The organism is Janthinobacterium silvisoli (assembly GCF_014200725.1).
Lineage (GTDB): Bacteria > Pseudomonadota > Gammaproteobacteria > Burkholderiales > Burkholderiaceae_D > Janthinobacterium.
On the sequence record NZ_JACHCL010000006.1, the window covers coordinates 57,172 to 114,842 of the forward strand.

The following is a 57,671-nucleotide window of genomic DNA, read 5'->3' on the forward strand; positions in this document are numbered from 1 at the left end:
GGTGGGCCATACACCACATTGCTGCCACTATGGCTGGGCAATCCATTGTCGTCGAGGCGGTCGGCAAAAGAAGGGTTTTCGGGCCAGATACCGGAATCGACGATGCCGATGATGATGTCTTCGCCGGCATGCGCCGTGCCTCCCAGCTGATCCCACAGGCCACCTGGCTGGGTCAAGCCAAGGAAGGTAGGCGTGTAGCTGGTGTCGACCTGCAGAATATTGTCGGCGCTGATGTTGGCCACGCCGCCATTTTTCTTCAAGGCCCGCACTTCGTCATCCGTCAGCAGGGCTGAAAAACCGTTGAAGACCACGTTGTAGCGGTGCGTGACGGCGGCGGCCGGCACGCTACTGACGACAGCTGCCTGGCGGCTATCCAGATAAACCAGGTACGCCTGCACATCGGCAGCGCCCACGTTAAGGCGCGCTCCCGGCGCGGGCTTCGTGGCGGCCAGGCCAGCGAGCTGGCCTGCGTAGCTGGCGGCCGGTTTGTCGATCAATTGCACGATATACGAGCGGCGTTCCTGTGACTGCGCCGACTGTGCCAGGCTGAAGACCAGCAGGCAAATGGCCAGCGAAATGGGATGGCGTATCATCTCAGGCTCCTTGCAAACGATGCAGTGTGCGGCGGCGCGACAGCATGCCGATGGCGGCCAGGCCCGCCAGCATCAGCATCGATGTCGCGGGTTCGTCCACCGCGTTGATGCTGATGTTATTCAGTGCGAACTGGGCCTGGTTGAAAGCAGGGAAAGCCACGGAATTGCTGCACAGGCCAGCGTCGTTATAAGTGCACGCATTGAAGGTCAGCGCCGTGAAAACCTGGTTGCGCAAGGCGCCCGGCAAGGACGCGCCCAGGAAATAGTAATTGCCATCAATGTCCTGCCCGGGAAACGCCAGCGACGCCGTCACCACTTGCCCGCTGGCCAGCACGCCGCTCAGTTGCAGCAGCCCCCATTGCTGGTCTGGCAAACCGCTCACCGGCGCAAGGAAGGAATAATCGAAACCGGCCAGGGTAAATGCATGCAGGTCGCTGCGCACAATCTGCACGCCGCCATCATTGAGGATCGCCAGGTAATTGCCGGTGGCGCCTTGCGGACAGGCCGCGATATCGCATGACGAATTCGTGCGGCCATCGAGAATCGCACCCACCCCGCTGGACTGGCCATGCACAGCCGAAGTGGGGTCGGCCAGGAACAGCAAGTTATAAGCCGATACCTGCAGCACATCGCCGCTGCTGTAAATATCGGGGCCGATACTATCGAAATTGATCACCGCCGCCATGACGGGCGCGGCGCAACAGAGTGACAAGGCGGCAGCCAGCCGTCTTCCGACATGCGATAAACGATTCATTCTGCTTCCCCTGAAGATGATGTTGAATCGATGGCGCGGCTGAAGGCGGCGCCATCACGGGATACAGAAAATGAATAGCATATACACAATAATCTCTATTTATTTTTCCTCATCTTCCTGGTATTCAGTCCGGTTTTCTCGATGCGGCATGCGCATGCTCAACGCTGCAGCGGCAGATAACTTTGCTTTAATTGCCGCAAGACAAAACTCGATTTGCTGTGGCGGATACCGGGGATCTTGTACAGGCGCTCGCGCAGCAAACGTTCATAGTCGCGCGTATCGCTGACGGCAATGCGCAGGTAATAGTCATAGTCGCCCGACACCAGAAAGGCTTCCAGCACTTCGGGAATCATCGCCAGCGCGTGGCCGAACTCGAACAGGGCCTGGTCCGAATGGTCATCCAGCGTCACTTGCACGATGACCGTGTCGGCCAGCCCCACCTTGGCCGCGTTCACGTTCACCGTATAGCCCTCGATGACGCCATCGTCTTCCATGCGCTTGATGCGCGCCCAGCACGGCGACGACGTCAGGCCCACCTGCGCGCTCAAGTCGTGCAGGCTGATGCGGGCGTCCTGCTGCAGCGCCGTCAGGATGGCGAGGTCGAATTTATCTAGCTTCATTCTGCATTTCCTTCACTTTGCAGCAAATTTTGCTGAAGTAGCGATTTTATACGATAAATCCAGCAGCCTTTTCTGCTGCAACAGATAGACAATAAACGCATGAAACCTGACCACGCCACCCTGCTCGCTCCCGCCGTCGACCTCCCCTCCCGCAATGGCGCCAGCATGCTGATTGACACCCTGCTGTCGCTGGGCGTCGATACCGTGTTCGGCTATCCGGGTGGCGCCGTGCTGCCCCTGTACGATGCGCTGCATGCGCAGCCGCGCCTGCGCCACGTGCTGGTGCGACACGAACAGGCGGCCGTGCATGCCGCAGAAGGCTATGCGCGCAGCACGGGCCGGCCAGGCGTGGTGTTCGTCACGTCCGGCCCCGGCATGAGCAACACCACCACCGGCCTGCTCGACGCGCTGTGCGATTCGATCCCCCTCATCTGCATCAGCGGCCAGGTGGCAACAACATCCATCGGCACCAGCGCCTTCCAGGAATGCGACGCGCTGGGCATTTCGCGCCCCGTCACCAAATGGAACCGGCAAATCCGCGACGCCGAAGAAGTAGCAGCCGTGGTGCAAGCGGCGTTTGCGCAGGCGACACAAGGCCGGCCCGGCCCCGTGCTGATCGATTTCCCCAAGGATCTGCAACTGGCGCCCGTGCATGGCGCCCCGCCAGTTCCGGCAACACCGGAGCCGGCACGCCTGCCCGAACAAGCCGATATCGAGCGCGCCGCCAGCCTGATCGCCAGCGCGCGCCAGCCCGTGTTTTACGGCGGTGGTGGCTTGATCAATTCGGGCGGCCCCGCCTGCGCGCTGTTCCAGGCGCTGGCCGCCATGGCCGGCGCGCCATGCACCTTGACCCTGCTGGGCCTGGGCGCCTTCCCCGCTTCGCATCCTGCTTTCCTGGGCATGCTGGGCATGCACGGCACCCTGGAAGCGAATCTCGCCATGCACCATGCGGACCTGATCGTCTGCGTGGGCGCCCGTTTCGACGACCGGGTCACGGGCAAGCTCGATGCCTTCAGTCCCCACGCGCAAGTCATCCACGTCGATATCGATCCGGCATCGATCGGCAAGGTGGTGCAGGCCGATGTGGCCTTGCGCGGCGATTGCGCGCCCGTGCTGGCGGCGCTGATGGGCGCCTTGCAAAGCCAGGCCAGGCAGGATTTATCCGCCTGGTGGCGCCGCATCGATGGCTGGCGCGCGCAGAACAGCCTGGCGTTCTGGGACACACCGGACGTGATTGCGCCGCAAGCCTTGATGCAGCGCCTGCAGGCGGCACTCGATGGTCACGACGCCATCGTCGCCACCGACGTGGGCCAGCACCAGATGTGGGCGGCCCAGCATTTGCGCTTCGAGCGGCCCGGCCGCTGGCTCACGTCAGGCGGCGCTGGCACCATGGGTTACGGCCTGCCGGCCGCCATCGGCGCGCAGATCGCCCATCCCGATAAAACGGTGGTGTGCGTCAGCGGCGATGCATCGATCCTGATGAATATCCAGGAACTGGCGACCGCCGTGCAGCATCGCCTGCCCGTCAAAGTGGTGTTGTCGAACAATGGCTACATGGGCATGGTGCGCCAGTGGCAGGAACTGATACATGGTGGACGCTATAGCCACAGCTACACGGAAGCGCTGCCTGATTTCGTCGCCCTGGCGCGCGCCTTCGGCTGGCAAGCGCGTACGGTGGAACACCGCGCCGGCCTCGACGCGGCACTGGCCGAGTGCCTGGCGACGGATGGTCCGTATTTTCTCGACGTGCGCGTGCATGGCGAGGAAAACTGCTTTCCCATGATGGCGCCCGGCGCGTGCCACCATCAAATCACGCTCAGCAAGGGTGAGGTCTACGCGGAATAAAATATCCGCTTAACTCCAAATCCTGTAGATCCAGTAGCTTTCGTCCTCGCGCATGGCCCGCGTCAGCTCGGTCGGCGTCAAGCCGGTGATTTCACGCGTCTCGCGGCAGAAATGGGCCTGGTCGGCATAACCGCCGCTGGCGGCCACTTCGGTCCATGACACCGTGCCCTGCAAGATGGCTTCGCGCTCGTCGAGGAATACCTGTTCTGCGCGGCGCATACGGCGCAAGGTGCGCATGGGCTGGCCGGCCCAGGCCTTGATGCGGCGCTCGACATTGCGCGCACTGCTGGTCAATCCTGTCGATGCAGCCTGCACACCCAGGCGGCGCACCCAGTCGTGCATGGCGCCGGCCGGATGGTCTCCAGCCTTGCGGACCGCTTGCCAGCGCGGCGCCAGAAAAGCTTCCAGCAGACGGATGCGGGTCTCATCGTCGGGCGCGGCCAAAATGGCATCGGACAGCACCTGCCAGTCGGCGTCGAACACGCTCTCGAGCGGGAGAAACTGGTCCAGCAATGCATCCATCGACACGCCCGTCAACGCATATAAGGCGGCCGGATAAAACATCACCACGAACGAGTGCACAGGACCGGGGTTGTAGCTGACCAGCGGATACGAGCGGGGGCCGCCGAACAAGGCGGGCGGCATGCGTACGTCCGCCAGCGACAGGCCAGGTCCGGCCGCCTCCAGCTCGCCCGCGATAGTCCAGACGATGCAACACATGGGCACGGAAGGAAAACGGTTCAGGCGCTGCGCGGGTGGCAAGAGAGAACAGCCGGTGGTGTCGCGCACGACGATGGCGCGCACGCAGGACGCCAGCGCCAGGCGCGGTGCAATCAGGCGCGTGCTCGGTGTGGCGGCGATTTTCGAGGCAGTCGGCATGGCGTATATTGTACAGATAGTGGCGAAATTTGTAACACCAAAAAAATACCGGTAATGATGTCGTAAACGTTCAATACGCGGCAACCCACGGCGGGTACAGTGATGCCATCCTCAGCACCGCATCGTCACTGCATCGTTACCATTGGAGCAAGCCATGCCGCCACTCGATCATACCGCTACACCATCGAACGTACGTCCGCTGCGCCAGATCCGCCAATTGCCGGGGCCTCGGGCCCTGCCCTTTATCGGCAATAGCCTGCAAGTCAAACTGCCGCGCATCCACCTCGATATGGAAGGCTGGGCACGGCGCTATGGTCCCTTCGTGCGCGCCTGGTTTGGTCCGCAATTGATGCTGGTGGTCTCCGATAGCGAGGCAATAACCGCCATATTGCGCGACCGCCCCGATGGTTTTCGCCGGCCGCTCAGCAGCGTTATCGTGGCCGAAGAAATGGGTAGCCAGCCTGGCGTGTTCCTGGCTGAAGGCGCCGCCTGGCGCAACCAGCGGCGCATGGTCATGGCCGGCATGGCGCCCGGCGCGATCAAGGCGTATTTTCCCTCGCTGGTGACGGTGGCGCAGCGCCTGCAGCGTCGCTGGGCAAGTGCGGCCACGCGCGGCCAGGCCATCAACCTCGATGACGATTTAAAGCGCTACACGGTCGACATCATCGCCGGCCTGGCCTTCGGCACCAAGGTCAATACCCTGGAAGCGGGCGACGACGTGATCCAGCGCCACCTGGATGCCATTTTGCCTGCCGTGGCGCGGCGCAGCCTGTCGCTTGTGCCCTACTGGCGCTACGTCAAGCTGCCGCGCGACCACCGCCTGGACCGTGACATGGCGGCCCTGAAGCTGGCGATAGCCGATCTGATAGCACAGGCACGGACCCGCATGGCGCAAGACCCGTCGCGCCGCGAGCGTCCGCCCAATCTGCTCGAAGCGATGATAGTGGCCGCCGATGAAAAAGACAGCGGCGTCAACGATGGCAATGTGGCGGGCAATGTGCTGACCATCCTGCTGGCAGGTGAAGACACGACGGCCAATACGATTTCATGGATGCTGTATCTGTTGCAGCGCAATCCGCAAGCCTTGGCCAAGGCGCGCGCAGAAGTGCGCAGCCTGGCGCCCGATGTTTCCGCATTCACGATCGAGCAAATGGATAGCCTGGACTATCTGGGCGCCTGCGCCAGCGAAGCGATGCGCTTGAAACCGGTGGCGCCGTATATTCCACTCGAAGCGCTGCGCGACACCGTCATCGCCGACATCGCCATCCCGGCCGGCACCATGATCTGCTGCCTGATGCGCCACGATACGGTATCCGATACGCACTTTGCTGACGCGCAAGCATTCAAGCCCGAGCGATGGCTGGCCGAGGGCGAACAGGAAACCAACAATAAACGGGCGGCCATGCCTTTCGGTTCGGGCCTGCGCACCTGTCCCGGCCGCTATCTGGCCTTGCTGGAAATCAAGATCGCGATGGCCATGCTGCTGGGCAGTTTCGACATCGCCGGGGTCGATACGCCCGATGGTGGCGAGGCGCAGGAATTGATGGGCTTTGTGATGTCACCGATCGGCCTGTCGATGCGGCTGCAGAAGCCGCAGTGATACCATGGGGGAATTACACTTTATGTACTTTCTCCATGCAAATCCATCTTGAATCGCCACAACAAGCCGATGTCTTAGCCCTGATCGCCGAACTGGACGCCTACCAGCAAAGCCTGTATCCGGCCGAGTCTGTGTACTCGCTGGACCTGGCCTCATTGCCAACGGACACCCTGCTGTTTGCTGTCGCGCGCGATGGTCAAGGCGTGGCGCGCGCCTGCGGCGCCATCGTCGTCACGCCTGAATTTGGTGAAATCAAGCGCATGTATGTGCACCCGGACAGCCGCGGCCTGGGCCTGGCCAAGCGTCTGCTGGCCTTGCTGGAAGACAAGGCGCTGGCGCGTGGCTGCCGTTTGCTGACACTGGAAACGGGCATTCACCAGCCTGAAGCCATCGCCCTGTATGCCCGGCACGGCTACCAGCGGCGCGGACCCTACGGCGACTATCCGGACGATCCGTTCAGTGTCTTCATGGAAAAACCTCTGGCGCTGGCAGCATGAGTACGCCTGCTGACAGCCTGCTCGACATCCGCACCCGCCTGCGCAGCTTCGCCGATGAGCGTGACTGGGACCAGTTCCATACGCCAAAGAACCTGGCCATGGCACTGTCGGTGGAAGTGGCGGAACTGGTGGAACATTACCAGTGGCTGCCAACCGGTGCCGACGCGGAACTGGACGAGGCGAAACGCACGGGCATACGCCATGAACTGGCCGATGTGCTGATGTACCTGGTGCGCCTGGCCGACAAGAGCGGCGTCGACCTGCATGCGGCCGTGCTGGAAAAGATGGAACTCAATCGCTTGAAATACCCGGCCGAGCAGGTGCGCGGTGACGCCCGCAAATCGACCGAATACTGAGCTGCCGGCATCATTCGTGCGTGGCGGCTGGGCGAAACAGCGTAGCATGGCCCCATGCGCGCCCTCCTTTCACTGCTATTTGGCTCACTGCTCCACAGCACGATTGCGCTGGCGCAAACTGCGCCCACGCAACAAGTACAGCAAGTCAAGGTGGACGCCACGCGCGACCCGGTCGACAAGTCCTACCGCAAGATGATGTTGGGAGTGGACCGCTTTGAGCGCGACCATGCGCTGGCGCCGCAAGCCAGCCTGCGCTTTCGTCTGCTGCCGCGCCAGCCCGACATGGACATGCGCGGCGTACAGTTGCGCATCGCCGGCGACACCGTCAGCGTGCCGCTGCCCCTGGCTGCCGACAATAGTTTTGCGCCCGTGCGCAATCAACAGGCCTTGCGCGAAGACGCCGTATTGCTCGCCAACCGCAAGGCCAGCACCATGAGCTGGCGTGCGCAAGTGATCACGCCGGGCTTGCCGCCCGATACGCGGCGCCTGGGCGACTTGCGCCTGGAATGCCGCGCCGGCATGGATTCGGGCTTGATCTCGAATGACCCGCAAATCATCGCCTGGCTGTCGAGCATGCTGTACAGCACCGACAAGGTGTGTAACCAGCCCGATGGCAACTACCTGTTTTTCGCGGACCGGCCCCTGTTCGGCGTCACGTTGGTGCATGGCGAGCGCAGGCTCGCATTGCCCTTCAAAATGCTGTACGCGGGCGGCGAACAGACACCCGCGTCGCTGCCCTATTGCGATTGCCAGGTCTTGTTGGACCACAGCTATTACGCCCCCCTGTGGGACGCCAGCTGGCCCGACGACAGCTTGCTGGAATTGCACTATATGGACGAGGTGGCGCCATGAAGTGGCTGAGTCTATTGCTGTTAGTCACGCTCACCGCCTGCTCGGGCACGCGCGCCTTGCAGGCGAGCAAAAATGTGCCGTACGCAACGTTGGAACAGACGGTGCAGATAGGCGCCAGCAAGCAGCAGGTGCGCACGGCCCTGGGCGACAGCACGACCATTCGTTTCGATAGCGGTAATGAAGTGTGGATGTACACCTACCCGACGCAATCCGGTGCGCAGGGCGAGTTTGTGATTTTGTTTGGGGAAGATGGGGTGGTGAAGCAGGTGCGCAGCGGGGAAGTGTATCAGGCGGGGAAATAACTGTGGGGTCAGACGGGGACGCCGAGTTCCGACGGGGCGATACGTTCGAATGGAACGTATCGCGTTCACGAAGTGACTGGCCTTTCTAATTACCTCGCCTTAAGCAAAGCCCGCGTCCCCACACCAACCCCACGCCCAACACCCGCACTCTTGCGCTTCGGTGAAGATTTCAATTTAAAGATGCCGATCGACTTGGCCACGCTGTCAGTGCGCTGCGCCAGGTTGGTGGCCGCTGCCGCCGCTTCTTCCACCAGCGCAGCGTTTTGCTGGGTGATGCCATCCATGTGGATCACGGCTTGGTTGACCTGGCCGATGCCCTGGTTCTGCTCGCGCGTGGTCGAGGAAATCTCGTCCATGACTTCCGTCACGCGGGCCACGGAGGCGATCACTTCCGTCATGGTCGCGCCCGCATTGCTGGTCAGCTCGGTGCCCGCATTGACGGTGGCGATCGAATGGTCGATCAGGTGCTTGACTTCCTTGGCAGCCGTGGCCGAGCGCTGGGCCAGGCTGCGCACTTCACCGGCCACCACCGCGAAGCCGCGGCCATGCTCACCGGCGCGCGCCGCTTCGACGGCGGCGTTCAAGGCCAGGATATTGGTCTGGAAAGCGATGCCGTCGATCAAGCCGATGATGTCGAGAATCTTGCGCGAGGAACTGCTGATCTCATCCATGGTGGTGACCACTTCCGTCACGATGGTACCGCCCTTGGCCGCGATGCCCGATGCTTGTTGCGCCAGGTCATTGGCCATGGCCACGTGCTCGGCGCTGTTTTGCACGGTCGAGGTCAGCTCTTCCATGCTGGCTGCCGTCTGTTCCAGGCTGGACGCCTGCGACTCCGTACGGCTGGACAGGTCCATATTGCCAGTGGCAATTTCCGCCGTGGTGATGCGGATATCCTCGAAATTGGCGCGCACATCGCCGATGATGCTGTGCAAGTTGATATTTGTCTGGCGCAAGGCCGCCATCAATTGACCCATATCATCGTCGCGCACGTGCTCGATGGTGCCCGTCAAGTCGCCACCGGCCATCTTGCGCGCCACCGTGATGGCATCGTTCAAGGGTGCTGCCAGCGAATTGTGCAAGTGCGACCAGAAATACAGGGCCAGCGCCACGCCTACGGCAGCCGCACCGCTGAGCCAGCTGCGCGTGGCCGTGCTGGTATCGCCATCAATATTCCACACGGCGCAACCGAGGATGACCAGGATCAGGCCAAAGATCACGCAATGCAAGGCAATATCCTGCGGCAGGCTCAGCTTGCGCCATTCGACCAGCCTGGCAGCCCAGCCTTGGCGCACGAGTCGGCCATTGCGGATCGCCAGATTGGCCGTATTACCCTCTTTAAAACCCTTGTACAGGGCTGCCGCCTCGTTGATCTGCTCGCGCGTGGGCTTGGTGCGCACGGACATATAGCCGATCGGGCGGCCGTTTTCAATCACGGGGGTGATATTGGCCAGCACCCAATAGAAATCGCCATTCTTGCAGCGGTTCTTGACCATGCCCGTCCACGGCATGCCATTCTTGATGGTTTCCCACAGGTCGGCAAAGGCTTCGGCCGGCATATCGGGGTGGCGCAAAATGTTCTGGGGTGCACCCAGCAATTCCATTTCTGAAAATCCGCTGACTTCAATGAAATACTGATTCGCATAATTAATGTTTCCCTGTAAATCCGTAGTGGAAACAATCGTCATGCCTTCATTTAATACGTATTCATTTTGCGTAATAGGCGTGTTGACCCGCATTGTCGCTCCTCTATTTTTCTCGACTAGCATAACAAAAACATAAAAACAATATACCACATCAAGCACCTGCCAGATGCTGCCGCAGAGGATATGACGCCCATCAAACAATATAATAAAAGTTAATTTCGCTATCTTTTAATATTTACTTTAATTCAATTTAATTGACTTTATTAAAATGAAAATAAATGACTGAGTTTTAGTATCGGAATTATTTAAATATTATTTATCGTTCAAGTCATTGTTAAATCAGGGAAAAGCGCAGGGTAAAAGATGGAGCATGCGGACGCATACGGAATCGGTATGGGGCTGTCTTCAGCAATGGTAACGGAAGATGGAGAAGTGTTTCTTGCGGGAAAATAAATACCTGGCGTGATCACGCCAGGTACACAGTTGTCTCGAATCCGAGACACAGGCGCCGGGGAGACGCCTGTGAGGCTGCTGTTACTTGAACTTGCGCGGCGCCTTGTGACGCGGTGGCTCAGGCTTGCGCTCCGTGGTGCCGTCATCGAGGCTGATACGCAGTTTCTGGCCCGAGACGACGACCGTTTTCAGGTGGTCGAGGATCTCCGGTGGCATGCCTTCCGGCATATCCAGGATGCTGAAGTTGTCATAGATATCGATACGGCCGATCAGCTTGGCTTCCAGATTTGCTTCGTTGGCGATGGCGCCCACGATGTTGCTTGGCGTTACAGCGTGTTGACGGCCCACTTCGATGCGGTACGCCGTCACGCCTGGACGTGAACGTTCTTTCTTCGGTGCCCGTGGCGCGGCGTCAAACGCTGCGTCCGGTGCGGCGGCTGGCGCAGCCTTGGCGGCCTTGCGCGGGCTCGCTGGCGCCAGGTCCGGTGCGTCGCCGTCACGGCTGATGCGCAACTGCTGACCTGCAACCCAGACGGATTTCAGCTGATCCAGCAATTCTTTCGGCATGCTATCGGGCAAATCGAGGACGCTGTAATCGTCATAAATTTCGATGCGGCCGATATTTTTCGAATCGATGCCCGCTTCATTGGCGATGGCGCCCACGATGTTGCCAGGCTTTACGCCATGCTGATGGCCCACTTCGATGCGGAAAGTTTGCATGCCGGCGTCAGCAGGACGCGAGATGCGTTCCTTTTTCGGGAAGGCTGGACGCTCGCTGCGCTCGCCACGTTCAAAGCGGTCGTTACGCTCAAAGCGGTCATTGCGCTCAGGACGGTCAAAACGGTCTTGGCGTACTGGACGGTCGTCTTGCCAGGTGCTTTGCTCGCGCTGCTTGTTCTTGTCCAGCAGCAAGGGCACATTGCCGCGTGCCATCTTCGCCAGGGCGGCGGCGATTTCGATGGCAGGAATGTTTTGCTCGCGCTCGTAGTCTTCGATCAGCGACTGGAATTGTTCCAGTTCACCCAAGGCCAGGGTTTCCGTGATCTGTTCCTTGAACTTGGCGATACGCACGTCATTGACAGCCTGAATGGTCGGCAATTCCAGCATGCCGATCGGCTGGCGCGTGGCGCGTTCTATGGATTTGAGCAAGTTCTTTTCACGCGGGGTGATGAACAAAATCGCTTCGCCGCTGCGGCCGGCGCGGCCGGTGCGGCCGATACGGTGGGTATAGCTTTCCGGATCGTGCGGCACGTCATAGTTGACCACGTGGCTGATGCGCTCGACGTCCAGGCCACGGGCGGCCACGTCGGTCGCCACCAGGATGTCGATCTTGCCGTCTTTCAACTGCTGGATCGTACGCTCGCGCTGGGCTTGCTGGATATCGCCATTGATGGCAGCCGCCGAGAAACCGCGTGCCTGCAGCTTGCCAGCCAGCTCTTCCGTGCCCAGCTTGGTGCGGGCAAAGATGATCATGCCGTCAAACGCTTCCGCTTCCAGGATACGGGTCAGTGCATCGAGCTTGTGCATGCCCGACACCAGCCAGTAGCGCTGGCGGATATTGTCGGCCGTACCGGTCTTGGCAGCGACCGTGACTTCGGCCGGCTGGTTCAGATAGGTGGTGGCAATGCGTTTGATGACGGACGGCATGGTGGCCGAGAACAGGGCCGTTTGATGGCCTTCCGGCGTTTCTTGCAAGATGCGTTCAACATCGTCGATAAAGCCCATGCGCAGCATTTCATCGGCTTCGTCCAGCACCAGGGTTTTCAGCTTGGACAGGTCCAGCGAACCTTTGTCCAGGTGATCGATGACGCGGCCTGGCGTGCCGACAACGACGTGCACGCCACGGCGCAGCGCCGACAATTGCGGACCATAGCTTTGGCCGCCGTAGATCGGCAGCACGTGGAAACCAGGGATGTGGGCGGCGTAGACCTGGAACGCTTCAGCGACCTGGATCGCCAGTTCGCGCGTCGGGGCCAGCACCAGGGCTTGCGGTGAGCTTTGTTTCAGATCGATGCGCGACAGGATAGGCAAGGCGAAGGCAGCGGTTTTACCGGTACCCGTTTGCGCCTGGCCCAGCACGTCGCGGTTGGCGAGCAATAATGGAATCGTGGCCGCCTGGATAGGCGACGGTGTTTCGTAACCGACATCCTTGAGCGCGCGAACCAGCGGCTCGCTCAGGTTAAGGTCGGAAAATAAGGAAATTGGTGTATCAGACATGAAATCACTCACAAGTTCGCTCGAATCGCCCAATGCGAAAGAGTGTATCCTCTAGTTTACTCTTTACTGGAGCATACCGGGTGGATGCCAGCCGGATAACGCCGTTTTTTGCGTCTTAAAACGCAGAAAAATCGGCGATCCGCACGTAATTGGTGCAATATCGTGTCAATATTGAATCTTTTGCAAGATATTTGGCAAACCTGCCGGCCCGGACATTACGTTGCGCCAGGGTTGGACAAAAAAGCCAGCAAGTCCTGGTTCAATCTATCCTTGTGTGTGGTTGCCAGGCCATGCGGGGCGCCCGCATACACCAGCAGCTTGCTGCCAATAATCAATTCCGCAGTGCGCCTGGCTGAGGCGGCAATCGGCACGATCTGGTCATCGTCGCCATGGATCACCAGGGTCGGCACGTCAAACCTGGCCAGGTCCGGCGTGAAATCCGTTTCAGAAAATTGCTTGATGCACAAGTAAGCGGCCGGCATGCCCGCCTGCATGCCTTGCCGCCAGAAACTGTCGCGCACGCCTTGCGACACCTGGGCGCCGGGCCGGTTGTAGCCATAAAACGCCTCGCTCAAATCGCGGAAGAACTGGCTGCGGTCCTTGTGCACGCCAGCGCGGATATCGTCGAAGGCCGATAGCGGCAAGCCCACCGGGTTGCTGTCCGTCTTCAGCATCAATGGCGGCACGGCACCCACCAGCACCGCGCCAGCCAAACGGTCCGTACCGTGGCGGCCGATATAGCGCGCCACTTCGCCACCACCCGTGGAATGCCCGACCAGAGTAGCGCCCTGCAAGTCCAGCGCATCGATCAGGGTGGCCAGGTCGTCGGCATAGGTATCCATGGTATTGCCCTGGAAAGGCTGGCTGGAACGGCCATGGCCACGCCGGTCATGCGCGATGACGCGGTAGCCGTGCTCAGCGAGGAAAAACATCTGGTCTTCCCAGGCGTCGGACGACAAGGGCCAGCCGTGGCTGAAGACGACGGGCGCGCCACTGCCCCAGTCCTTGTAGTAAATCAAGCTACCGTCGGCGGTCTGCACGGTATTGCCGGAATGATGGTGGCTCTCTGCTGCGCTCATGGTGACACTCCCTGTGCTGGGGCCAGCCGGCTGGCGGCCAGCCTGCATTGTGGCCCGGATCGTTGCAGCCGCGCCGCACGCCTCGCGCCGCCGCTTGCGGTAGAGTAAGATTGCCGCTGATGCCAGACCTTGATCCCGGCATCGCCTTCCCGTTTTCACTTTTGGAGTCTTCATGCGTTCTTCCCTTGCCCTCGCTGCCGGCATCGCTTTACTCAGCAGTTACGCCCATGCCCAGTCCCTGCCCGTCGTCGCCGAGGCGCCGCTGCGCGCCCATCTATCATTCCTGGCGGACGACTTGCTGGAGGGCCGTGGCACGGGCCAGCGCGGCGGCGACCTGGCGGTGCGCTACCTGGAAACCCAGGCAGCCCTGATCGGCCTGCAACCATTGAAAGATGGCACCTATCGCCAGGGTTTGAAGATCGTTGGCAGCAAGGCCTTGCCTGACAGTACGGTCAGCTTCACGGCTGGCGGCAAGACTTTCTCGCCCGTGGTTGGCAAGGGCATCGTGTATGGCGCTTCGAATGGCCAGGAAAAAGTGGTCTTCGACGCATCGGTGGTGTTTGTCGGCTACGGCATCCGCGCGCCCGAAGAGCAATGGGATGACTTCAAGGGCATCGACGTCAAGGGCAAGCTGCTGGTGATGATGGTCAACGACCCGCAACCGACGGCGGCCGAGCCGAACCGCTTTGCCGGCAAGTCGCTCACGTATTATGGCCGCTGGGTCTACAAATACGAGGAAGCGCTGCGCCAGGGTGCGGCTGGGGTATTGCTGATCCACACCACGGAATCGGCGTCCTACCCATGGAGTGTGCCTGCAAACGGCTTCAGCCATGAACGCTTCAACCTGGCAGGCGCCGGCAATGCCTTCGAAGGCTGGCTGCAGGAAGACACGGCCCGCGAACTGTTCCAGGCGGCCGGCCAGGACCTGGACGCCCTGCGCACCAAGGCCGAAACGCGCGAATTCCAGCCCGTCGCCCTGAACGCCACCGTGCAAGTCAAGCTCGACAGCAAGATCCGCAGCATCGAGCAATTCAATGTGGCCGGCATCGTGCCGGGCACCGATCCGAAGCTGAAAGACGAAGCGGTGATTTATTCAGCCCACTGGGATCACCTGGGCATCGATGAAGGCGGCCAGGCGCGCGGCGACAAGACTGACCACATTTATAACGGCGCAGTCGACAACGCCTCGGGCGCGGCGGCCTTGCTGGCCATGGCGCAAGTAGCCGTGAAGCAACCGGCGCGCCGCACGCAAATCTTCCTGTGGCCGGCCGGCGAAGAAACCGGCATGCTGGGCAGCACGGCCTGGGTACGCTCGCCGCTGTGGCCGCTGGACAAAACCGCTGCCGACCTGAATCTGGACAGCATGAACTTTGTCGGCAAGACGCGCGACATCGGCGTGGCCGGTGCCGAGCGCAGCAGCCTGTATGCCAGCGCCGGCAAGGTCGCCAAGCGCATGGGCCTGCGCCTGGCGCCAGCGATTCCCGATTTGTCGGGCGCTTACTTCCGTGCCGACCATTTCAGCTTTGCCAAGGCTGGTGTGCCCGCCTTCAACGTGGGCTCGGCCGTGTTCTCCGGCGACGGTTACTTTGATTTCGTAAAAGATCCGAAAGCATCTAGCGAGCGCATGGTGGCCTTCAAGAAGGTATATCACCAGGTGACCGATGAATACAATCCCGCTTGGGATTTGTCGGGCATGGTGCAGCAGGCGCAATTTACCCTGAACCTCGGTTATGAAGTGGCCAACGACAAGACCATGCCGACCTGGAACAAGGGTGAGGCGTTTGGCAAGGTGAAGCGCTAAAACAACAAGGGCAGCTCCAGGAGCTGCCCTTGTTGTTTAGATTGCCATAATGCGCTTGAGGTCAACGAAGGCCGTTTCATACAAATGTTGAAATGCGGCGATCATGACGTCTTCCACGCCTTCGGCTGCGTCAAATTCGCTGGACCATTCGGCCACGCACGAGGCTGCGCCCGGTTCGCCGGTAACGCGCAGGGTGGAGCGGTAATTCTTGACGGGAATCGGTCCCGATACGATGGTGTAGCTATAACTCTTGTCTGCTTCGCTGAAGCTTTGCAGACGTTCGGCGATGATGGCGCCGTCCGTGGTCTTCAAGCGGCGCACCCGGCCGCCCTGCTCCGCCAAACTGGTCTTGATCGAGCTTGACCATTCAGCCAGCGACTGGAAGCCGCCAATAAAATCCCACACTCTTTCGGCGCTTGCCGCCAATGTCACAGAAACAATTACTTGGGCCATCTTTAATTCAACATCCTAGTCTGGGTTTGCGGGGCGCTTTTACGTAGCGCCGTGCCCGCCTGCCGGGGAGGCCCGGCACAGGCGCTATTGTAGCGCCCGTGCGGCTTTGCTGCTCAAGGGACAGCGCTTGCTGCCCGCTTTTTCAACAATCGATTACAGGTTTTCCGACAGGAAGATCAGCGAATTGCCATGCGCCTGGGTGGCTGCGCGCTGGTGGTAGCTGGAGCGGTGGGTGCAGTTGAAACCGTGCTCCGCGCCCGGATAGATATGGATTTCCACCTCTTCACGGTCTTCAAAGCGCTGGGCGATCTGTTGCACGGCTTCTGGCGGAATATGGCTGTCCTGGCCGCCGAAATGCATCAGCAGCGGCACCTTGATCTGGTCTGCCAGGCTCAGCTGGTTCTGGATGCCGCCGCCATAATAGGCGATCGCTGCATCGACAAGGCCGGCAGCAGCCGTGCGGTAGGACAAACGGCCGCCGAAGCAATAGCCGATCGAGGCGATCTTGCCTTCCACTTCAGGGCGCGCGCGCAGAGCGGCAACGGTGGCCGTGATGTCTTCCAGTGCGTGCTCATTGTCAGTAGCCTGCATCAGTTCGAGGGCGCGTTTCCAGCCCGCTTCCTCGTAGCCCAGCTCGATGTGCGCGCCTTCGCGCCAGAACAGGTCCGGCACCAGCACCACGTAGCCATCGGCGGCGTACTGGTCAGCCACGGCGCGGATATGCTCGTTGACGCCAAAAATTTCCTGCAACAGGATGATGCCGGGGCCTTTGCCGATATGCGGCACGGCCAGGTAAGCCTGGAAGCTGCCATTCGGGCTGGCGATGTCGATCCACTGCGAAGTTGTGCTCATAGGGTGTCCATTCAGGTGAGGGAAGAATGCATAACGCGGAAAGCATGTTACTGCGTTTTTTCCGAGTCTGCGCTGCCCGCCCTTTTAGCTTGATGGCTTGTTAATACATCTCTCGCAAATAAATCACCGGCCCCGATTTATAGACGCCGAAAACGGCGCGGCCGATGGTGCTGGGCAGATAAGGAAAGCCGCCCACCGATACATCGACACTGCCCGCCAGACCAGGCGCCAGCAACACCAGTTGCCCATTCGGCAGCGGCAAGACACCCGTGCTGACGGTGTACGTACCCTGCGCCGCCTTGACGGCGCCATTGCAGCTATTGCCGCTGGACGCCAAACCTTTGCTGCAATTGACCAGGATCACCGCCGCCTGGGTAAAACTGCTGACGCTGTCCGAGGTAGTGGTTTTCCAGCCGCCATCCCAGTACTGCACTTGCACCGGCAAGCGGATAGGCAAGCGCTCCGAACCATAGCTATTGGGCACCATGATGCGGCCCGTCACCACCGTCAGCTTCGCTTCCACACCGCCCCCGCCCGAAGGAAACGCAGGCGCTGAAACCGAGGATGAACTCACCCCCATGCCATTCGAATACGTGGTGGTGGCGCGAAACAGCACGTCCGTGGGCGGCGCCAGCGCTGTAGTGCCAGCGGGCACGGCATAAGCACCAGGAAAACGGTAAGCGATTTGTGTGTTGGCAATGCCCGCCGTAAAGCTGGCTGGCGCGATGCCGGTCACCGTATTTTGTGCGGTGCTGCCATCGGTCAAGCGGCTGCCACTGGGGTTGCTTGGTGGAAAAGCCATCGTGCCGCTGGCCGCATCGTAGCCTTGCAAATTCACCTTGGCCGTCAAGCTGCTGTCGCGCCCGTCGTAATTGGCGGTGGTGCCGTTAAGCGCATTTTGCGCCGTGATCCGCAAGTTCAATGGCTGGCCGGAATACACAAAACCCGCTGGCGAGCCGACGCAGTTCAAGGGCGACTGGCATGCCATGGGCGGCGTACCGACAGTTTCGGTGATGAAATGGTGGGGAATAAACTGCACGTTGGCGCTATTGCCGGTGGCCGGTAAAGCGGCGCCCTGGTAAGCGCTCAAGTTGGCCGTAAATTGGATAGTGCCCGTTTCCGGCCAGCTCAGGCCACTGGCCGTGCCCACGCCATTGCCATTGTTTGCAAACAGCACACTGCCCACGACGGGAGGATTATTGTTACCCGAAAAAACTGGCGACACCAACAGACGGTCCAGGCTCACCGCCTGCGTGACCGATTCGTGGCCAAAATTGGCTGTCACCTTGTTCAACGCATTCAAGGCGGACACATTGATGACGGTGGCTGGCGACACGGGCGTCACGGCCAGGCCCGAGCGCTGCGGCGTGGCGATGGCGCTGAAGGCAAAACTTTTCGGCGCCACGATGACATTGCCGCTGCCCGTCATCGTCAAGCCGCTATCGCTGCCGCTGGTGGAAGCATAGGTGGCGCTCAAGCCCAGGGTGCCCACGTCCGCATACAGCATCGATGGCGTGGCGACGCCATTGGCGTTGAATGCCAGGCTGACAGGCGCACCGGCCCCGCTACAGGCGCTGCCGGCATTGACACCGAGCGGTATCAGATTGCCATTCGCATCCCTGATGCGCGCAGGCAAGGTTCCTGAAGACGGGTCGGCATAACTGCACTTCAAGGTGATCGTCTTGTTCTGTCCGGCAAACAGGGGCACGCAGGCATTCGGATTCGACGACGACGCTTGCAGGGCGCTGATGCTGATGGCGGCCGTACCGTCGTCCTGTTCAGCATAACGGGGCGCGCCACTGACCTGCAAGGCGCTGCTGACAAAAGCCATCCTGCAATTCGTCGTGCTGTTGTCCACGCTGCTCTTGCACACCAGCGCGCCAGTGGTGGCCGGCGTACTGCTCAGCCCTATCAAGACATTGCTGGCAGGCGTGGTCTGCGACACGCTGGAGGTGGCAATGCCCGTCGCCGGCGTGCTGGCATTGATTTGCGCCGTGGCGCCGCCGGGCGTCAGCGTCACTTGGGCGGCGCCCGTATAGACAGTGCTGCACGCCGCATCGGCGCAAGCCGTCACGGTGACGGGTGCAGGCGAGCACGTCAGCGCCGTGGGCGGATGCGTGATCTGGAAATGGTCGGGCCCGGCCTGGGTGCCGGCGCCGCATTTCGGTCCCAATGGGTCGGTGTAGGCATAACCGCTGTTATTCGTCACGCAGCTGCAGGGGTTGGCTGGCGTATAGGCTTTGCAAGTGATGGTTTGCTGTACCCGGCCCTGCCAGCCCAGGGTGATATGGTCGACCAGGGCATTGCCGGTGATGTAAGCGTTCGAATCATTGAGGGTGACGTTGCCGCCCTCCACATTGCCCTTGATGTTATTACCAGAAGCAATCGTCAAGGAATTCAAGGCCTTCACATTGCCCGTGACGGACAGGCTGGATGCCTGCAGGTTGACGGTGGGCGCGGTCAGGTTGCCCTTGACCTGGCTGCCCGAACCGACAGTGATGGCAGTGACCGCCGTGATATCGCCCGTGATCTGGCTATTGGCCGCCAGGATGTTGACGGTGTCGCCGCTGATCGGCCCCTTGATGGTGGAACCGGAAGCGATACTCACCTGGCCCGTGGCGCTGATGCTGCCCGTCACATTGACATTATTCGAGCCCATGTTGATGCTGGCTGCGGAAATATTCGCGCTGATGGTCTGCGCCTGTGCGCCCATGCTGAAGGTGTAGCCCGGCGCCGCCAGGCTACCACCCGATATCCTCAGGTTATTGGGATTGACGTTGGTGATATCGAAGTTGCCCTTGACCGTCAAGGCGGCGCTGCCGCTCATCGTCAAGCCCTGGTTATAGGTGATCGTCAATGCACTGTTGACGGTAACGGCCGCGCCGCTGGCTATCACGATGGCGTCGGTATCGGCCAGTGATAATGATGCGCAAGTGTATTGCGAGCCGCTACGGCTGCAACCGGTCACATCGGTGCCATTGAAATTGAGCGTTGCAGCCTGGACCAGGCCGGTCCACAGCAAGAAGAATAAGCCGGCAAGAAAAGTGTATATGCGCACGGTATCGGGAAATCTGATGAGTGGGAGGGCAAAACGCCGGTAGAGTATTCCATGCTAATCTACGGCCTCGCTGTTGTTGCATTATGGCAGTATTTTTTACCCTCGCGCATATCGCATGATCAAGCAAACCCCCACTGACACGCCGCTGCGCACCGTCGACATCATCGTTTATCCCGGTTTCAAGGCGCTCGAAGCTATCGGCGCCATGAAGGTGTTTGACTACGCCAACACCCATTTGCGCCTGCGTCAGTTAGCTGGCGGCTATGACGTGCAAATCGTCTCGACCACCGTTGGACCTGTCGAGTCCGATACTTTGATGTCTCTGCACGCCAGCAAAGCTTTGGATAGCACCCGCCTGCCGGACCTGGCCGTGATCGTCGGCTGCCACAACGTGGAAGAGGTGTTGCAGGAACTGCCCGCCATCGCAACCTGGGTGACCGAGGCGGCGCCCCGCATCCCTACCCTGGCTGCCTTGTGCACGGGCTGCTTTTTCCTGGCCGAGGCCGGTATTCTGGACGGAAAGAGTGCCGCCACACACTGGAGCGCGGTAGACAGCCTGCGCCAGCGCTACCCGCAGATCAAGGTGAATGCCGATGCGATTTTTGTGCGCGAGGGAAACTTGTGGACCTCGGCCGGCGTCACGGCAGGCATCGACCTGGCCCTGGCGCTGGTGGAAGACCATTTCAGCCGCGATATCGCGCTGGAAGTGGCGCGCGACCTGGTGGTGTATCTGAAACGGCCAGGCGGCCAGTCGCAATTTTCCGTGCACCTGGCCAGCCAGATGACGACGCACCCGGGCATGCGCCAGTTGCAGGGCTGGATCATGGAACATTTGGCCCAGCCGTTGACGATACCGCTGCTGGCGGCCAGGCTGGCCATGAGCGAGCGCAATTTCACGCGCGTATTCCAGCGCGAGACCGGCGCCAGCCCCACGGAATTTATCGAAACGGCGCGCTTCGAAGTGGCGCGCCGCCTGCTGGAAGATAACGTCACGTCACTGAAACAGGTGGCCGCGCAGACGGGTTTGCACAGCGAAGAACGCTTGCGCCGGCTATTCCACAAGAAACTCGGCATTACCCCACGCGATTACCGCGAACGCTTTTCCAGTACCAGGCGGGAATAAGCAGTTTTTAGCGCAACTTTTTAGCGTAACTTTTTACTGCGAACCTGGCGCGTCGCCAGTTGCCGGCGATGCAAGGCCAGCGGCGTAAACATCAGGGCCGACAGCAGGAAAGTGGCCAGCAGCGCCAGCCAGATGGCAGGCGTCGCCAGGATGGCGGCGCCGCTGAACCAGAAGGCGATCAGGGAACCGGCTGCAGCGGCCGCAAAGAGGGGCAGCATGCGGCGCAAGGTGGAAAGATAGGCAGTGGCAAACATCGTAGACTCCCGCGGCAACGTTCACAATATGAAAACCATATATGGACACTAGCAGGGGCGGCGGCCAAAGTACAGCAGACCGCCCCGCATAGCCGCGCAAGTGTTGCGCGCTTCGTACAATAGAACTAGTACAGCACCACCGAGCGGATCGATTCGCCGCTCTTCATCAAGTCAAAACCTTCATTGATGCGCTCAAGCGGCAAGCGGTGGGTGATCAGGTCATCGATGTTGAGTTTGCCTTCCATATACCAGTCGACGATCTTCGGCACATCCGTGCGTCCACGCGCGCCGCCGAATGCCGAGCCGCGCCATTCACGTCCCGTAACCAGCTGGAATGGCCGCGTGGAAATTTCCTGGCCAGCGGCCGCCACGCCGATGATGAACGATTTGCCCCAGCCCTTGTGCGTGCACTCAAGCGCCTGGCGCATCAGGGTCGTGTTGCCCACGCATTCAAACGAGTAATCGGCGCCGCCATCGGTCAGTTGCACGATAGCATCGACGACATTTTCCACTTCGTTCGGGTTGATGAAATGCGTCATGCCGAACTTGCGGGCGATTTCCTGGCGCGCCGGGTTGATATCGATACCGATAATCTTGTCGGCGCCCACCATCTTGGCCGCCTGGATCACGTTCAGGCCGATGCCGCCCAGGCCGAACACGGCCACATTGGCGCCTGCCTCGACCTTGGCCGAAAACAGCACCGCGCCCACGCCGGTGGTCACGCCGCAACCGATGTAGCAGACCTTGTCGAAAGGCGCATCGGAACGGATTTTCGCCAGCGCGATTTCCGGCACCACGATGTAATTCGAAAAGGTCGAGGTGCCCATGTAGTGGAACAGCGGCTTGCCATCGAGCGAAAAGCGGCTGGTGGCGTCCGGCATCAGGCCACGGCCCTGCGTGGAGCGGATCGCCTGGCACAGATTGGTTTTTTGCGACAGGCAGAATTTGCACTGGCGGCATTCCGGCGTGTACAAAGGAATCACGTGATCATCCTTTTTCAAGGTCGTCACACCAGGCCCTACATCGACCACCACGCCCGCGCCTTCATGGCCCAGGATGGCAGGGAACAAGCCTTCCGGGTCGGCGCCCGACAAGGTGTAGTAATCCGTGTGGCAAATGCCGGTGGCTTTCAGCTCGACCAGCACTTCGCCTGCGCGCGGGCCGGCCAGGTCCACTTCTTCGATGGTCAAGGGCGCGCCCGCCTTCCATGCCACGGCTGCTTTGGTTTTCATCTACAACTCCTGCTCGGTTTCGAAAAGGGCCATTATCGGTCGCCTTCCCGCCCTGCACAGGCGCGCAGGCCGCGATTGTCTGAAAACGCGGCGCAGTTGTCCGATGCTGCGCACGGTGCAGCAGCGCACGGACGTGCTCGCTTATCGGATTTAGGCTGCACAGGCTATATGTTCGTTTGCGCTGCCTCAACTTTAGCGGCTAAAAAACGCGCACCCTGAACACGGCACACTTTCTTTCGAGTCGCCATTCTGTCCTTCCTGCAGGAGACTGATATGCGCAAGCAATTTTCCTTGAGTTCCCAAAGCTGGCCTTGCCTGCTACTGGTTTGCTGCCTCGGCTTGCTGGCCGCTTGCGGTGGCGGACATCACGACCACCCTCCGGGCACGGGGCCCACGCCCACGCCGCTGGCGCTTGCCCTGCAACCGGTCGCCAGCGGCTTGAGTTCCCCCATCTTCCTCACGGCGCCGCCAGGCGATAGCCGTCTGTTCATCGTCGAACGTCAAGGCCGCATCCGTATCGTCGACCATGGCAATCTGCTGACCACGCCCTTCCTCGACATCAGCGCGTTGACCACCAATGATGGCGAACGGGGGCTGCTGTCGATCGCCTTTCACCCGCAATACGCCAGCAATGGCTATTTCTTTATCTATTACACGAATTTGGCCGGCGATATCGTCATCGAACGGCGGCAGGTGTCGGCCGGTAACGCCAACCTGGCCGATCCTTTATCCGCACTGACCATACTTACCATCGCTCACCCCACATTCAACAACCACTACGGCGGCCTGCTCAGTTTTGGCCCGGACGGCTATCTGTATGCGGGCACGGGCGATGGGGGCAGCGGCGGCGATCCGCCCGGCAATGCACAAAATACGAATGTGCTGTTAGGAAAACTGCTGCGCATCGATGTCAACAACAGTAGCGTGGCCCAGCCTTACGCCATTCCGGCTGGTAATCCCTTCGCCGGATCGGCTGGCCAGCGCGGCGAAATCTGGGCCTATGGCTTGCGCAATCCATGGCGCTACGCCTTCGACGTGCCGGCCCAGCTGTTGTATATCGCTGACGTGGGGCAAGCCAGGGTGGAAGAGGTCGATGTCAGCCCGGTGGGCCAGGCTGGCAACAACTATGGCTGGAACATCATGGAAGGCAACTTGTGCTACAACAGCAGCACATGCAGCCAGGCGGGGCTGGTCTTGCCCGTGATCACCTATGGTCATGACAGCGCGGGTGGCTGCTCGATCACGGGAGGTTATGTGTACCGCGGCACGGCCTTGCCGGAATTGACAGGGCAATACCTGTATTCCGATTATTGCAACGGCTGGCTGAAAAGCTTTAGCTACAGCAATGGCACGGCATCGCCAGTGACGGACTGGGGCATCACGAATGTGGGCAATATTTTATCTTTTGGCCAAGATGCCCAGAACGAGCTATATATGCTCAGTGGTACGGGTACGGTTTACCGGATTGCGCGCAAGTAAATGGTAGGGATGGCATGCGCCAGGGTGTTTTTCGATGGAATTCGTGGAACCGGCTAAAATTAACTTTTTAGCCGCGCTTTGCGCACTAGCTCAAGAGAATACTATGGCCCGTTTGAAACTTGAATTTCCTGAAGACCAATACTGCTATTCGTCGCAATTGACTGTACGCACGACGGACATCAACGCAGGCAATCATCTCGGCAACGATTCCATGATTTCCATGATTTCCGAAGCCCGCGCGCGCTTTCTGTTTGAATTTGGCGTGCGCGATATCGAAGCGGACGGCACCGGCATTATCGTCACCGACCTGGCCACCACCTATCGCGCCGAAGCCCATGCGCGCGACCAGCTGCTATTTGAAGTGGGCGTCATGGACTTCAATAAATATGGCGGCGACATTACTTTCCGCATCACGCGCCCACGCGACAATACCCTGATCGCCATGGCCAAGTCAGGCTTTGTGTTTTTCAACTACAAGCTCAGCCAGGTGGTGCCGATGCCGGAAGATTTCGGCAGCAAGTTTCCACAGGTGAACTGGGTCGATTAAAACCGCAGGCCTTGGCCAGATGGCGCGCCTGGCAGCCAGACTACCGCTTTGCCTGGGCATCGATGCCGAAGGTATTGGTGAACCAGTCATCGATCATCAATTTTTCATAGCGCAAGCGGTCACCGCTGGAATAACGGTTGATGCGGCTCAGGTATGACATGTCGGACAAGGACGAGTCGGCGCTGCTGATCACCTTGCCATTCTGTTCCAGCACATAATGCAGGCGTATACGCGGCCAGTCGACACGGCCATTCATGACGCGGATATCGCTGATACCGCGCAGGCGTGGATCTTCCCGGCCGGCCAGGTCGATATCAGTAATGTTGATCTGCAGGTTTTGGCCTGCCGGCAGTTTCTTGCCCAGTTGCTCGAAATGCGCCGTCAAGTCTTTCAAGACGCTGTCACGCTGGCTTTGGTCAAAAGGCAAGTCAGTAAATTGATCAGGCTTGTCATACTGCACCTGCGTATCGGCCCAGGCAGCGCTGGTGGCCAGCAAGACCATGCCCGCGAACAGGGTGCGCGTCAACTTCTTGTTCATGATGATCCCTTTCAAGGAATTCGGTGGCACGCATGCCACCTCAGTTCTTTAAACTACGCTTTACTATAAACGCATCTTCCCCATCTTTTTGCAAAATTCATACCTTGTTACGATCTTTCTGGTCAGCTTACACAATTTCCCACACACACGCTTTTTTACAGTTTCATTAGCAATATTAATCAAAATAAAGTATTGTCTTGAAAATATAGTTGCCTAAGCGATAAAATAAAAATGCTGTCAAATCAAGGTTTTTAAACTCAGCCTTACATGCAGCAGGACATGCATTATTGCCTGTTGTTAATACTTAGCTGTCAGTCTACAATCGACAAAATGCGCCCGAAAAACGCGCAACGCCGGTAGTGGCGCACAGGAATTCCTGGCGCAGGGCGTCTTGCATTGCGTCAGTTATGCCTTTTAGCGGAACTCGCCCTCATGTCTTTTTTGTCTTCAGCATCGCCCAAGTTACCTCCCTGGAAAGTCTTGCTCGTCGATGACGAACCGGACATCCATGACATCACTGAACTGACACTGAGCCGCTTCCGCCTGGAAGGCCGCGCTCTCAGCTTCCTGCACGCCTACAGCGGAGCAGAAGCCAAGCAGGTGCTGGCACGCGAAAACGATATTGCGCTGGTGTTTCTCGACGTGGTGATGGAGCGCGAAGACAGCGGCCTGGAAGTGGCGCGCTGGATGCGCGAAGAGCTGGGCAACCGCTTTACGCGCATCGTGCTGCGCACCGGACAACCCGGCCAGGCGCCCGAGGAGCGTGTGATCGTCAATTACGACATCAACGACTACAAGGAAAAAACCGAGCTCGACCGCACCAAGCTGTTCACCACCACCTTTGCCGCCCTGCGCGCCTACCGCGACATCATGAAGGTCGAGGAAGCGCGCCTGGCCCAGCTCAATTACCGCGAAGGCCTGGAGCGCGTCATCGCCGCTTCCGCCCACATCTTCAAGCAGCGTAATCTGCGCGACTTCGCCAGCGGCCTGCTGCAGCAAGTCGTCGCCCTGCTGCGCCTGGAAACGAGCATGCTGCTGCGCCTGCGCGGCGCCAGCGCGATTACGGGCGAGCAAGACTATGAAATCCTCGCGCAGATCGGCGATACGGACGACGGCATCCTCAGCCCTGCCCTGCTGTCGCAGCTGGACGATGCCAAGAGCAATAAAATCTCGCGCCTGCAAGGCGATACCTATGTCGGCTACTTTCCTAACAGCAGCGGCAAGGCGTCCTTGCTGGTGCTCAAGGGCGTGGAAGAAATTTCCGACCTCGACGCGCAGCTGCTGGAAGTGTTTTGTTCGGGCGTGGCGATCGCCTTCGACAATATCCTGCTGACCCAGGAAATCACCGATACCCAGGCGGAATTGATCCTGCGCCTGGGCGACGTGGTCGAATCGCGTTCTCACGAAGGCGGCAACCACGTGCGCCGCATGGCCGAAGTGTGCCAGCTGCTGGCGCAGGCGTCCGGCATGTCCGACGAAGAAACCATGGTGCTGCGCCACGCGGCACCGATGCACGACATTGGCAAGATTTCCACGCCCGACGCGGTGCTGCTGAAACCGGGCAAGCTTGATGCCGCCGAATGGGAAATCATGAAACAGCATCCGACGGTGGGCATGTCCATCCTCGACGGCTCGCAGCGCCCGCTGTTGAAGGCAGCCGCCGTGATCGCCCACCAGCACCATGAAAAATTCGACGGCAGCGGCTACCCGCAGGGCTTGGCCGGCGAACACATCCACAAATACGCGCGCATCGCCGCCGTCGCCGACGTGTTCGACGCACTGATGCACAAACGTTGCTACAAGGATGCCTGGCCCTTGGAAAGAGTCGTCAGCTACCTGCGCGAAGTCAGCGGGAGCCACCTGGACCCGCAATATGTGGAATTGCTGATAGCCAATCTGGATCAGGCCTTGGCGCTGAATCAACGCTTCCCGGACTAGCCGGGACTGCCCGGATACGTAAGCCAGGCGCAGCACGGGCAATGCAGCCACGGCTGATCTCGTCACGCACAGCTTGCAAAAGTGGAGGGAATCGGCGAACGTCGGCAATTGGCCAAGAGGCAGTTTGAACGCTGTTGCGTCCCTTGGTTGTAGGCGTTGTGCCGTTCTTGGCGGATGCTTTGACAGTACAAAAAAGCGCAAGGCCGCGTGGCTCTCGTCTTTCATGCGATCCGTTTTGCACGCATTTCACAGACTGCATTCGAACTGGGTATGCGGGCAGTTCATTCTGCACCGTCAATCCGGAAGACTCCGCTTTGTGATGATGACGCTGCTTACGGCCAGAAGCCGACGCTCCTAACGACAGTTTAAACTTTTGACTCATTCACTGACCACCCTGATCGGACCACACTACTATGTTCTTCCGTCTCGCCTTCCTTGCCGCCACCCTGACGCTCGGCGTCGCCGATTCGGCCGTCGCCGATACCGCCGTCCTTGAAAAACTCACAGCTAACCGGCTCGCTATCACTGTTGACAAAGGCACGTTATCGGGACCCGGTGCGGCACTGCTGCTGCAGGCTTCGCGCCAGGCGCAGTACGTTCTCCTCGGCGAGGATCACGGTGTCGCCGAGATCGCCCAGTTCTCATCCGCCTACTTCAATGCCTTGCCCCCTGCCGGCTTCACGACCTTGGTAGCTGAAAATGGTCCAGCCGTGACGAGCGCGCTCGAAGGGATGCTCAAGGGCGCCGACGCGGTTACTGCTATCGCCAGATTCAACGCCACCTATCCGGACTCCGTTGCTTTCTACACCATGCGCCAGGAAGCAGAGATGCTGGCCGGCTTTGCCGTGGCCGCAGGACCGCGCTTCGAGCAGTGGGGCATCGATCAGGAATTCGTGGGTGCGGCCAAATACCTGATCAACCTGATGCTGGCCCAGCCGGTTAATCCGGCCGCCCGCGCGAAGCTGGAAGCCTTGCGTCAAATGGAAGCTGTCGCGTCTCAAAAGGCGGCAGCCACCGGCAATCCCTTTGAGTACTTCATGCTATCGGCCTCAACCGAGGAACTGACCTCGTTGCGCCCGCTACTTGCTGGCCCCAAAGAGAAAACCGCGCTAGGCCTGCTCGATGCATTGCTGGCCACCCGCGCCATCTATCAGAAAAGCGCCTCTCAAGTGCCCGGCGATCGCGACCTATCCAACCGCTTACGTTTGACGCTGTTAAAGCGGACCCTGGAAACCCGGCTCGGCATGCAAGAGCAAAAACTGGTGGTCAAGGTCGGCGCAAATCACGCATACAAGGGTATTAATCCACTCAACAATCGTGACATTGGCAACTTTCTGGCTGAACGCGCCGAAGGCCACGGCCATACCTCGCTGCACCTGATCGTGCTGGCGGCGAAGGGTACGCAACTGAGATTCGCGGGCGCGGGCAAGCCATATCAGCCGGCACCAATCGAACTTGACAGCTCGGCCTTCAAGCTGCTGGCCAGTGCAGGCGCCACCGACGGCAGTTGGTCTCTATTTGATCTGCGGTCACTGCGGCCAGGCTCGCGCAAACTGGCGGGGGGCGACATTGAAATGTTTAACCTGATCAACGGCTACGACTTTGCCCTGATGATCCCCGAAGGCAGCGCTTCTGCGCAGCTCGTGACACCGTAGAAGGAGTGGAGGGCATCTCAATAATTTCAATAAAAAGGTTCTATGAGCGATTCACCCGACAAAAAACATGGCAAATTCATAGGCGTTGGCATTTGTTTAGGAATAGCGATTGGATGTGGAATTGGCGTCGCGATCGGCAATCTTGCTTAGGCATTGGTCCGGGGATCGCAATTGGAGTTGTTATCGGCGCCTTAATGTCGAAGTCCCGGCGCTAATAGCCAAGTGCCCCTGGCCGATACGCATACCAGCAAAACATGCTTTGGCCCAAGACGTCAAGCTGGGTGCTACGGGCCAAGCGGGCCTGAAAAATGTCGAGGGCAAGGCGCGGCGACGCAGACAGTACGCATGTACGGCAAGGAAGCTGCAACGCTGCCATCGGCACTGTCTCTGGCCCACATCTCAGGCCCGCGTCTCCGGCCCGCTGTTCAGGCTCCAAAATTTCAAGCACTCTTGGGTTCTAAAGGAAATCTGATCTTGTAGTGCAAGCCCATCCCCGGTGCGCTGACGACTTTTACCGTGCCGCCCAGCGGACCCGTCACCAGGTTGTACAGGATGTGCGCGCCCAGGCCGCTGCCGCCGGAACCCCTTTTGGTCGTGAAGAAGGGATCGAACAGCTGGCCAAGGGTAGCGCTGTCCATGCCCAGGCCGTCGTCGCTGTAATCGAGCGCCAGCATGTCGCCCTCGCTCCGGGCGCTGAGCGTGATCTTGCCCGGTTCGCCTTCCGCAAAACCATGTACCAGTGAATTGACCACCATATTGGTGACGATTTGCGAGACGGCGCCCGGATAGCTGCGCAAGTGCAACTCGGTAGCGCAATCGATCTCCACCGTCACGGGCTTGCCTTTCAGCTTGGGCTGCAGCGACAGCAGCACTTCATCGAGATATTTGCGCAAGTTAAAACTGCGCAGCTCGTCCGACGACTGGTCCACCGCCACCTGTTTAAAGCTGCGCACCAGCGCGGCCGCGCGCTGGGTATTGGTGGTCATGATGCGCAGGGTCTGGTCGATGATGCCAAAAAATTGCTGCAAGCCATCTTCATCAAGCTGGCCGGCCGCCAGGTCTTCACGCGTCAGTTTCAGCTCTTGCACCAGATGGCTGGTAGCCGTCACGCAGATGCCCAGCGGGGTATTGATTTCATGGGCGACACCGGCCACCAGACGGCCCAGCGAAGCAAGTTTTTCCTGGCGCACCAGTTCCGATTGCGCTTCCTTGAGTGCGCTCAAGGCGCTGTTCAGCGCGGCATTCTGTTCTTCCAGCGCTTCCTTGGCCTGGCGCATGGCCACGTCAGCTTGCATGCGCGCAATCGCCACCGCCACGTGGCTGGCCATAAAGGCCAGCACGTCCAGTTCGGCCTGGCCATACACGACGGAGGCGTCATAGCTTTGCACGATGATCACGCCATAAGCACGCTCGCCCAGCAGCATGGGCGCGCCCATCCAGCTGGCGATGCCCACATTGCCCAAGGGTTCATTCATCTCGCCGCTGGCCACCAGTGCTGCATAGCTGTCTGCATCCAACAGGCAAGCTTGGCGGCGCGCCAGGATATAGGAACTCATGCCGATGCCGTAATGGAAGCGCTTGACAGGCGCCTGCGCATCTTTTTCATCGACAAAATACGGAATCGTGATGTCCTTGCTGTCCGGGTGATACAAGGCGATCAGGAAGTTTTTCGCCGTCACCAGTTCGCTGATGATGAGATGCAGGCGTGCATACAGGGTGCCGGCGTCCGAGGCCTGCGCCGATAGATTCGCGATTTCATACAGCGCATGCTGCAGGTTTTCCGCGCGCCGCCGTTCAGCCACTTCATGCGCCAGCAGGGCCGTGCGCTCCTGCACCGCTTTTTCCAGCCGGTCCATGCTTTGCATGCCTTGCAGCGCGCTCGACACATGGGTCGCGATCAGCGCAAACAGGGCCTGGTCTTCATCGCTGAAACGGTGCTCGGCGGTATAACTCTGGATCACGATGGCGCCCAGCGCCTGGTGCTGCTGGTCCAGCAGCGGACAGCCTATCCAGTGCTCGGCGGCCGTGCCACCACCCCAGGAGCCGCCATCGATGGCGCGCATGGCTTCGTCGCCGGCCGACATCACCAGTTGCTTGCGGTTCACGATCACCCATGCCGTGGGCGACTGCGCGGCGCTGGCCAGGCGCACGCCGGCATCCGGCAACGGCGAGGCGTCGAATTCGTCGACAAAATACGGAAAGCGCACCAGGCCATCGTCATGGTCGCTCAAGGCCACATAAAAATTGGCCGCATACATGATGCGTCCCAGCGCCGCGTGCACGGCTTGCAGGAATTCTGAGATATCGCTGCACGTGCTGGAGCGCTGCCCGATTTCCAGCAAAACAGTTTGAACGGCTTCGAGGCGGCTGAGACGGCTTTCCATGCTGATCCTTGTACTGACTTGTTTGCCTGCTTATATTGCTTTATGTACACATATTGAGCGCATAGTAGCAGTTCAATTCCCGCTTGGCACCACTAAAAGGCAAGTCCTGACAATTACTATGCGCACACATTTGCCAGCCAGGCCAGACAGTGGCAGACTAGGCACCCTCTAACGACCAGCCCCACTTCCTTCCCCCATGACCGCACCGCGCCGCTCTTCGCTCCGCCCTTACACCCTCGCCGGCTTGCTGCTGTTTGCCGCCTTGGGCATGCCGCCGCTGTGCGCAGCGCCGCCGGCCCGCCCGCCTGCGGCAGAAACGGCCGATGGCGGACGCTATTTCGGTCCGCTGGTCGACGGCAAGATGCAAGGCCAGGGCCGGCTGGAATACGCCAGCGGCGCCTACTATGAAGGCGGATTCGAACGGGGCGTGTTTTCCGGCCAGGGCCATTTACGGCAAAGCTCGGGCGTGGACTATGTGGGCGCCTTCCTGCAGGGCGCCTTCGATGGCGAGGGGCGCTACACCTCGCCCAAGGGAGAGGTCTATACGGGCAGCTTCAGCAAGGGCAGTTTCGAGGGCAGCGGCAGTTTCGAGAGCGCCGATGGCGGCAGCTTCGTGGGCACCTTCAAGAACTGGAGACCGCATGGCGCAGGCAAACTCACCGACACCGACGGCACCGTCTTCGAAGGCCAGTTCGTGCAAGGCCAGCCGCTGGGCAAGGTCACCGTCACCACCAAAGACGGCATCCATTACGAAGGGCCGCTGAAAGACTGGAAATTCGAAGGTACAGGCTTGCTGCGCACGGCCGATGGCGATGAATACCGGGGCGGCTTCAAAAATGGCGTATTCGATGGCAAGGGCGTGCTGCGCTACGCCACGGCGCAAGCCGATGGCCGCAAGGAAGACAGCGGCAACTGGACCGAAGGCCAGCTCGACGACCCGGCCGGCGACCGTCTCACGCGCGACAATGTGGAACTGGCCCTGTATAGCCAGCACAGCTTGCTCGAGCAGGCGCTGGGCAAGCTGAAAGCGCGCGATCCGGCGAAAAAAATCAATCTGTATCTGCTGGGCGTGGCAGGCGACGGTTCGCAGGAAGTCTTCCACCGCGAAACCAATTATGTGCAGCGCCAGTTCGACCGCGATTACGGCACGGCAGGCCGCTCCCTGATGCTGGTCAACAGCCGCAACACGGTGGCCAAGCAGCCGATGGCCACCATCACCAGCATCCGGTCCAGCCTGGACGCCATCGCCGGCAAGATGGACAAGAACAACGATATTTTGTTCCTCTTCCTCACCAGCCATGGTTCGCCCGAACATGAACTGTCGCTGGCGCAAAATGGCATGGACTTGCGCAGCCTGCCCGCACAAGAGCTGGCGGACATGCTGAAAAAGACCGGCATCCGCTGGAAAGTGGTGCTGGTGTCGGCCTGCTATGCGGGCGGCTTCATCGATGCCCTGAAGGATGACCATACCCTGGTGATCACGGCGGCGCGGCGCGACCGCACCTCGTTCGGCTGCGACGACCAGAACGAATTCACCTACTTCAGCGAAGCGTATTTCAAGGATGCCCTGCCCCACAGCGCCAGCTTTGGCGAAGCGTTCGACAAGGCCAGGGTGCTGGTCAACGCGCGCGAAGAAACGGAATTCCAGGAAAATGGCGTGGTGGCGCCGGAAGACCATTCCGAACCGCAGATCTACCGGGGCAAGGCCATCGAAGCGCAATTGCAAGCGTGGCGCGCACAGCTGCGCTAGCGCGAACTTGGGTACAATACGCTCACCGATGAAAAAATTCTTCCTGCTCCTGCTGCTGTTCGTGCTTCCGCTCCAGATGTCCTGGGCAGCGGCGAGCGCCTATTGCCAACATGAAGAAGGCAAGGCGGCCCAGCATCTGGGCCATCATAGCCACCAACACAAAGCGGAGGCAGACAAGCAGGCATCGGCGGACAAACAAGCCAAGGGCCAGCCGCATAGCGACTGCAATGTCTGCCATGGCATCGGCCACGCCTGGCTGCCCGCCAGCACCAGCATGCCCGTGCTGGACACGGCTTCGAAGGCCATCGCCAGCGCATCTCCCCTCTACATCTCGCATATCCCGGACGGACCCAAGCGGCCCGACTGGTCTCCGGTCGCCTAGACCGACGGGACATCCTTCACTCTGGCGCCAGCAAACCACGCTGATACAGCGTAGTAGGGCTATGCGCGTCCCGTCGAATTCCTTTGCTGTTATCTGGAGAATTCGATGTACCGGACTATTTTTTTACTGGCCGCCGGCTTGCTTGCCGGCGCGCATGTGCATGCGCAAGAAGCTGCGCAAGAACCCGCAGTACCACTGACCTTGGCGGCCGCGCAAGCCTTGGCGGTCGGCAACAATCCCACCCTGTCGGCCGCCCGCCATGAACTGCAAGCCCAGGGCGGCGCCCTGCAACAGGCGCAAACCTTGCCCAATCCCGAACTGCAAACCCTGGTCGAAGATACCCGCCGGGCTACGCGCAGTACCACCGTGCAGCTGAACCAGCTGATCGAACTCGGTGGCAAGCGTGGCGCCCGCACCCAGGTGGCGCAGCGGGGGCAGGAGGTGGCCGAGGCTGCGCTGGCGATGCAGCAGGCCGATACGCGCGCGGCTGTCACAAAAGCCTTTATCGACGTGCTGGCCGCCCAGGAAGGCTTGCGGCTGGCCGATAGTGCGCAAGCGCTGGCCGCCCGCGCCAGCGACATCACGGCGCGCCGGGTCACGGCCGGCAAGGCTTCCCCTGTCGAGGAAACGCGCGCCCGCGTGGCCGAAGCGAGCGTCAGGCTGGAGCTGAATCTGGCGCGCGGCGCGCTGGCTAGCGCCCGCAAGCGTCTGGCCGCCCTGTGGGGCAATCCCGCGCCCCGCTTCAGCGTAGCCGAAGGCCGGCTGGACGACTTGCCGCCCTTGCCAGCCAGCAGCGAACTGGCGACGCGCCTGCAGCACGCGCCTGCCCTGCGCCAGGCGCGCAGTACCTTGGCGCAGCGCCAAGCCATGCTCGACGTGGAACAGCGCCGGGCCACGCCCGATATCACTGTCAGCGTAGGCATGAAGCGCTCGGAAGAGCTGGGACGCAGCCAGGCGATTATCGGCTTGTCCGTGCCGCTGCCGCTGTTTGACCGCAATGCAGGCAATAAACTGGAAGCCCTGCGCCGCAGCGACAAGGCCAGCGATGAGGTAGCGGCCACCACCCTGGATGTGCAGACGGCGCTGGCCGATGCCCGCGAGCGCCTGTCCACGGCCCGGCTCGACGTGGAAAGCTTGCGCCGCGACATCTTGCCCGGCGCACAAAGCGCCTATGACGCGGCAACCAAGGGTTTCGAGTTTGGCAAATTCGCCTTTCTCGATGTGCTCGACGCCCAACGCACCTTGCTGCAAGCCAAAAACCAGACCCTGCGCGCCCTGACTGAAGCGCAACAGGCCGCCGCCGAAATTGAACGCCTGCTCGGCGCGCCCGCCCTTTAAGGAACACATTCATGAAGACAAATCTCAATAAAAAACAAACCATTGCCATCGCCGCCATCGCCGCAGCCGGCATCGTGCTGGGCGCCTTGATACTGGGAACAGGCGGTAGCAAAGAAACACCGCCGGCCCCCAAAGCGCAGGAACAAGCGGCCAAGAAAGATGATCACGGCCACGGCCACGAAGAGGTGGAAGGCAGGCTCGAATTGACTGCTGCGCAAATCCAGGCGGCCGGCGTGACTATCGCCGAAGCGGGCCCGGCGCGCATCAAGACTACCGTATCGCTGCCCGGAGAAATCCGTTTCAATGAAGACCGTACGGCCCATGTCGTGCCGCGTCTGGCTGGCGTGGTGGAAGCCGTGCAGGCTGACTTGGGGCAGTTGGTGAAGAAGGGACAGGTACTGGCGGTGATCGCCAGCACGGAATTGTCGGAACAGCGCAGCAGCTTGCTATCGGCGCAGCGGCGTTTGTCGCTGGCCCGCTCCACCTACGAGCGCGAAGAAAAACTGTGGCATGAAAAGATCTCGGCCGAGCAGGATTATCTGCAGGCGCAGCAAGCGTGGCGCGAAGCGGAAATTGCCGTGCAGAATGCGGGCCAGAAACTCAATGCGCTGGGCGCCACGGGCGGCGGCAAGGGGCCGCTGAACCGCTATGAAATCCGCGCACCGTTCGATGGCATGGTGCTGGAAAAGCATATTGCGCTCGGTGAAGCAGTCAAGGAAGACGCGAATATCTTCGTCATTTCCGACCTGTCCAGCGTGTGGGCGGAAATCGCCGTGCCGGCCAAAGACCTGGCCACCGTGCGCGTGGGCGGCAAGGCTGAAGTGAAGGCGTCGGCCTTCGACGCCAGCGCGAAAGGCGTCATCACCTATGTCGGCGCGCTGATCGGCGAACAGACGCGCACGGCCAAGGCCCGCATCACCCTGTCCAACCCGGACATGGCCTGGCGCCCCGGCCTGTTCGTGACGGTGGCGGTGGTGTCTGGCGAAGCGGACGCGGCCGTCACGATAGCGAGCGAGGCGATCCAGAGCGTGGAAGACAAGCCCACGGTGTTCGTCCAGATCAAGCAAGGTTTCCAGGCCACCCCCGTGAAGCTGGGACGCAGCGACGGCAAGCTGACGGAAATCACCCAGGGTCTCTCCACCGGCACGCCGTACGCGGCGCAAGGCAGCTTTGTCTTGAAGTCCGAGCTGGGCAAGGATGCCGCCGGTCATGAACATTAAAAACATCGTCAAGTTAAAACGAGGAAACCATCATGTTTGAACGCTTGATACGCTTCGCCATCGCGCAGCGCTGGCTGGTGATGCTGGCCGTGGCCGCCATGGCTGGCCTGGGTATTTACAGCTATCAAAAGCTGCCCATCGACGCCGTGCCCGATATCACCAATGTACAGGTGCAAATCAATACCCAGGCCAGCGGCTATTCACCGCTGGAAACCGAGCAGCGCATTACCTTCCCTATCGAGACGGCCATGGCCGGCTTGCCTAACCTGGAACAGACCCGTTCGCTGTCGCGCTACGGGCTGTCGCAAATCACGGTGATTTTTAAAGATGGCACGAATATCTATTTCGCGCGCCAGATGATCAATGAACGCCTGCAAGAAGCCAGGGAAAGCTTGCCCTCCGGCATCACGCCGAAGATGGGTCCCGTCTCCACCGGCCTCGGTGAAATCTATCTGTGGACGGTGGAAACCGAGCCCGGCGCGAAAAAGCCGGATGGCACGACCTACACGCCGACGGACTTGCGCGAAATCCAGGACTGGATCATCAAGCCGCAATTGCGCAATGTCACGGGTGTGACGGAAATCAATGCCATCGGCGGTTATGCCAAGCAATACCAGGTGGCGCCCAGCCCGGAAAAACTGGCTGCCTACGGCATCAGCCTGCAAGAGCTGGTGACGGCGCTCGAACGCAATAACAGCAATGTGGGCGCCGGCTATATCGAGCGCAAGGGCGAGCAATTGCTGATACGGGCGCCGGGGCAAGTGGCGTCGAAAAGCGATATCGGCAATATCGTGGTGGCCAATGTGCAAGGCGTGGCGATCCGCATCCGCGACGTGGCCGAAGTGCTGATCGGACGCGAACTGCGCACGGGCGCCGCCACGGAAAACGGCCGCGAAGTGGTGCTGGGCACGGTCTTTATGCTGATCGGCGAAAACAGCCGCGCCGTCTCGCAGGCGGTGGATAAAAAGATGGTGGAAATCAACCGCAGCTTGCCCGCGGGCGTGCATGCCGTCACCGTGTATGACCGCACGGTACTGGTCGACAAGGCCATCAATACGGTGAAGAAAAACCTGCTGGAAGGCGCGGTGCTGGTGATCGCCGTGTTGTTCCTTTTCCTGGGCAATATCCGCGCCGCCGTCATCACGGCCATGGTGATACCGCTGGCCATGCTGTTCACGTTTACGGGCATGGTGCAATACCACGTCAGCGCCAACCTGATGAGTTTGGGCGCGCTGGACTTCGGCATCATCATCGATGGCGCCGTGGTGATCGTGGAAAACTGCGTGCGCCGTCTTGCTCACGCGCAAGAAAAACATGGCCGTCCCCTGACCTTGCAGGAACGCTTTCATGAAGTGTTTGCGGCCTCGCAGGAAGCGCGCCGTCCGCTGCTGTATGGCCAGCTGATCATCATGGTGGTTTACCTGCCCATTTTCGCACTGACGGGTGTGGAAGGACGCATGTTTACGCCGATGGCCCTGACGGTGGTCATCGCCCTGCTGGGCGCCATGTTGCTGTCGATTACTTTCATTCCCGCCGCCGTGGCATTGTTCATCGGCAAGAAAGTGGCGGAAAAGGAAAACGCCCTGATGCGTGCCGCCAAACGCTGGTATGCACCGGCGCTGGACAAGGTGATGGCCAACACGCCGGTGGTACTGACGTTTGCTACCGTCGCCGTACTGCTGTCGGGCTTGCTGGCCACGCGCATGGGCAGCGAATTCGTGCCCAGCCTGAACGAGGGCGATATCGCCATCCAGGCCTTGCGCATTCCCGGTACCAGCCTCACGCAATCGCTGGCCATGCAGCAGCAGCTGGAAACGAAGCTGATGGCGAATCACAAGGAAATCGCCCGCGTGTTTGCCCGCACGGGGACAGCCGAAATCGCCTCGGACCCGATGCCGCCGAATATTTCCGATGGCTACATCATGCTCAAGCCGCGTGAGCAGTGGCCGCAGCCGAAAAAGTCGCGTGAGCAATTGCTGGCAGAAATCGAAGCCACGGCCAACAGTCTGCCGGGCAATAACTACGAGTTTTCGCAACCGATACAGCTGCGTTTCAATGAACTCATTTCCGGTGTGCGCAGCGACGTGGCCGTGAAACTGTTTGGCGACGATATGGCGATACTCGACAGCACGGCGGCGAAGATCGCCAGCGTGCTGGGTGGCATTTCCGGTGCGGCTGAAGTGAAAGTGGAGCAAACCACGGGGCTGCCCATGCTGACGGTGCAGATCGACCGCGAGCAGACGGCGCGCTACGGGCTCAACATTGCAGACGTGCAATCGGCGATTGCGACGGCCATCGGCGGCCAGGAAGCGGGCACCGTATTCCAGGGCGACCGGCGTTTCGATATCGTGGTGCGCCTGCCGGAAAACCTGCGCAGCGACCTGGAGCAATTGCAGCGATTGCCGATCGCCCTGCCCCAGGAAACCAGCACGGAAGCACGCGCGCGCTTTATTCCACTGGGCGAAGTGGCCAGCCTGCAGATGGCGCCCGGGCCGAACCAGATCAGCCGCGAAGATGGCAAGCGCCGCATCGTCATCAGCGCCAATGTGCGCGGGCGCGATATCGGCTCGTTTGTTGCCGAAGCGGAACAGCAACTGCAGGCGCAGGTGAAGATTCCAGCCGGCTACTGGACCAGCTGGGGCGGCCAGTTCGAGCAATTGCAGTCGGCCACAAAACGGCTGCAACTGGTGGTGCCGGTGGCGCTGGGCCTGGTGTTTGTCTTGCTGTTTGCCATGTTTGGCAATGTGAAGGATGGCTTGCTGGTGTTTAGCGGTATCCCGTTCGCCTTGACGGGCGGCATTATCGCGCTGTGGCTGCGCGATATCCCCATGTCGATCTCGGCGGCAGTGGGCTTTATTGCACTGTCGGGCGTGGCCGTGCTCAATGGCCTGGTGATGATCGCCTTTATCCGCCAGTTGCGTGAACAGGGGCTGGGCTTGCAAGATGCCATCCGCGAAGGGGCGATCACCCGCCTGCGCCCCGTACTGATGACGGCGCTGGTGGCCTCGCTGGGCTTCGTGCCGATGGCGATCGCCACTGGCACGGGCGCCGAAGTACAGCGCCCGCTGGCCACCGTGGTGATCGGCGGCATATTGTCATCTACCGTGCTGACCTTGCTGGTGCTGCCGCTGCTGTACCGGCTGGCTTATCGCAAGCAAGGCAAAGAAACTTAGTTAGGTTTCCTGTAGCCGCCTTCGATCCAGTTAGCCGCTGCCGTGGCGTTGAATTTGAAGGCGGCCGAGGTACGTACCTTGGCAATCTGCTCGCCATCGGCGTCGTAGGCGCTCAGTTCGGCATAGGGGTGGTCTTCGTCGGGCACGATGTCGAACATCACCTTGACCTGGCCGTCGTCGGTGGCCACATACAGGCTCTTGTGTAATTGCGCGTGCAGCTGCTGCTCATGGCGGCGCAGCACTTCCGACGCCGTCTTGACCAGCGTATTGAAGGCGTTGACGTCGAGCGGCTTCGGATTTTTCTTGTCGCGGCCCATGGTCCACGGCCCCACCAGGGCCGGTTCAGGTTCGCCATCCTTGATCATGGCCACGGCCCAGCCTTCATCTTCCTCATTCTTGATCACACGGGCTGTCCAGCCATTGCCCACCCACAGGCGCGGCTCCTGGATCGGGGCGTCATTGTCTGGTTCGGAAGCGGGGTCGGGGAAGGTGGAAAACTCGGTGCTCATGGCGATGCTCGTTCGATGGTTGGGGCTAGCATGATAGTCGAAAACGCCGTTGCATGATGGCCTTCTTTGCGCCTGTTCCGCGCGGCAAAGACGATGGCCATGGCATCGCCCTATAGGCGAACTCAGCAGAAATGCAAGCTATCAATTTAGTAGGCAAATTCTAATAATACGGCTTTGATATTTCTCAATACAACCTATTATTACATCGCAATATAGTTGTGTTTTTTGAATTCAAATATTGCATTTAATAATGCTTGATTGCAAGCAACCATCAACCCGCGACGCCCCTCGACCCCGTACGCCGCACGGTCTGCATGTCCACCAGCACCAGGCATCTCCCGTGAAAAAAGCAGCGTACATATCAACTAGAGGGAATAAAAATGAAACTACTCGCTACCATGGCTTTCGCCACGCTGGCCGTCGCTGGAACGGCCAGTGCCGTTCCTGTCTTTACGGCGGGCGGCACCACTGTCGCCGGTCAAGGATTGGTGTCGTCCGTTGCGGGCGCCACCACCATCGACTTCAACAGCGGCATCCTGCCCGCCAACTACACGGATGGCTCGCTGTTTACGGGAACGGACGGCAACCATGCCGCGCCCCCCGGCGACACCAGCTTGTATCTGTCGGCCGGTATTTCTTCCGATCAGCACACCCCCGTGACCGCGACCTTTAACGGTGGCCTCAGCTATTTCGGGTTTTATATGGGCTCGCCGGACACCTACAATAGCGTCACCTACACCTTTGCCGACCACACCAGCACTACCTTGACGGGCACACAACTAGCCACCCTGGCCGGTGATTTGCCCAATGGTAACCAGGCGGTCGGCCTGTACGTGAATGCCTTTGCCGGCGCAGGATCGAAGATCACCTCGATCGCCTTTGCTTCTGGCCAAAACGCTTTCGAGACGGACAATCACGCCTTCATCAGCGCCGTACCGGAACCGGAAACTTATGGCATGCTGCTGGCCGGTCTGGGCATGATGGGTTTCATGCTGCGCCGCAAGAGCTGACATCTTCTGCTGTCACGCACAAAGCCCGCAATGCGGGCTTTGTTAACGCCAACCAAAAGGACCAGCAATGAAGCTAGCACATGTGCATGGCAGGATGCGCAGGCCAGGTCAGCGGCGGGCCGGGAGGTATCCAGCGCGGATCAATGGCTGGCAGCGGCACGTGGTAATTGTAGGGATTGATGATGATCGGCGGGATGGCCGATGGCGCACCGACGGGCTCGGCGAAGGACTGCTGGGCGCTACGTTGGCGCGTAGTATCATGGTCATGCAGGGATAACGATTGATCCCCGGTATCTGCAAACAAAAGCATGTTGCCCTCCTTGCTAGACTGAGGTATTCAGTATAGGACGGCTGACGTATATTTCAAGAAAAGAAATCTTGTTGATCAACAGGACAAGCAGGCCAGTCCGCTTTCCATACCGCGAAAATGACCGTCTGTCGCACGCCGCTGGCAGCCATGACGGTGGGCCATTACAGTGTGACCATGCTACACAAGAACACTACCCACTGAGGCCTGCCATGAAAAAAATTCTCACCTTCGTCTTTATCGTCATCCTTGCTTGTCTGCTCCTCGACAAGATTAGCGGCAACAACATGACGATGGAAATCAATGGCAATGACGTCGATGGCCCGCTGGAGTTTCTGTTTGGCATGATTTTCGCTGGCGGCGGCTTGCTGATCGCCCTGGTCGCGATAATCTGCGCTGCGGTGATGGTGGGCCTGGTGATGGCCGGGGTGGGGGTGCTGATGGTCGCCATCGTGGCAGGCTGTATCGCGCTGGGACTGCTCTTCAGCGCACCGTTCATGGTGCCGCTGCTGATTCCTATCGCCATCATCTGGGTTCTGGTCAGCCGTAACCGCAAGCACAGCAAATCCAACTAAAGCCCCTACGCCGGCGCCTAGCGGGTCATGAACTGGCTCAGCACGCCGTCGGCGCCACCATCGTTCTGTTCTATCCGGTTGCGCCCACCCCGCTTGGCGCGGTACAGGGCTTCATCGGCCCGCGCCAGCACCGCGTCGCAATCGGCATCCGTGCCCGCCATTGCCGCCATGCCAATGCTGACCGTGCTGTTGATGCGCACGCCACCATCGGTCGTCAAGACGCCGTCGGCCACGCGGCGGCGCAAGCGCTCTGCAAACACGGCGGCCGCCGCCAGGTCAGTGCCGGGCAGCAAAATGGCGAACTCTTCACCACCCACCCGGCCAGGCACGTCGACCTTGCGCAGCTCCTGGCACATGAGCGTTCCCAGGTGGCGCAGCACGGCGTCGCCCACCGCGTGGCCATGTTCGTCGTTGACCCGTTTGAAATGGTCGAGATCAAGCATCAGCACCGTGGCACAACTGGCCAGTTCGCGCTGCAGCCTGGCATGCTCATTTTCCAGCGCCGCCATGAAGTGACGCCGGTTCGGCAAACCGGTCAGAAAGTCGGTGGTGGCCAGTTGCAGCAATTCCGCATTCATCCGCTTGCGCTCGGTAATGTCCAGCGACGACACCATCACGAAGTCCAGGCTATCGACATGGCCCGGCATCACCAGCAAGCTCAATTCATTTTGCCGCACCGCGCCATCGAGGCGCACAAAACTGCCTTCGCATTCAAACAGATGGGCGCCGCCGGACAGCGCCAGCAAGGCATCGCCAAAGCAGCTCATCGCGTCGTCATCGAAATTTTGCGCCAGGCTCAGTGCCCCGCGCCGCTGGTCGTCCAGATTGGCGCGCACTTGTGCCAGCGCGGCGCCATTCGCATCGATGATGCGCACCAGGCCAGCCAGGCGTTTCAGTTCGCCCGGATGGGCTTGCCAATACGCGGCCAGATCGCCTACGCCCGACTGCAGCAGGGTATCGAGCGCATCGCGCACGGCCGACCAGTCCTGTTCCCACAAGGCCACCGGCGCATGGTCGTACAGGCTGCGGAAACGCGCTTCTCCCGCGCGCAGGGCCATTGCCACATGGGCTTGCTCGATCGCCATGCCGGCCAGATGCGCCGCCTCGCCCAGGCGCGCCAGATGGGTGGCGCCGGGCAACATGGGCTGGCGATGGTAGGCCATCAGCACGCCCAGCACCTTGCCCGAACCACTGCGCACGGGCTCGGCCCAGCACGACTGCAAGCGGGCGCGCCAGGCCAGCTCCATCGCGCCCGGGGGCCCGCCATCGGCCTGCAAGTTGCCCACGGCAATACGCTGGCCGCTGCGTACGGCTTGCGCCGCGATACCATGCACGCCGATCAGAGTATCGAGGTCATGCCCATGGCTGGACAGGTTGAAAAAAGCCGGCAGGCTGGGCGCAGCGCCCAGCACCAGGCGGTGGCGGCTATCATCGAGCAGCAAGATGCTGCACAGCATGGCCGGATGATCAGCCTGCACGCCCAGCACCACGCTCTCCAGCAACCTTTCCAGCGGCGCGCCCGTGGCCAGCATTTCCAGTACCTGGCGCCGCGTCGTTTCGCGCCGCTCCAGCTGGTTGCGCTCGCTGATATCGCGGAAAGTCCACAGCCGCGCACGGTCATTACCGAGCTGCATGCTGCGCACATATTGTTCGATCACCCTGCCATCACGCAGGTGCAGCACGTCGCGCCGCTCACGGTGTCCCTGCGGCGCATCGCTACGCGCGCCCAGGAAAGGCGCGGCCTGCTCCAGCTGCCCTTCCACATGGCGCACCAGTGCCTCGCCGTCCGCCTGCCAGTCGAGCGCATCGGGTACCTGCCACAAGTCGCGAAAGCGCCGGTTCGATGTAAAAATGTGGCCCGCCAGGTTATCGACCAGGATACCGTCGATGGTGGCATCGAGGATATTGCGCAGCATCGCCTGGCTGCGCTGCGCCGCTTCCGCCATCGCCAGCACGCTGGCCTGGCCCTGCGCCAGCTGCACCGCCATCTCGCTGGCGCGGGCCAGCGCCAGCCTGGCCCGCGACCGGCTGGCCGCCAGCAGCCAGGTGGATAGCGCCAGCAGCAAGCTGATCATTACACCAGCCGCCGCCACCGCGCGCGGCCGGGCCAGCTCATCGCCGCCGAAGCCGGGCATGGCCCGCACGCGCAAAGTCCAGGCATGGCCGGCAATGGTGATCAGGCGCGTCGATACCAGCGTGCCGGACGCCTGCGCCGACAGCGTTCCCGGCAGACTGTCGTACATCAGCGCTGCGTCGGCAAGCTGCGGGCCATCGTAGATTTCCAGGTCCAGCAGGCGCGACGCTTCACCACCCACGCCCGCCATCAGATCGTGCATGCGGAATGGCGCAAATACCCAGGCCCGCAAGGCGCTGCGGCGCTGCTGCACGTCGGCAAGCGCCAGGCCATGGGCATACACAGGCAAGATGATCAGGAAACCGGAGACCTCCTTGTGATAGCCATCCTGTACCAGGTGGATCTTGCCCGTCATGGCCGCCTGCCCCGTGTCGCGCGCCTGCTCCAGCGCCGCACGCCGCACCGGCTCGGACAGGATGTCATAACCAAACGCCAGCAAATTGCTGTCGCTGACAGGTTCCAGATAGGTAACTGGCGCGTGCGCGGAACGCTCGCCGGGCGGATGGATGACATAGTCAGGGTAGCCTTCGGCGCGCATCTGCGCTTCATGCCGGGCGCGCGCCGACCCGTTCACCAGCGGCAGATAGCCGATGCCGTGGATGCCGGGAAAATGCAGGTCTACCTGCTGCTGCGCAAGGTAAGTATGGAATTCTTCACGCGTGACTTCCTGCGAGCTGGCGTACAAACCCTGCACGCCGTGCAGCACCTGGATATAGGTCTGCATCCGGCCAGCGATATTGCCCGCCAGCTCACGCACGCGAAAATCGAAATCGGCTTGCACTTGCTGCCGGCTCACTTCGCTGGCATTGCGCCAGGCGCCGTACGTGAGTCCCAGGCACAGGAGAAATACCAGTGCGGCCAGCAGGCGCGGCCCCACCCAGTCCGACACCGGCTTGGAGAACCACGACGAAAACGTGCGTGTATGCATGAGGGCCAGGAAAAACAGTCGATAGCTCGGCAATCTGGGGCTGCGGCGAGCCTGGCTGCGGCTTGCAGCCTCATCGGCAACGACCATCAGTCGCCGATAAAAATGATACTACGTTACAGACGGCGGGCTGGCAACCACGCCATATGTATCAAAAAGACCACATAATCCTGCACAACGCGGGAGCAAAGAATCGCGCTGCGGGAGCGGTGCGCACAGTAGTTGGCCGGGCTATACCCGGCCTTTACAAGAAGATAGAGACTACTTACTTGACAGCCTTGCGCGCCGCATATTGCTGATAACCGTTGGCGCGCAGCGCGCAGGCGGGGCAAGTGCCGCAGCCATAACCCCAGTCATGCAGTTCACCGCGCTCGCCCAGATAGCAGGTGTGCGTGCCGCTGCGGATCAGATCGACCAGCGGCTGGCCGCCCAGGTCTTCGGCCAGGTCCCAGCTTTGCGCCTTGTCTAGCCACATCAGCGGCGTTTCCAGCTTCAACCGCGTATCCATGCCCAGGTTCAGCGCCACTTGCAGCGCCTTCATCGTGTCGTCGCGGCAATCCGGGTAACCGGAGAAATCCGTCTCGCACATGCCGCCGACCAGCACCGTCAAGCCGCGGCGATACGCCACGGTGGCCGCCACCGTCATGAACAGCAGGTTACGGCCAGGCACGAAAGTATTCGGCAAGCCATTTGCCTGCATCACGATTTCCACATTCTGCGTCATCGCCGTATCGGAAATGGCGGAAATCAGCGACAGGTCTATCATATGGTCTTCGCCAAGCCGGCTGTTCCACTCGGGCGACTGCTCGCGCATCTGCTGCAGCAAGCCGGGACGCACGGTCAGCTCGATCGCATGGCGCTGGCCATAGTCAAAGCCGATGGTTTCCACGCGGCTATAGTGTTTCAAGGCCCAGGCCAGGCAGGTGGTGGAGTCTTGCCCACCGCTAAAGAGCACCAGTGCGGAGTCGGTTGCTAGCATAATCTTTATTCCTTCTGTTTATCTGTTGCAATAGTGCGCAGGGAAACATGTTCCCTGCGCAAAAGATACTTATTCGTCCGCCATCAATTTACCTAATCCGGTAACATGCAGTCAGCATTTACTCATCTGGAGCACCATGTTTTCTGCACGATCACCAGGACATATAGCGGCCGACAAGGCGATACGACCACGAATTTTGGCACAACTGGTGACAAAAGTAATGGGACAACTGACGCTGGCCGTCGCAGGCGGCGCCATCCTGATGTTTCCAATGAGCTATGCCCAGGCGCAAACGGCACAGGAAACGCCTGCGGACGATGCGACAGCCGGGCAGCCGGCCGCCGAAGTAGCCGCCGAAACAACAGCGCCTGCCCTGCAATACGACGTCAAGGTGAATGCACCGGGCGACCTCGATGAGCTACTGGAAAAAAACCTGGAACTGGAACGTTTCCGCGGCAACCCGCGCATGGACCGCGAACAATTGCAGCGCCTGGTCCGTGATGCGCCCGAGCAAGTCAAGAACCTGGTGGCTACGGCCGGCTTTTACACGCCCACCGTCAAGGTACGGGTTGATACCACCGGTAGCAAGCCGGTCGTCATCGTCGATGTGGAACCAGGGCAGCCCGTCACCATCGACAAGGTCGAGCTGGAATTGCGTGGTTTCGACTCCACGCCGCCGCTGGCCGCCAGCGAACCGTACGATACTGAAGCGCTCAAACGCAGCTGGGCCTTGAAAACGGGCGAGGTGTTCCGCCAGTCGGACTGGGAATCGGCCAAGCGTGCCCTGCTGCGCGAAGTGGTGCAGACGCGCTACCCGCGCGCCCAGCTGCTCGACACACAAGCCGTGGTCGATCCCGACACGCACAAGGTGTCCTTGCTGGTAGTGCTGGACAGCGGCCCCGAGCTGCGCTTTGGCGAGCTGCGCATCGAGGGCTTGAAGCGCTATCCGGAAAACATCATCACCAATCTGAACAAGATACACGCCGGCGACTATTACAGCGAGACGGCCTTGCAAGCCTACCAGGCCGCCTTGCAGGATACGGGCTACTTTGCCAGCGTGGAAGTGAGCGCCGACATGAGCAGCATCCTCAGCGAACAGATCGAGGCAGGCCAGGCCAGCCAGGAGGGCGCCGAGGCGCCTGCCGGCGCGCCAGCAGCCAAGCCCGTGTATCGCGGACCGGCGCCGCAATTGCCGCTGGTGGTGCGCGTCACGGAAAACAAGCAGCAAAACGTCAGCGCCGGTATCGGTTTCAGTACCAATACGGGTAACCGGGTCCAGCTCAACTATGACAATCTGAACGTCTGGGGCACGCGTTTCAAGAGCGCGATCACGATGGAAACCAAGAAGCAGGCGGCGCACACCAACTTCTATCTGCCCACCACCGCGCGCGGCTATAGCGACAGCGTGGGCGCCTCGTTCGAGCGCAGCGATATTTCCAACGAGATCACGGCCGTGTCGGCCATCTCGGCCAAACGCAACTGGGGCGGCACCAACCTGGAACGCAGCCTGACCTTCGAATTCCTCAAGGAAGACAAGACGGTGGTGGGCCTGGAACAAACGCGCAGCAAGAGCTTGCCGCTGACCTATTCCATTACCAAGCGCGACCTCGACAGCCTGCTGTTCCCCACCCGCGGCTACGTCATCAATGCCCAGGTGGGTGGCGCGCTGTTGCCCGTGCTCACAGACGAGCGCTTCGTGCGCGTGGCCGCCAAGACGGTCTGGTACCGTCCGCTCGGCGAAAAAGGCGAAGTCATCCTGCGCGGCGAAATGGGCGCGCTGGGCTCGAAAGATAAAAAAGGCGTGCCGGCCGTCTATCTGTTCCGTGCCGGCGGCGACCAGTCCGTGCGCGGCTATGCCTACCAGGAACTGGGCGTCAAGGAAGGCGACGCTACTGTCGGTGGCCGCTACATGGCCACCGCCAGTGCCGAATACCAATACTGGTTCTTGCCGAAATGGGCGATTGCCACCTTTTATGACGCCGGTAATTCGGCCGATACAGTCAAAGGCGCACTGACGCCGAAATCCGGTTACGGCCTGGGCGGACGCTACAAGAGTCCTGTCGGCCCCATCAACGTTGACGTGGCCTATGGCCACGCCGTCCACGCCTATCGTTTGCACTTTTCCCTGGGATTCACTTTCTGATGTCTGAAATCACTACCGAGTCTCCCGATACTCCCGGCACCCCGCCGCCAGCGAAAAAACCGCGCCGCTGGCCCCGTTACCTGGCCATCGGCATGGCTAGCCTGGCCATACTGCTGGGCGCCGCCTTCTGGTTCCTGGGCCGGGAATCGACCTTGCAGCTGCTGGTGCAAAAAGTGGCCAGCGCCAGCGGCGGCGAAATCGAAGTGAGCGGCGTGTCCGGCTCGCTGTACAACCGCATGCACCTGGGCCATGTCAGCTACCGCAGCAAGACGCAACACATCACGGCCGAGAATATCGACATCAACTGGTCGCCGTTCCAGTATTTCTCGGAAGGCATCGCCATCAGCGAATTGCATGTGGCCAGCCTGTCCGTGGAAAGCACGGGCCCGTCCGACGAACCAGCCACCATGCCCACCAGCCTGGCATCGCCATTCAAGGTCGGCATCAGCGATGCGCGCCTGGACAAGCTGACCCTGGTCAGCGCGGGCGGCAACACGGTGCTGGAAAAAATTCACCTCACCTTGTCGGGCGACAAGAATGAATGGCGCTTGAGCGATGCCTCCGTCAGCACGCCGTTTGGCCTGGCCAAGGCGGACGCCACCATCGGCGCCACGCAGCCATTCAAACTGAAGGGCACGGCCAGCCTGACCCAGCTCAACCCGGCTACCGGCGAAAAACCGGCCGCCGTGGCCCTGCAACTGGGCGGCGACTTGAATCTGCTCAATATCACGGCCAAGGGCAGCGCCGGGCCCGCCACGGCGGATGCGCGGCTGGCACTGGCGCCGTTCGACCCGGTGATCATCCTGCGTTCGGCCAATATCCAGGGCCGCAACATCAACCCCGGCCAGTTTGACGCCACCCTGCCGCAAGCGGACCTGAGCCTGGACCTGGACGCTGCCATCGGCGACAAGCAAACTGTCTCCGGTAAATTGTCGGTGCTGAATCACGCCACGCCAGGGCCGATCGATCAGCACAAATTGCCGCTGCGCCAGCTCGATGCGCACCTGGGCGGCACCCTGACAGCCACCACGCTGGAATCGGCGCTGATCGACCTGGCTGCTGCCGGTAAATTTACCGGTAGCGGCAAGCTGGACCGCGAGGCCGCCGATGGCCCGATCGGCAGCGCGCACCTGTCCTTGCATACGGACAGCATCAATTTGCAACATGTGTACAGCAGCATCAACAGCACCAAAATCGTGGGCGACATCGTGTTGGACAGCGACGGCAAGACACAAACCCTGCGCGCCAAACTGGGCGAAGCCAAGCTGCGCCTGGACCTGGAAGCGAGCATGGCGGACTCCCTGGTGCAACTGAGCAAGGCAACCTTGCAAGCGGGCAAGAGCCAAATCAACGCCACCGGCCAGATCAGTCTCAAGGATGAACAAGCCTTCAAGGCGGTGGCCAGCGCCAGCCGTTTGAACCCGGCCGATTTTGGCGCCTTCCCCGTGGCTGACCTGAACCTCGATGTGCGGGCGAATGGCCACGTTGCGCCGCAATGGCTGGCCAATGCGGACTTTACCGTGCGCCCCAGCAAGTTGCTGGACCAGCCTTTGTCCGGCAAGGGCAAGCTGACGGCCGATGCCCAGCACTTCAGCGGCATCGATGTGGCACTGGCGCTGGGCAAGAACACCATCGCGGCCAAGGGCAACTTTGGCGGCGCCGGTGAAAAACTGAACTGGAATGTCGATGCGCGGCAACTGTCCGCCGTGCAGAGCGACTTGCTCGGTGCAATCATTGCCAGCGGCGTCGTGCAAGGCAGCTTGCAGCAGCCGCGCAGCACCTTTGTGGCCGATGCCAAAGGACTGGGCTTGACCAGCGGCAAGCGCCCCGTGGCCGACAGTCTGATCCACGCCAGCGGCGAAGTGGGGCTGACAGGACCGAAGAAGGAAGCCGAGCTGAAAGTGGCCGGCAGCGTGGAAAAAATCAACCCGGCCGCGTTTGGCGCCCTGCCGGTCGGCAATATCAACGCCAGTTTTGATGGCAGCGGCCGCCTGACCAGCGACTGGAAAGTCGCCCTGAACCTGGCCTTGCGCGAATCGACCTTGCAAAACGCGCCGCTGGCCGGCTACGCCAAATTGTCGGCCAATGCCAAAAGAGTCGACAACGCCGACGTGGAATTGCGCCTGGGACCGAACAGCCTGCTGGCCAAGGGCGCGCTGGGTGGCGCCACCGACAAGCTGGACTGGAAACTCGATGCGCCGCAATTGTCCACTCTGGGCCCGCGCTTTGCCGGCGTGCTGCGCGCCTCCGGTTCCGTTTCCGGCAAGATGGAAGCGCCCGCTGCGCAACTGTCGCTCGATGGCAAGGACTTGACCTTCTTTGGCGACCAGCAATTGAAAACCGTCAAAGGCAGCGCCAGCGTGGGCGCCGGCCAGGGCGCACAAGACGCCATGGCCAGCGACCTGGAAATTACCGGCTATAGCACGCCCACCTTCAAGCTGGCTGGCGCGCGTTTGAAATCGACAGGTACGCGCGGCAGCCACACCATCAACCTGGCGGCGCGCAATGACGATTTCGACGCCAGCGTGCAAATCCACGGCAGCCAGAGCGGCGCCAACTGGACGGGCAGCATCGACAGCCTGCAAAACAAGGGCCGTTATGCGCTGGTCTTGCAAGCACCGGTGCCCGTGCGCGTGGCTGGCCCGGCCGGCAGCGGCGTGGCGGGACTGGGCCAGCCGGAACAGATTTCCGTCGGCAACACCGTCATCAAATTGCCAGCCGGCAGCATCACCATGCAAAACCTGAACAAGGACGGCGCCCGCTGGACCAGTTCGGGCCAGGCGGCCGGCGTGGCGTTGACGTATCTGTCGCAAGTCATTCCTGCACTGCAAGCGAACACCCGCAGCGACCTGACCCTGGGCGCGCAATGGTCGCTCGACATGACGGCGGCGACTGCCAAGCAGAAAGAACCGGCCTTGGCAGGCATGCTGCATGTGTACCGCGAAAAAGGCGATGTGACGGTGGGCGTGGATGCGCCGCTGGCACTGGGCCTGCGCACCCTCGATGCGCGGGTCGATATCGCCAACCAGCAGTTGCGCCTGCAAGTCAAACTCGACGGCGCGCGCGCAGGCCAGAGCGATATCAATGCCACCGTGCGCATGCTCGATGGACGTATCAGCAATGACAGTGCGCTCAGCCTGACGGGCACCACCAGCATCGCCTCGCTGTCCTGGCTGGCGCCGCTGACGGGACAGCCGGGCCTGGAACTGGGTGGCGGCGTGACGGTGGCCCTGACAGGCAGCGGCACCATCGGCGCGCCGAAATTGAATGGCGATATCAACGGCAGCAAGCTGCTGGTGAGCTGGGCCGACCAGGGCTTGAAGCTGCGCAATGGCGTGCTGCAAGCCAAGCTGGCTGGCGACCAGTTGCAATTGCAGCGCCTGAGCTTTGACGGCGGCGACGGCAAGGTGCAGGCAGACGGCTGGGTGCGTTTTGCAAATGGCGAAGCCAGCCTGGAATTGAAATTGATGGCCGACCGCCTGCAAGCGTTGTCGCGTCCCGACCGCACCCTGGTCTTGTCGGGTAATAGCACCCTGGTGCGCAATGACAAGCGTTTCAGTTTCGACGGCAAGTTCAAGGCCAACCGCGCCCTGATCGAACTGGCGCCGCAAGACACGCCCACGCAAAGCAATGACGTCGTCGTGCTGGGCAAGAAAACCGCGGCCAGCAAGGAAGCGCCTTCATTACCCCTGAATATCGACCTGGAGTTTGACCTGGGCAACGCCTTCCATTTGCGCGGCATGGGACTGGACGCCGACCTGGAAGGCAATGTGCGCGCCCGCGTGCTGAACCGCGCCGCGCCGCGCGTGACGGGCAGCATCCGGGTCGCCAGCGGCGTGTATGCCGCTTACGGCCAGAAACTGTCGATCGACCGGGGCGTGATCAATTTCACGGGCGCCTACGACAACCCGGCCTTGAATATCCTGGCCGTGCGCAAGCGTCCGGAAGGCGATACCTTGTCGGAAACCAACGTCGAAGCAGGCGTGGAAGTGCGCGGTACGGCCCAGGCGCCGACCGCCAAGCTGGTGTCCACGCCGAACGTGTCCGACAGCGACAAGCTGGCCTGGCTGATCCTCGGCCACGGTGCGGAAGCGGCGGCCGGCGATGAAATGGCCTTGCTGACGACCGCTGCCGGCGCCCTGTTCGGCGGCACGGGCGGCGGCCTGCAAGGCAAGCTGGCCAGCTCGCTGGGCCTCGATGAAGTAGGCTTGTCGCAAGCCCAGGGCCTGGAAAGCACGGTCGTCACGGTCGGCAAGCGCTTGTCGTCGCGCGCCTACCTGACGTTCGAGCAAGGCACCAGCACGGCCAGCAGCCTGGTCAAGCTGCGCTACAAACTGGACCGCCGCTTCACCCTGCAATTCCAGACCGGCACCAATAATGCGCTGGACGTGTTGTATACGTGGGCGTTTGATTAATTTAAAAGACAAGCACCGACAACAAAGGGCGCCTCGGCGCCCTTTTCTTTACTTGCTTCAAACAGCCTTACTCAGCTACATCCAGGCCGCGCTCTATCATGCCTTCGACATAGGCGCTCAGATACTGTTCCAGCGCCGGGCCGGACAGTACGTTGGCTGTCAGTGCGCCGTGCGGCGAGCCTTTCAGTACGCCGTCGTGGTACACGCGCGCGATCCAGCCCACGTCCGCTCCGGGCGTGTAATCGATTTCGTAGTCAAACGACTCTCCGCTGACTTTGCGCGTATAAACTTCCTTGATAATTGCCATCTAAAACAGCCTTTCTTGACGAGATTAACTGGGGTGCGGATCGGGTACGGGATCGTCCTGCGGCACCGGATGCACGGGACCGGGATGGTGGCCTGGCGACGTGTCTGGCGCCCATGCGGGTTCATGAGCAGGTTGGGGCTCATCGGCAGGCGCCGGATCGGGCGCGCGGTGGGCATCGATAGCGATGGCTGGCATGGCTGGCCTCCTTGACGGCAAAGGAAGACCATACCACGCAATGCCCACCTGTTGCCTTTATTTCACGGCTTGCCTGACTTCCGTTTCAGTCGGCTTGGCGTTCTTTACATATTTCTCCAGCCAGTTGTTGCTTTCATACAGCATCTGCATGATCGATTCGCGTGCGCGGTAGGCGTGGCTTTCATTGGGCAACATGACCAGGCGCGCCGTGCCGCCCAAGCCTTTCACGGCCTGGAACATGCGCTCGCTCTGGATCGGGAAGGTGCCGGAGTTGTTGTCCTGCTCGCCATGGATCATCAACAGCGCATCCTTGATCTTGTCCGCATAGTTAAATGGCGACATGGCTTGATAGACATCCTGCGCCTTCCAGAACGAGCGGTCTTCCGCCTGGAAGCCGAATGGCGTCAACGTGCGGTTGTAGGCGCCGCTGCGGGCGATACCGGCACGGAACAGCCGCGTGTGCGCCAGCAGGTTGCCCGTCATGAATGCACCATACGAGTGGCCGCCGATGGCGATGCGGTTACGGTCGCTCACGCCACGCTTGACCACCTCGTTGACCGCCGCTTCGGCGTCAGCCACCAGCTGCGTCAGATACGTGTCGTTCGGTTCCTGCTCGCCATTGCCGACGATGGGGAACGATGGATTATCCAGCACGGCATAACCCATCGACAAAAAGGCCGCCGGGCCCCAGTAGCTGACGGCATTGAATTTAAACGGCGAGCCCTTGGTCTGGCTGGCGGCGCTGGCCGATTTGAATTCCTGCGGGTAAGCCCACATCAGGGTCGGCAGCGGGCCGTCGCGCTTGACGTCATAGCCAGGCGGCAGCATCAGGGTAGCGGTCAAGTCCACGCCATCGGCGCGCTTGTAGCGTATCAACTCTTTCTGCACCTCTTTCAATTGCGGCAGCGGATGCGGGAAATGCGTCAGCGCCGTCAATTGGGCCGCGCCCTGCTGCTTCAGGTTGCGCACATAATAGTTCGGCTGTTCCGTTGGCGCTTCGCGCGTGGACAGCAAACGGCTGCCGTCTTCATCAAGCACGGCCACCACGTTTTCATAATACGGCGCGGTGCTCTGAAACAGGCGCTCGGTTTTTTTCGTCGTCAGGTTGAAGCGGTCGATGAAGGGGCGATCGCCTTCGCTCGAAGCCCCCTGGCCGTCGAGCAGGATGGAGTTGTCGGCAGCGATCAGCAGGCGCGGCAAACCAGCCGCGTCAGCACGCATCACAGGCTGGCCCGGATCGTTGTAGCGGTCTTCCAGCGAACGGGACGACAACAACTCGGCTGGCGTAGCTGGCTGGTCTGGCGTGATTTTCCATTGCTTCACAACCCGCGTCTTGTACCAGCCTTCCGTCAATAGCGCCAGGTCGCCCCGGCCCCAGGCCACGCCCAGATAGCGCGAAGCCAGCTTGGCCAGCACAGCAGGTTTCACCGTGAACGGCGCCGCCTGCGTGTAGACGATATCGCGGATATCAGCCGCCTTGGCCGGATCGCCGCCATCCTGCGCTTCGGCCCAGACCAGGGTAGCTGGTGCATCAACGCGCCACGTCACGTCGCGTACGCCGACAGACACGGCGTCATTGCCGGGTGGCAGGCCCTCTTCCAGCGGCAAGGTCGCCACCGTATGGGTGACCTTGCCGGCCAGGTCGCGCACTTCGATCTTGTGGCCGAAATCATAGGCCGGTACGATGTAGGAATACGGGCGCACGATGCTGGTCGTCAGCAAGTTCTTGCCATCAGGCGAGCTCGATACGCGCGAGAACTGGCCAGGCTGGCCCACCAGGCGCTGCTTGCCTGTCACGTCGAGCAAGGCCAGCTGCACGGTGATGTAGTGTTCAAACAGTTTCGCGTCTTCTTCGTTCTTCAGCAGATCGGGATAGGTGCGCAATTGCTTCACGCCACCGCCCGGATTGCTATCCTGCGTGGCAGGCCCCGTCGGTATGCCGGACGGCTGCGGCGCGGCACCCAGCTTGGCCGGTTTCAGCTGCACCAGCAAAGTTTTGCTGTCTGGCAGCCAGGAAAAACCCCGGCCATACACAGCCGACAAAGGCTGGCTGCCCAGCTTGCGCGCCACTTTCGTTTGCACGTCGAGCAGCCACAGTTCCACGCCGGACTCTTTGACACCCTTGGCCGGATCGGCATAGGCGATATGCGTAAACGCCAGGTAATGCTGGTCAGGCGACCAGGCCAGATCGGCGATGCGCGGCGTTGCCGGCAAGCCGCTGACCTTGATCTCTTTCTGCGTATCGATGTCGAGCAGGCCCAGGCCCGTGTAGAAGCTGAAACGGCTGGACGAATAGGTGCGTGGATTGATGCGCAGGCCGGCCAGCTTCAGTTCCGGCTGCGCCACTTCGCGGATGCTGGGCAATGACGGCGTCGGCAGCACGGCCGCCAGGTTGCGTTTCGGGCTCAGGCTCAAGGTTGGTGCACGCGGTGCGTCAACGATGGCTTGCAGGGGAGCGGGAGGCAGTTGATAACCGCTATCTTGCGCCATCGCCATTGAAGACGAGGCCAATAAGCCAACAGTGATAGGCAGTAACGGCAGCGGCGAACGTGTAGACATGGAACTCCAGGAATGGTGATTGATCAATAAGAGTGGTCAATAAAGATGCTGCACCGCGCCGCTCCTGGCGGCACTGTGGGACAGAGCATATTGATGACATGGCATGAAAATGTCAATAAGCAACTTTTTCCGCCTGCGCGGCAACGCCGCAGGGACAGTGATCTGGCTTACAATCGCTGTTTTATCCGCACCCGAACGCATCCATGGAAACCACCACCCTTGCCCTGCTCTGCCTTGCACCGCTGCTCGTCTGGCGCATTTATTCACGCCTGAAAAAACTGGTGGCGCGCCAGCAATCGCATCTGTGGCGCCACTGGCTGGTGGCGATCGGTTTTCCCGTGCTGATTTTATTCCTGGCAACGACGACCAAATTCGACATCCTGCCCCTGTCCAGCCTGGGTGCGGGCGTGCTGGCCGGCGGTTGGCTGGGCGTGCTGGGCCTGAAGCTGACCCGCTTCGAACAGGTCGGCAAACATTTCTTTTTCACCCAGCACCGCTACCTGGCCCTGGCGATCACCATGCTGTTCGTCGCCCGCCTGCTGTACCGCGGCATGGAAATCTACCTGAACACGCGCCTGGCGGTGCCCGTACCGCCACCGCCTTTCGGCCAAAGCCCGCTGACCATGGCTGCCTATGGCTTGTTTACCGGCTACTACGCTACCTATGCATGGGGCTTGATTCGCTGGAGGAAGCGCAACCAGACTTTGCAGAGCTCTGAATAACTAGAAAAAACTAGAACAGCTCGCACAAGCCGACGCATTCCGTCATCGCCAGCGGCCTACGTATTATCAGCAGCGCTGCTGCCAGGGAAGGATCAAGGTCGGCATCAGCGCCGGCTATACTGTTTAGCAAGAACTGACGCAGGAACGGCGGCATCAGGCGGGCATGCGCTACGGCATGCTCTGCCGCCGCCTCCAGCAGCACTTTCTTTTGTTGCACGTTCCAATGAGGTCCGTTAACAGACTGCACCACGCCGCTATAAGCCACGATCGAGCTTTTGACGAAGTCGCGTACACGCAAAGATTGGCTAACGCTCATCTCCTGTGTTTGCCTGGGAACGAACTCGGCTTCCATCAAGCCGATCAGATGCGCATTGCAATGCAGGCCAAACGCAATGAAGGCACTGATTTCATCGCCAAAGTCTTCTAACAGTGCGGCTTGTAGCTGCTCTGGCTGCGTGCCGGCAAATGGCCGGGGATGCTTGACATGGAAGTCGTAATACATTTTGGCGAGGTCATTGACCTGATCGCAAATGGCCGTACTCTGCGCTACATTTTTCAGCGCGGTATCAGACGCCTGGTAAAAAATCTGTCCATCCGTCAGGCGTGCAAACAAGGCAGCCACATCAGGATCGTACATGCGCGGCATCCGGCCTTGCTCCATTGCCGCCGACGCCAGGGCACGAAACCGGGCGCTATCGTCCTGATAATCTCTCAAACTATCTGCCCAGGCGGCTGGCGCAATGAACGCAGCCACAAGACAAAGCAGGCGACCGATGCGGCGCACCGGCAAAGCAATCAATTCATTCATGGCATCCATCTTTAATCGAAACAAGACATAGCAACTCAGGCTGCCCGATGCAGCCGGAACGGGTGGGCCGCCATATAGAACAGGCCCAGCGATTACCCTGGCAGACGATGGCAAAGCTGCCCCCCCCAGTTTAATCGGCAGCATCAATATGCCGGTCGCCAACACCGGTGAGATAAAGAATAATTTTGCCAGACACAGCAAGAAAAACGATCAGGCTGCAACAGCCCAGGCTACGCTTCAAAGTGTGCAATGGTGGGATTGGTGCCAAGGAAGTTAAATAATTTGCAATTATGGATTAAATATATCCACAGGGCAATAAAATCATCTTCTAGCGGATGATCGTCAGTCGAGGCCAGCGCTGCACATCATATTTCTCGACTAGTCGCCTGGCGTAACCGTCCGCACTAATGCGTACTGGATTGTGCCGTACCAACATATTGAATAAATCATCCAGACCATACGGTGCGATAATATTAATATTGCCGTTAGCTTCCAGATAAACACCAACCGCCGTCGCATAGTCCGGCCAGGAAGCAATGGCATCCTCCAGCGACAGCAAGGGCGATACGGCATAGCCGAAATAGGCTTCGAACCACAAATGTACGCCAGCCTGATTGCACACTTCCCACGGCATTCCAGGCGAGAGCATTTCCAGGCGTTCACGCAACTGTGTTTCACACTGCGGCTGTAGATTGCCAGCATCAAAATAGGCAACATCAATATCGCTGAGGGCCGACGGTACTTCAAAGCCGTGCAAGGCATCCCACACCAGATTGCGCACGGCCCCCGCGCCGATGCAGCAGGAAGGCAGGTCTAATTGTGCAACGGCTTGCAAAGCCCGCATGAACCAGGGGGTATCGTTGACCAGACTGCGCAGGCGCTCGGCCAATGCTTCCTGGGTAGTCAAACGTTATGGCCTGATAACAGGCGCCACGCCGCCATGCTGGCCCATGCCTGCGACATTACCAAAATACACATCCAGATCCTGCCGGGGCCGGAAATGACGCAGCCTGACTTGCAAGGTAGTGGGATTGATCCTGGTAAATGTGCCGGGAAAGCACAGGCTGACCAATTCGTCGGGCTTGCCCTTGATCAGGTTCAAGGTAAAGTCTTCGATGCCATTCTTCCAGGTGTTACCGGTCGTCAAAATATAAGAGACGGCCACGGCATTGACCACACCGTTCTCACCGGCCCTGGCGGCCAGGCGCTGCCA

Annotated in this window: 46 protein-coding genes (2 of these 46 only partly in view); 22 read left to right on the top strand and 24 right to left on the bottom strand. The window is 60.5% G+C overall.

The window, feature by feature from the left end; all coding sequences use genetic code 11:
* The 3 genes from HDE75_RS21940 to HDE75_RS21950 all read right to left on the bottom strand — a co-directional run.
* A protein-coding gene (locus HDE75_RS21940; RefSeq protein WP_183680488.1) for a S8 family peptidase crosses the window boundary here: on the bottom strand, positions 1-593 show its 5' portion. Its footprint begins 2,569 nt before the window's first position; only the first 593 of its 3,162 coding nucleotides appear in the window; its start codon is at positions 591-593; its stop codon lies beyond the left edge, outside the window.
* A gap of 1 nt (position 594) precedes the next feature.
* Positions 595-1,347: an NF038120 family PEP-CTERM protein gene (locus HDE75_RS21945; protein ID WP_183680490.1), complete on the bottom strand. Its 753-nt coding sequence runs from the start codon at positions 1,345-1,347 to the stop codon at positions 595-597.
* Positions 1,348-1,505: 158 nt separating this feature from the next.
* The gene (locus HDE75_RS21950; RefSeq protein WP_183680492.1) at positions 1,506-1,967 is read right to left on the bottom strand and encodes an Lrp/AsnC family transcriptional regulator; all 462 of its coding nucleotides are present in this window, start codon (positions 1,965-1,967) and stop codon (positions 1,506-1,508) included.
* Positions 1,968-2,066: 99 nt separating this feature from the next.
* Here HDE75_RS21950 and ilvB point away from each other — a divergent pair, with 99 nt between their 5' ends.
* Complete coding sequence (gene ilvB / locus HDE75_RS21955) at positions 2,067-3,812, top strand: biosynthetic-type acetolactate synthase large subunit (protein WP_183680494.1); 1,746 nt, start codon at positions 2,067-2,069, stop codon at positions 3,810-3,812.
* A gap of 9 nt (positions 3,813-3,821) precedes the next feature.
* On the opposite strand, the gene HDE75_RS21960 is transcribed toward ilvB, so the two are convergent.
* Complete coding sequence (locus HDE75_RS21960) at positions 3,822-4,691, bottom strand: helix-turn-helix domain-containing protein (protein WP_183680496.1); 870 nt, start codon at positions 4,689-4,691, stop codon at positions 3,822-3,824.
* A gap of 154 nt (positions 4,692-4,845) precedes the next feature.
* Between HDE75_RS21960 and HDE75_RS21965 the strand changes: the two genes are divergently transcribed.
* From HDE75_RS21965 to bamE, 5 genes are read left to right on the top strand one after another with little or no spacing between them, the layout of a single operon-like run.
* Positions 4,846-6,291 (top strand): cytochrome P450, encoded by a 1,446-nt coding sequence (locus tag HDE75_RS21965; protein WP_183680497.1) that lies wholly within the window; start codon positions 4,846-4,848, stop codon positions 6,289-6,291.
* Between the two features lie 35 nt (positions 6,292-6,326).
* A complete protein-coding gene (locus tag HDE75_RS21970; protein ID WP_183680498.1) occupies positions 6,327-6,788 on the top strand; it encodes a GNAT family N-acetyltransferase in 462 nt (153 codons plus the stop codon).
* The gene (locus tag HDE75_RS21975) at positions 6,785-7,144 is read left to right on the top strand and encodes a nucleotide pyrophosphohydrolase (protein ID WP_183680499.1); all 360 of its coding nucleotides are present in this window, start codon (positions 6,785-6,787) and stop codon (positions 7,142-7,144) included. The genes HDE75_RS21970 and HDE75_RS21975 overlap by 4 nt, the downstream gene beginning before the upstream one ends.
* 54 nt (positions 7,145-7,198) lie before the next feature.
* The gene (locus HDE75_RS21980; protein WP_183680501.1) at positions 7,199-7,996 is read left to right on the top strand and encodes a hypothetical protein; all 798 of its coding nucleotides are present in this window, start codon (positions 7,199-7,201) and stop codon (positions 7,994-7,996) included.
* The gene (gene bamE / locus HDE75_RS21985) at positions 7,993-8,298 is read left to right on the top strand and encodes an outer membrane protein assembly factor BamE domain-containing protein (protein ID WP_183680503.1); all 306 of its coding nucleotides are present in this window, start codon (positions 7,993-7,995) and stop codon (positions 8,296-8,298) included. Before HDE75_RS21980 ends, bamE begins: the two co-directional genes overlap by 4 nt.
* Positions 8,299-8,387: 89 nt before the next feature.
* Here the strand turns inward: bamE and HDE75_RS21990 are convergent, their stop codons facing one another.
* From HDE75_RS21990 to HDE75_RS22000, 3 genes are all read right to left on the bottom strand, one after another.
* Positions 8,388-10,037, bottom strand: coding sequence for a methyl-accepting chemotaxis protein (locus HDE75_RS21990; RefSeq protein ID WP_183680505.1), 1,650 nt, complete (start codon positions 10,035-10,037; stop codon positions 8,388-8,390).
* Between the two features lie 441 nt (positions 10,038-10,478).
* A complete protein-coding gene (locus tag HDE75_RS21995) occupies positions 10,479-12,614 on the bottom strand; it encodes a DEAD/DEAH box helicase (RefSeq protein WP_183680507.1) in 2,136 nt (711 codons plus the stop codon).
* Positions 12,615-12,829: 215 nt separating this feature from the next.
* Entirely contained in the window at positions 12,830-13,693 is an 864-nt protein-coding gene (locus HDE75_RS22000; RefSeq protein ID WP_260174256.1) for an alpha/beta fold hydrolase, read from the bottom strand.
* 172 nt (positions 13,694-13,865) lie between these two features.
* Here HDE75_RS22000 and HDE75_RS22005 point away from each other — a divergent pair, with 172 nt between their 5' ends.
* Complete coding sequence (locus tag HDE75_RS22005; RefSeq protein WP_183680511.1) at positions 13,866-15,494, top strand: M28 family peptidase; 1,629 nt, start codon at positions 13,866-13,868, stop codon at positions 15,492-15,494.
* A gap of 36 nt (positions 15,495-15,530) precedes the next feature.
* On the opposite strand, the gene HDE75_RS22010 is transcribed toward HDE75_RS22005, so the two are convergent.
* From HDE75_RS22010 to HDE75_RS22020, 3 genes are all read right to left on the bottom strand, one after another.
* On the bottom strand, positions 15,531-15,947 hold the full coding sequence (locus HDE75_RS22010) for an SRPBCC family protein (protein WP_183680513.1): 417 nt from the start codon (positions 15,945-15,947) through the stop codon (positions 15,531-15,533).
* 153 nt (positions 15,948-16,100) lie between these two features.
* Positions 16,101-16,799 (bottom strand): dienelactone hydrolase family protein, encoded by a 699-nt coding sequence (locus tag HDE75_RS22015; protein WP_183680515.1) that lies wholly within the window; start codon positions 16,797-16,799, stop codon positions 16,101-16,103.
* Between the two features lie 100 nt (positions 16,800-16,899).
* The gene (locus tag HDE75_RS22020) at positions 16,900-19,857 is read right to left on the bottom strand and encodes a polymer-forming cytoskeletal protein (protein ID WP_183751114.1); all 2,958 of its coding nucleotides are present in this window, start codon (positions 19,855-19,857) and stop codon (positions 16,900-16,902) included.
* A gap of 115 nt (positions 19,858-19,972) precedes the next feature.
* On the opposite strand from HDE75_RS22020, the gene HDE75_RS22025 reads away from it, so the two are divergent.
* A complete protein-coding gene (locus HDE75_RS22025) occupies positions 19,973-20,980 on the top strand; it encodes a GlxA family transcriptional regulator (protein WP_183680518.1) in 1,008 nt (335 codons plus the stop codon).
* Between the two features lie 20 nt (positions 20,981-21,000).
* Here HDE75_RS22025 and HDE75_RS22030 read toward each other — a convergent pair whose 3' ends face one another.
* Positions 21,001-21,234, bottom strand: a complete 234-nt coding sequence (locus HDE75_RS22030; RefSeq protein WP_183680520.1) for a hypothetical protein — start codon at positions 21,232-21,234, stop codon at positions 21,001-21,003.
* A 125-nt stretch (positions 21,235-21,359) separates the two neighbouring features.
* Positions 21,360-22,466: an S-(hydroxymethyl)glutathione dehydrogenase/class III alcohol dehydrogenase gene (locus HDE75_RS22035; protein WP_183680522.1), complete on the bottom strand. Its 1,107-nt coding sequence runs from the start codon at positions 22,464-22,466 to the stop codon at positions 21,360-21,362.
* A gap of 273 nt (positions 22,467-22,739) precedes the next feature.
* Between HDE75_RS22035 and HDE75_RS22040 the strand changes: the two genes are divergently transcribed.
* The gene (locus HDE75_RS22040; RefSeq protein ID WP_183680524.1) at positions 22,740-23,945 is read left to right on the top strand and encodes a PQQ-dependent sugar dehydrogenase; all 1,206 of its coding nucleotides are present in this window, start codon (positions 22,740-22,742) and stop codon (positions 23,943-23,945) included.
* Between the two features lie 103 nt (positions 23,946-24,048).
* Positions 24,049-24,492 carry a thioesterase family protein gene (locus tag HDE75_RS22045; protein WP_183680526.1) on the top strand — a complete coding sequence of 148 codons (444 nt, stop codon included), beginning with the start codon at positions 24,049-24,051 and terminating at the stop codon, positions 24,490-24,492.
* Positions 24,493-24,532: 40 nt separating this feature from the next.
* Here the strand turns inward: HDE75_RS22045 and HDE75_RS22050 are convergent, their stop codons facing one another.
* Positions 24,533-25,030, bottom strand: a complete 498-nt coding sequence (locus HDE75_RS22050) for a DUF3016 domain-containing protein (protein ID WP_183680528.1) — start codon at positions 25,028-25,030, stop codon at positions 24,533-24,535.
* Between the two features lie 432 nt (positions 25,031-25,462).
* Here HDE75_RS22050 and HDE75_RS22055 point away from each other — a divergent pair, with 432 nt between their 5' ends.
* Together HDE75_RS22055 and HDE75_RS22060 are read left to right on the top strand one after the other, a co-directional pair.
* On the top strand, positions 25,463-26,968 hold the full coding sequence (locus HDE75_RS22055) for a DUF3369 domain-containing protein (RefSeq protein WP_183680530.1): 1,506 nt from the start codon (positions 25,463-25,465) through the stop codon (positions 26,966-26,968).
* Between the two features lie 413 nt (positions 26,969-27,381).
* Complete coding sequence (locus tag HDE75_RS22060) at positions 27,382-28,623, top strand: hypothetical protein (protein WP_183680532.1); 1,242 nt, start codon at positions 27,382-27,384, stop codon at positions 28,621-28,623.
* A 440-nt stretch (positions 28,624-29,063) separates the two neighbouring features.
* Here the strand turns inward: HDE75_RS22060 and HDE75_RS22065 are convergent, their stop codons facing one another.
* Positions 29,064-31,007: a GAF domain-containing sensor histidine kinase gene (locus HDE75_RS22065; protein ID WP_183680534.1), complete on the bottom strand. Its 1,944-nt coding sequence runs from the start codon at positions 31,005-31,007 to the stop codon at positions 29,064-29,066.
* 196 nt (positions 31,008-31,203) lie between these two features.
* On the opposite strand from HDE75_RS22065, the gene HDE75_RS22070 reads away from it, so the two are divergent.
* The 5 genes from HDE75_RS22070 to HDE75_RS22090 all read left to right on the top strand — a co-directional run bounded on the left by HDE75_RS22070 (position 31,204) and on the right by HDE75_RS22090 (position 38,870).
* Entirely contained in the window at positions 31,204-32,757 is a 1,554-nt protein-coding gene (locus HDE75_RS22070; RefSeq protein WP_183680536.1) for a C13 family peptidase, read from the top strand.
* Between the two features lie 28 nt (positions 32,758-32,785).
* The gene (czcI, locus tag HDE75_RS22075; protein ID WP_183680538.1) at positions 32,786-33,139 is read left to right on the top strand and encodes a cation efflux protein, CzcI family; all 354 of its coding nucleotides are present in this window, start codon (positions 32,786-32,788) and stop codon (positions 33,137-33,139) included.
* A 105-nt stretch (positions 33,140-33,244) separates the two neighbouring features.
* Complete coding sequence (locus HDE75_RS22080) at positions 33,245-34,477, top strand: TolC family protein (protein WP_183680539.1); 1,233 nt, start codon at positions 33,245-33,247, stop codon at positions 34,475-34,477.
* An 11-nt stretch (positions 34,478-34,488) separates the two neighbouring features.
* Entirely contained in the window at positions 34,489-35,697 is a 1,209-nt protein-coding gene (locus HDE75_RS22085; protein WP_183680541.1) for an efflux RND transporter periplasmic adaptor subunit, read from the top strand.
* A gap of 32 nt (positions 35,698-35,729) precedes the next feature.
* Positions 35,730-38,870: an efflux RND transporter permease subunit gene (locus tag HDE75_RS22090; RefSeq protein ID WP_183680543.1), complete on the top strand. Its 3,141-nt coding sequence runs from the start codon at positions 35,730-35,732 to the stop codon at positions 38,868-38,870.
* Here HDE75_RS22090 and HDE75_RS22095 read toward each other — a convergent pair.
* The gene (locus HDE75_RS22095; RefSeq protein WP_183680545.1) at positions 38,867-39,379 is read right to left on the bottom strand and encodes a hypothetical protein; all 513 of its coding nucleotides are present in this window, start codon (positions 39,377-39,379) and stop codon (positions 38,867-38,869) included. The two genes, HDE75_RS22090 and HDE75_RS22095, sit on opposite strands and share 4 nt — an antisense overlap.
* A 380-nt stretch (positions 39,380-39,759) precedes the next feature.
* On the opposite strand from HDE75_RS22095, the gene HDE75_RS22100 reads away from it, so the two are divergent.
* Positions 39,760-40,389: an Npun_F0296 family exosortase-dependent surface protein gene (locus HDE75_RS22100; protein ID WP_183680547.1), complete on the top strand. Its 630-nt coding sequence runs from the start codon at positions 39,760-39,762 to the stop codon at positions 40,387-40,389.
* Positions 40,390-40,462: 73 nt separating this feature from the next.
* Here the strand turns inward: HDE75_RS22100 and HDE75_RS22105 are convergent, their stop codons facing one another.
* Positions 40,463-40,699 carry a hypothetical protein gene (locus HDE75_RS22105; protein ID WP_183680549.1) on the bottom strand — a complete coding sequence of 79 codons (237 nt, stop codon included), beginning with the start codon at positions 40,697-40,699 and terminating at the stop codon, positions 40,463-40,465.
* A gap of 209 nt (positions 40,700-40,908) precedes the next feature.
* Here HDE75_RS22105 and HDE75_RS22110 point away from each other — a divergent pair, with 209 nt between their 5' ends.
* Positions 40,909-41,271: a hypothetical protein gene (locus HDE75_RS22110; protein WP_183680551.1), complete on the top strand. Its 363-nt coding sequence runs from the start codon at positions 40,909-40,911 to the stop codon at positions 41,269-41,271.
* A 17-nt stretch (positions 41,272-41,288) separates the two neighbouring features.
* Here HDE75_RS22110 and HDE75_RS22115 read toward each other — a convergent pair whose 3' ends face one another.
* Both HDE75_RS22115 and queC read right to left on the bottom strand, forming a co-directional pair.
* On the bottom strand, positions 41,289-44,333 hold the full coding sequence (locus tag HDE75_RS22115) for a CHASE domain-containing protein (RefSeq protein ID WP_221291971.1): 3,045 nt from the start codon (positions 44,331-44,333) through the stop codon (positions 41,289-41,291).
* A 262-nt stretch (positions 44,334-44,595) separates the two neighbouring features.
* Positions 44,596-45,309, bottom strand: a complete 714-nt coding sequence (gene queC, locus HDE75_RS22120) for a 7-cyano-7-deazaguanine synthase QueC (RefSeq protein ID WP_183680553.1) — start codon at positions 45,307-45,309, stop codon at positions 44,596-44,598.
* Between the two features lie 220 nt (positions 45,310-45,529).
* On the opposite strand from queC, the gene HDE75_RS22125 reads away from it, so the two are divergent.
* Both HDE75_RS22125 and HDE75_RS22130 read left to right on the top strand, forming a co-directional pair.
* Entirely contained in the window at positions 45,530-47,452 is a 1,923-nt protein-coding gene (locus HDE75_RS22125) for an autotransporter assembly complex protein TamA (RefSeq protein WP_183680555.1), read from the top strand.
* A complete protein-coding gene (locus HDE75_RS22130) occupies positions 47,452-51,867 on the top strand; it encodes a translocation/assembly module TamB domain-containing protein (protein WP_183680558.1) in 4,416 nt (1,471 codons plus the stop codon). The genes HDE75_RS22125 and HDE75_RS22130 overlap by 1 nt, the downstream gene beginning before the upstream one ends.
* Positions 51,868-51,934: 67 nt before the next feature.
* Here HDE75_RS22130 and HDE75_RS22135 read toward each other — a convergent pair whose 3' ends face one another.
* From HDE75_RS22135 to HDE75_RS22145, 3 genes are read right to left on the bottom strand one after another with little or no spacing between them, the layout of a single operon-like run.
* A complete protein-coding gene (locus HDE75_RS22135) occupies positions 51,935-52,174 on the bottom strand; it encodes a hypothetical protein (protein ID WP_183680560.1) in 240 nt (79 codons plus the stop codon).
* 24 nt (positions 52,175-52,198) lie between these two features.
* Entirely contained in the window at positions 52,199-52,369 is a 171-nt protein-coding gene (locus HDE75_RS22140; protein ID WP_183680562.1) for a hypothetical protein, read from the bottom strand.
* A 57-nt stretch (positions 52,370-52,426) separates the two neighbouring features.
* Positions 52,427-54,928, bottom strand: a complete 2,502-nt coding sequence (locus HDE75_RS22145; RefSeq protein ID WP_260174257.1) for an alpha/beta hydrolase family protein — start codon at positions 54,926-54,928, stop codon at positions 52,427-52,429.
* Positions 54,929-55,131: 203 nt separating this feature from the next.
* On the opposite strand from HDE75_RS22145, the gene HDE75_RS22150 reads away from it, so the two are divergent.
* Entirely contained in the window at positions 55,132-55,650 is a 519-nt protein-coding gene (locus tag HDE75_RS22150; RefSeq protein ID WP_183680564.1) for a CcdC protein domain-containing protein, read from the top strand.
* A 10-nt stretch (positions 55,651-55,660) separates the two neighbouring features.
* On the opposite strand, the gene HDE75_RS22155 is transcribed toward HDE75_RS22150, so the two are convergent.
* From HDE75_RS22155 to HDE75_RS22165, 3 genes are all read right to left on the bottom strand, one after another.
* A complete protein-coding gene (locus tag HDE75_RS22155; protein WP_183680566.1) occupies positions 55,661-56,458 on the bottom strand; it encodes a hypothetical protein in 798 nt (265 codons plus the stop codon).
* Positions 56,459-56,786: 328 nt separating this feature from the next.
* Positions 56,787-57,365: a nucleotidyltransferase family protein gene (locus HDE75_RS22160; protein ID WP_260174258.1), complete on the bottom strand. Its 579-nt coding sequence runs from the start codon at positions 57,363-57,365 to the stop codon at positions 56,787-56,789.
* Positions 57,366-57,368: 3 nt separating this feature from the next.
* Positions 57,369-57,671 carry the 3' portion of a DUF4424 family protein gene (locus HDE75_RS22165; RefSeq protein WP_183680568.1) on the bottom strand. 714 nt of this gene lie beyond the right edge of the window, so only the last 303 of its 1,017 coding nucleotides appear in the window; its start codon lies off the right edge, out of view; its stop codon occupies positions 57,369-57,371.

Excerpts from the sequence above, each read along its gene's own strand:
- HDE75_RS21945 (WP_183680490.1), bottom strand. The coding sequence starts at position 1,347 with ATGAATCGTTTATCGCATGTCGGAAGACGGCTGGCTGCCGCCTTGTCA.
- HDE75_RS21950 (WP_183680492.1), bottom strand. The coding sequence starts at position 1,967 with ATGAAGCTAGATAAATTCGACCTCGCCATCCTGACGGCGCTGCAGCAG.
- ilvB (WP_183680494.1), top strand. The coding sequence starts at position 2,067 with ATGAAACCTGACCACGCCACCCTGCTCGCTCCCGCCGTCGACCTCCCC.
- HDE75_RS21960 (WP_183680496.1), bottom strand. The coding sequence starts at position 4,691 with ATGCCGACTGCCTCGAAAATCGCCGCCACACCGAGCACGCGCCTGATT.
- HDE75_RS21965 (WP_183680497.1), top strand. The coding sequence starts at position 4,846 with ATGCCGCCACTCGATCATACCGCTACACCATCGAACGTACGTCCGCTG.
- HDE75_RS21970 (WP_183680498.1), top strand. The coding sequence starts at position 6,327 with ATGCAAATCCATCTTGAATCGCCACAACAAGCCGATGTCTTAGCCCTG.
- HDE75_RS21975 (WP_183680499.1), top strand. The coding sequence starts at position 6,785 with ATGAGTACGCCTGCTGACAGCCTGCTCGACATCCGCACCCGCCTGCGC.
- HDE75_RS21980 (WP_183680501.1), top strand. The coding sequence starts at position 7,199 with ATGCGCGCCCTCCTTTCACTGCTATTTGGCTCACTGCTCCACAGCACG.
- bamE (WP_183680503.1), top strand. The coding sequence starts at position 7,993 with ATGAAGTGGCTGAGTCTATTGCTGTTAGTCACGCTCACCGCCTGCTCG.
- HDE75_RS21990 (WP_183680505.1), bottom strand. The coding sequence starts at position 10,037 with ATGCGGGTCAACACGCCTATTACGCAAAATGAATACGTATTAAATGAA.
- HDE75_RS21995 (WP_183680507.1), bottom strand. The coding sequence starts at position 12,614 with ATGTCTGATACACCAATTTCCTTATTTTCCGACCTTAACCTGAGCGAG.
- HDE75_RS22000 (WP_260174256.1), bottom strand. The coding sequence starts at position 13,693 with ATGAGCGCAGCAGAGAGCCACCATCATTCCGGCAATACCGTGCAGACC.
- HDE75_RS22005 (WP_183680511.1), top strand. The coding sequence starts at position 13,866 with ATGCGTTCTTCCCTTGCCCTCGCTGCCGGCATCGCTTTACTCAGCAGT.
- HDE75_RS22010 (WP_183680513.1), bottom strand. The coding sequence starts at position 15,947 with ATGGCCCAAGTAATTGTTTCTGTGACATTGGCGGCAAGCGCCGAAAGA.
- HDE75_RS22015 (WP_183680515.1), bottom strand. The coding sequence starts at position 16,799 with ATGAGCACAACTTCGCAGTGGATCGACATCGCCAGCCCGAATGGCAGC.
- HDE75_RS22025 (WP_183680518.1), top strand. The coding sequence starts at position 19,973 with ATGATCAAGCAAACCCCCACTGACACGCCGCTGCGCACCGTCGACATC.
- HDE75_RS22030 (WP_183680520.1), bottom strand. The coding sequence starts at position 21,234 with ATGTTTGCCACTGCCTATCTTTCCACCTTGCGCCGCATGCTGCCCCTC.
- HDE75_RS22035 (WP_183680522.1), bottom strand. The coding sequence starts at position 22,466 with ATGAAAACCAAAGCAGCCGTGGCATGGAAGGCGGGCGCGCCCTTGACC.
- HDE75_RS22040 (WP_183680524.1), top strand. The coding sequence starts at position 22,740 with ATGCGCAAGCAATTTTCCTTGAGTTCCCAAAGCTGGCCTTGCCTGCTA.
- HDE75_RS22045 (WP_183680526.1), top strand. The coding sequence starts at position 24,049 with ATGGCCCGTTTGAAACTTGAATTTCCTGAAGACCAATACTGCTATTCG.
- HDE75_RS22050 (WP_183680528.1), bottom strand. The coding sequence starts at position 25,030 with ATGAACAAGAAGTTGACGCGCACCCTGTTCGCGGGCATGGTCTTGCTG.
- HDE75_RS22055 (WP_183680530.1), top strand. The coding sequence starts at position 25,463 with ATGTCTTTTTTGTCTTCAGCATCGCCCAAGTTACCTCCCTGGAAAGTC.
- HDE75_RS22060 (WP_183680532.1), top strand. The coding sequence starts at position 27,382 with ATGTTCTTCCGTCTCGCCTTCCTTGCCGCCACCCTGACGCTCGGCGTC.
- HDE75_RS22065 (WP_183680534.1), bottom strand. The coding sequence starts at position 31,007 with ATGGAAAGCCGTCTCAGCCGCCTCGAAGCCGTTCAAACTGTTTTGCTG.
- HDE75_RS22070 (WP_183680536.1), top strand. The coding sequence starts at position 31,204 with ATGACCGCACCGCGCCGCTCTTCGCTCCGCCCTTACACCCTCGCCGGC.
- czcI (WP_183680538.1), top strand. The coding sequence starts at position 32,786 with ATGAAAAAATTCTTCCTGCTCCTGCTGCTGTTCGTGCTTCCGCTCCAG.
- HDE75_RS22080 (WP_183680539.1), top strand. The coding sequence starts at position 33,245 with ATGTACCGGACTATTTTTTTACTGGCCGCCGGCTTGCTTGCCGGCGCG.
- HDE75_RS22085 (WP_183680541.1), top strand. The coding sequence starts at position 34,489 with ATGAAGACAAATCTCAATAAAAAACAAACCATTGCCATCGCCGCCATC.
- HDE75_RS22090 (WP_183680543.1), top strand. The coding sequence starts at position 35,730 with ATGTTTGAACGCTTGATACGCTTCGCCATCGCGCAGCGCTGGCTGGTG.
- HDE75_RS22095 (WP_183680545.1), bottom strand. The coding sequence starts at position 39,379 with ATGAGCACCGAGTTTTCCACCTTCCCCGACCCCGCTTCCGAACCAGAC.
- HDE75_RS22100 (WP_183680547.1), top strand. The coding sequence starts at position 39,760 with ATGAAACTACTCGCTACCATGGCTTTCGCCACGCTGGCCGTCGCTGGA.
- HDE75_RS22105 (WP_183680549.1), bottom strand. The coding sequence starts at position 40,699 with ATGCTTTTGTTTGCAGATACCGGGGATCAATCGTTATCCCTGCATGAC.
- HDE75_RS22110 (WP_183680551.1), top strand. The coding sequence starts at position 40,909 with ATGAAAAAAATTCTCACCTTCGTCTTTATCGTCATCCTTGCTTGTCTG.
- HDE75_RS22115 (WP_221291971.1), bottom strand. The coding sequence starts at position 44,333 with ATGCATACACGCACGTTTTCGTCGTGGTTCTCCAAGCCGGTGTCGGAC.
- queC (WP_183680553.1), bottom strand. The coding sequence starts at position 45,309 with ATGCTAGCAACCGACTCCGCACTGGTGCTCTTTAGCGGTGGGCAAGAC.
- HDE75_RS22125 (WP_183680555.1), top strand. The coding sequence starts at position 45,530 with ATGGGACAACTGACGCTGGCCGTCGCAGGCGGCGCCATCCTGATGTTT.
- HDE75_RS22130 (WP_183680558.1), top strand. The coding sequence starts at position 47,452 with ATGTCTGAAATCACTACCGAGTCTCCCGATACTCCCGGCACCCCGCCG.
- HDE75_RS22135 (WP_183680560.1), bottom strand. The coding sequence starts at position 52,174 with ATGGCAATTATCAAGGAAGTTTATACGCGCAAAGTCAGCGGAGAGTCG.
- HDE75_RS22140 (WP_183680562.1), bottom strand. The coding sequence starts at position 52,369 with ATGCCAGCCATCGCTATCGATGCCCACCGCGCGCCCGATCCGGCGCCT.
- HDE75_RS22145 (WP_260174257.1), bottom strand. The coding sequence starts at position 54,928 with ATGTCTACACGTTCGCCGCTGCCGTTACTGCCTATCACTGTTGGCTTA.
- HDE75_RS22150 (WP_183680564.1), top strand. The coding sequence starts at position 55,132 with ATGGAAACCACCACCCTTGCCCTGCTCTGCCTTGCACCGCTGCTCGTC.
- HDE75_RS22155 (WP_183680566.1), bottom strand. The coding sequence starts at position 56,458 with ATGAATGAATTGATTGCTTTGCCGGTGCGCCGCATCGGTCGCCTGCTT.